The sequence below is a fragment of the Sphingopyxis sp. BSN-002 genome (assembly GCF_022024275.1).
GTDB lineage: Bacteria > Pseudomonadota > Alphaproteobacteria > Sphingomonadales > Sphingomonadaceae > Sphingopyxis.
Genome location: NZ_CP091804.1, coordinates 558411 through 613071, shown reverse-complemented (window position 1 = coordinate 613071; position 54661 = coordinate 558411). Strand labels below are relative to the sequence as shown.

General features: G+C 64.1%; 58 protein-coding genes (1 of these 58 running past the window's edge). 31 read left to right on the top strand and 27 right to left on the bottom strand.

The window, feature by feature from the left end; genetic code table 11:
- Nucleotides 1–255: 255 nt before the first annotated feature.
- Nucleotides 256–606, top strand: coding sequence for a DUF2200 domain-containing protein (locus tag L7H23_RS03155; protein ID WP_237837913.1), 351 nt, complete (start codon nucleotides 256–258; stop codon nucleotides 604–606).
- A 57-nt stretch (nucleotides 607–663) separates the two neighbouring features.
- Here L7H23_RS03155 and L7H23_RS03150 read toward each other — a convergent pair whose 3' ends face one another.
- A complete protein-coding gene (locus L7H23_RS03150) occupies nucleotides 664–3450 on the bottom strand; it encodes a TonB-dependent receptor (RefSeq protein ID WP_237837912.1) in 2787 nt (928 codons plus the stop codon).
- A gap of 196 nt (nucleotides 3451–3646) precedes the next feature.
- On the opposite strand from L7H23_RS03150, the gene L7H23_RS18495 reads away from it, so the two are divergent.
- On the top strand, nucleotides 3647–5587 hold the full coding sequence (locus L7H23_RS18495) for an isoaspartyl peptidase/L-asparaginase (protein ID WP_275671221.1): 1941 nt from the start codon (nucleotides 3647–3649) through the stop codon (nucleotides 5585–5587).
- Nucleotides 5587–6033 (top strand): Lrp/AsnC family transcriptional regulator, encoded by a 447-nt coding sequence (locus tag L7H23_RS03135; RefSeq protein ID WP_237837911.1) that lies wholly within the window; start codon nucleotides 5587–5589, stop codon nucleotides 6031–6033. Before L7H23_RS18495 ends, L7H23_RS03135 begins: the two co-directional genes overlap by 1 nt.
- 6 nt (nucleotides 6034–6039) lie before the next feature.
- On the opposite strand, the gene L7H23_RS03130 is transcribed toward L7H23_RS03135, so the two are convergent.
- Complete coding sequence (locus L7H23_RS03130) at nucleotides 6040–6276, bottom strand: hypothetical protein (RefSeq protein WP_237837910.1); 237 nt, start codon at nucleotides 6274–6276, stop codon at nucleotides 6040–6042.
- 262 nt (nucleotides 6277–6538) lie between these two features.
- Here L7H23_RS03130 and glk point away from each other — a divergent pair, with 262 nt between their 5' ends.
- From glk to L7H23_RS03110, 4 genes are all read left to right on the top strand, one after another.
- Entirely contained in the window at nucleotides 6539–7510 is a 972-nt protein-coding gene (gene glk, locus L7H23_RS03125; RefSeq protein WP_237837909.1) for a glucokinase, read from the top strand.
- 43 nt (nucleotides 7511–7553) lie between these two features.
- Nucleotides 7554–8294 carry a gamma-glutamyl-gamma-aminobutyrate hydrolase family protein gene (locus L7H23_RS03120; protein WP_237837908.1) on the top strand — a complete coding sequence of 247 codons (741 nt, stop codon included), beginning with the start codon at nucleotides 7554–7556 and terminating at the stop codon, nucleotides 8292–8294.
- Between the two features lie 105 nt (nucleotides 8295–8399).
- Nucleotides 8400–9773 carry an aspartate aminotransferase family protein gene (locus tag L7H23_RS03115; RefSeq protein WP_237837907.1) on the top strand — a complete coding sequence of 458 codons (1374 nt, stop codon included), beginning with the start codon at nucleotides 8400–8402 and terminating at the stop codon, nucleotides 9771–9773.
- A gap of 20 nt (nucleotides 9774–9793) precedes the next feature.
- Nucleotides 9794–10732 carry a DUF808 family protein gene (locus L7H23_RS03110; protein ID WP_237837906.1) on the top strand — a complete coding sequence of 313 codons (939 nt, stop codon included), beginning with the start codon at nucleotides 9794–9796 and terminating at the stop codon, nucleotides 10730–10732.
- 98 nt (nucleotides 10733–10830) lie between these two features.
- Here the strand turns inward: L7H23_RS03110 and L7H23_RS03105 are convergent, their stop codons facing one another.
- The 8 genes from L7H23_RS03105 to L7H23_RS03070 form a co-directional block, all read right to left on the bottom strand.
- Entirely contained in the window at nucleotides 10831–11961 is a 1131-nt protein-coding gene (locus L7H23_RS03105; RefSeq protein WP_237837905.1) for an ABC transporter ATP-binding protein, read from the bottom strand.
- Between the two features lie 2 nt (nucleotides 11962–11963).
- Entirely contained in the window at nucleotides 11964–12806 is an 843-nt protein-coding gene (locus L7H23_RS03100) for an ABC transporter permease (RefSeq protein ID WP_237837904.1), read from the bottom strand.
- The gene (locus L7H23_RS03095) at nucleotides 12806–13711 is read right to left on the bottom strand and encodes an ABC transporter permease (RefSeq protein WP_237837903.1); all 906 of its coding nucleotides are present in this window, start codon (nucleotides 13709–13711) and stop codon (nucleotides 12806–12808) included. The genes L7H23_RS03100 and L7H23_RS03095 overlap by 1 nt, the downstream gene beginning before the upstream one ends.
- A gap of 23 nt (nucleotides 13712–13734) precedes the next feature.
- On the bottom strand, nucleotides 13735–14844 hold the full coding sequence (locus L7H23_RS03090) for a spermidine/putrescine ABC transporter substrate-binding protein (RefSeq protein WP_237837902.1): 1110 nt from the start codon (nucleotides 14842–14844) through the stop codon (nucleotides 13735–13737).
- 93 nt (nucleotides 14845–14937) lie between these two features.
- Nucleotides 14938–16329, bottom strand: coding sequence for a glutamine synthetase family protein (locus L7H23_RS03085; protein ID WP_237837901.1), 1392 nt, complete (start codon nucleotides 16327–16329; stop codon nucleotides 14938–14940).
- Nucleotides 16330–16336: 7 nt separating this feature from the next.
- Nucleotides 16337–17680 carry an aspartate aminotransferase family protein gene (locus tag L7H23_RS03080; RefSeq protein ID WP_237837900.1) on the bottom strand — a complete coding sequence of 448 codons (1344 nt, stop codon included), beginning with the start codon at nucleotides 17678–17680 and terminating at the stop codon, nucleotides 16337–16339.
- The gene (locus L7H23_RS03075; protein WP_237837899.1) at nucleotides 17677–18945 is read right to left on the bottom strand and encodes an FAD-binding oxidoreductase; all 1269 of its coding nucleotides are present in this window, start codon (nucleotides 18943–18945) and stop codon (nucleotides 17677–17679) included. The genes L7H23_RS03080 and L7H23_RS03075 overlap by 4 nt, the downstream gene beginning before the upstream one ends.
- Nucleotides 18946–20292, bottom strand: coding sequence for a glutamine synthetase family protein (locus L7H23_RS03070; RefSeq protein ID WP_237837898.1), 1347 nt, complete (start codon nucleotides 20290–20292; stop codon nucleotides 18946–18948). It lies immediately after the preceding gene.
- A 163-nt stretch (nucleotides 20293–20455) separates the two neighbouring features.
- Between L7H23_RS03070 and L7H23_RS03065 the strand changes: the two genes are divergently transcribed.
- Nucleotides 20456–21772, top strand: a complete 1317-nt coding sequence (locus L7H23_RS03065; protein ID WP_237837897.1) for an aspartate aminotransferase family protein — start codon at nucleotides 20456–20458, stop codon at nucleotides 21770–21772.
- A 147-nt stretch (nucleotides 21773–21919) separates the two neighbouring features.
- On the top strand, nucleotides 21920–23008 hold the full coding sequence (locus L7H23_RS03060) for a choice-of-anchor A family protein (protein WP_237837896.1): 1089 nt from the start codon (nucleotides 21920–21922) through the stop codon (nucleotides 23006–23008).
- On the opposite strand, the gene L7H23_RS03055 is transcribed toward L7H23_RS03060, so the two are convergent.
- Entirely contained in the window at nucleotides 23005–24231 is a 1227-nt protein-coding gene (locus tag L7H23_RS03055) for an ATP-binding protein (protein WP_237837895.1), read from the bottom strand. The genes L7H23_RS03060 and L7H23_RS03055 overlap by 4 nt on opposite strands.
- Nucleotides 24232–24380: 149 nt before the next feature.
- Here L7H23_RS03055 and L7H23_RS03050 point away from each other — a divergent pair, with 149 nt between their 5' ends.
- On the top strand, nucleotides 24381–24794 hold the full coding sequence (locus tag L7H23_RS03050; protein ID WP_237837894.1) for a hypothetical protein: 414 nt from the start codon (nucleotides 24381–24383) through the stop codon (nucleotides 24792–24794).
- 56 nt (nucleotides 24795–24850) lie between these two features.
- Nucleotides 24851–25852: a fumarylacetoacetate hydrolase family protein gene (locus L7H23_RS03045; RefSeq protein ID WP_237837893.1), complete on the top strand. Its 1002-nt coding sequence runs from the start codon at nucleotides 24851–24853 to the stop codon at nucleotides 25850–25852.
- Between the two features lie 60 nt (nucleotides 25853–25912).
- On the opposite strand, the gene L7H23_RS03040 is transcribed toward L7H23_RS03045, so the two are convergent.
- From L7H23_RS03040 to L7H23_RS03010, 7 genes are all read right to left on the bottom strand, one after another.
- Entirely contained in the window at nucleotides 25913–26959 is a 1047-nt protein-coding gene (locus L7H23_RS03040; protein WP_237837892.1) for a type II secretion system F family protein, read from the bottom strand.
- A gap of 13 nt (nucleotides 26960–26972) precedes the next feature.
- Complete coding sequence (locus L7H23_RS03035; protein ID WP_237837891.1) at nucleotides 26973–27938, bottom strand: type II secretion system F family protein; 966 nt, start codon at nucleotides 27936–27938, stop codon at nucleotides 26973–26975.
- Between the two features lie 66 nt (nucleotides 27939–28004).
- On the bottom strand, nucleotides 28005–29282 hold the full coding sequence (locus L7H23_RS03030) for a cellulose synthase operon protein YhjQ/BcsQ (protein ID WP_237837890.1): 1278 nt from the start codon (nucleotides 29280–29282) through the stop codon (nucleotides 28005–28007).
- Nucleotides 29279–29926 carry a CpaD family pilus assembly protein gene (locus L7H23_RS03025; protein ID WP_237837889.1) on the bottom strand — a complete coding sequence of 216 codons (648 nt, stop codon included), beginning with the start codon at nucleotides 29924–29926 and terminating at the stop codon, nucleotides 29279–29281. Before L7H23_RS03025 ends, L7H23_RS03030 begins: the two co-directional genes overlap by 4 nt.
- 25 nt (nucleotides 29927–29951) lie before the next feature.
- Nucleotides 29952–31457 carry a type II and III secretion system protein family protein gene (locus tag L7H23_RS03020; protein WP_237837888.1) on the bottom strand — a complete coding sequence of 502 codons (1506 nt, stop codon included), beginning with the start codon at nucleotides 31455–31457 and terminating at the stop codon, nucleotides 29952–29954.
- A 1-nt stretch (nucleotide 31458) separates the two neighbouring features.
- Nucleotides 31459–32496, bottom strand: coding sequence for a Flp pilus assembly protein CpaB (gene cpaB / locus L7H23_RS03015; protein WP_237837887.1), 1038 nt, complete (start codon nucleotides 32494–32496; stop codon nucleotides 31459–31461).
- A gap of 54 nt (nucleotides 32497–32550) precedes the next feature.
- Nucleotides 32551–33033: a prepilin peptidase gene (locus L7H23_RS03010; RefSeq protein WP_237837886.1), complete on the bottom strand. Its 483-nt coding sequence runs from the start codon at nucleotides 33031–33033 to the stop codon at nucleotides 32551–32553.
- Nucleotides 33034–33128: 95 nt separating this feature from the next.
- Between L7H23_RS03010 and L7H23_RS03005 the strand changes: the two genes are divergently transcribed.
- Nucleotides 33129–34259: an FAD-binding oxidoreductase gene (locus L7H23_RS03005; protein WP_237837885.1), complete on the top strand. Its 1131-nt coding sequence runs from the start codon at nucleotides 33129–33131 to the stop codon at nucleotides 34257–34259.
- Nucleotides 34260–34351: 92 nt separating this feature from the next.
- Nucleotides 34352–34528: a DUF1508 domain-containing protein gene (locus L7H23_RS03000; protein WP_237837884.1), complete on the top strand. Its 177-nt coding sequence runs from the start codon at nucleotides 34352–34354 to the stop codon at nucleotides 34526–34528.
- A gap of 16 nt (nucleotides 34529–34544) precedes the next feature.
- On the opposite strand, the gene rnhA is transcribed toward L7H23_RS03000, so the two are convergent.
- From rnhA to ispH, 3 genes are read right to left on the bottom strand one after another with little or no spacing between them, the layout of a single operon-like run.
- Nucleotides 34545–34997, bottom strand: coding sequence for a ribonuclease HI (gene rnhA, locus L7H23_RS02995; protein WP_237837883.1), 453 nt, complete (start codon nucleotides 34995–34997; stop codon nucleotides 34545–34547).
- Complete coding sequence (gene thrB, locus L7H23_RS02990; RefSeq protein WP_237837882.1) at nucleotides 34994–35953, bottom strand: homoserine kinase; 960 nt, start codon at nucleotides 35951–35953, stop codon at nucleotides 34994–34996. Before thrB ends, rnhA begins: the two co-directional genes overlap by 4 nt.
- The gene (gene ispH / locus L7H23_RS02985; RefSeq protein ID WP_237839315.1) at nucleotides 35953–36927 is read right to left on the bottom strand and encodes a 4-hydroxy-3-methylbut-2-enyl diphosphate reductase; all 975 of its coding nucleotides are present in this window, start codon (nucleotides 36925–36927) and stop codon (nucleotides 35953–35955) included. Before ispH ends, thrB begins: the two co-directional genes overlap by 1 nt.
- A gap of 201 nt (nucleotides 36928–37128) precedes the next feature.
- Between ispH and L7H23_RS02980 the strand changes: the two genes are divergently transcribed.
- The 9 genes from L7H23_RS02980 (at nucleotide 37129) to tatC (ending at nucleotide 44354) form a co-directional block, all read left to right on the top strand.
- Nucleotides 37129–37770 carry a hypothetical protein gene (locus L7H23_RS02980; RefSeq protein ID WP_237837881.1) on the top strand — a complete coding sequence of 214 codons (642 nt, stop codon included), beginning with the start codon at nucleotides 37129–37131 and terminating at the stop codon, nucleotides 37768–37770.
- Between the two features lie 142 nt (nucleotides 37771–37912).
- Entirely contained in the window at nucleotides 37913–39640 is a 1728-nt protein-coding gene (gene argS / locus L7H23_RS02975) for an arginine--tRNA ligase (protein WP_237837880.1), read from the top strand.
- Nucleotides 39640–40416, top strand: coding sequence for an SPOR domain-containing protein (locus L7H23_RS02970; RefSeq protein WP_237837879.1), 777 nt, complete (start codon nucleotides 39640–39642; stop codon nucleotides 40414–40416). The genes argS and L7H23_RS02970 overlap by 1 nt, the downstream gene beginning before the upstream one ends.
- Nucleotides 40417–40510: 94 nt before the next feature.
- On the top strand, nucleotides 40511–41518 hold the full coding sequence (nagZ, locus tag L7H23_RS02965; RefSeq protein WP_237837878.1) for a beta-N-acetylhexosaminidase: 1008 nt from the start codon (nucleotides 40511–40513) through the stop codon (nucleotides 41516–41518).
- Nucleotides 41519–41522: 4 nt separating this feature from the next.
- Entirely contained in the window at nucleotides 41523–42296 is a 774-nt protein-coding gene (locus L7H23_RS02960) for a ScpA family protein (protein WP_237837877.1), read from the top strand.
- Nucleotides 42293–42886 (top strand): SMC-Scp complex subunit ScpB, encoded by a 594-nt coding sequence (gene scpB, locus L7H23_RS02955; protein WP_237837876.1) that lies wholly within the window; start codon nucleotides 42293–42295, stop codon nucleotides 42884–42886. Before L7H23_RS02960 ends, scpB begins: the two co-directional genes overlap by 4 nt.
- Nucleotides 42887–42911: 25 nt before the next feature.
- Nucleotides 42912–43136: a twin-arginine translocase TatA/TatE family subunit gene (locus L7H23_RS02950; protein ID WP_237837875.1), complete on the top strand. Its 225-nt coding sequence runs from the start codon at nucleotides 42912–42914 to the stop codon at nucleotides 43134–43136.
- Between the two features lie 31 nt (nucleotides 43137–43167).
- Complete coding sequence (gene tatB, locus L7H23_RS02945; protein WP_237837874.1) at nucleotides 43168–43548, top strand: Sec-independent protein translocase protein TatB; 381 nt, start codon at nucleotides 43168–43170, stop codon at nucleotides 43546–43548.
- Entirely contained in the window at nucleotides 43545–44354 is an 810-nt protein-coding gene (tatC, locus tag L7H23_RS02940) for a twin-arginine translocase subunit TatC (protein WP_237837873.1), read from the top strand. The genes tatB and tatC overlap by 4 nt, the downstream gene beginning before the upstream one ends.
- 21 nt (nucleotides 44355–44375) lie before the next feature.
- Here tatC and L7H23_RS02935 read toward each other — a convergent pair whose 3' ends face one another.
- Together L7H23_RS02935 and mgtE are read right to left on the bottom strand one after the other, a co-directional pair.
- Nucleotides 44376–44504, bottom strand: coding sequence for an entericidin A/B family lipoprotein (locus L7H23_RS02935; protein WP_237837872.1), 129 nt, complete (start codon nucleotides 44502–44504; stop codon nucleotides 44376–44378).
- A gap of 223 nt (nucleotides 44505–44727) precedes the next feature.
- Complete coding sequence (gene mgtE / locus L7H23_RS02930; protein WP_237837871.1) at nucleotides 44728–46188, bottom strand: magnesium transporter; 1461 nt, start codon at nucleotides 46186–46188, stop codon at nucleotides 44728–44730.
- 154 nt (nucleotides 46189–46342) lie between these two features.
- Between mgtE and L7H23_RS02925 the strand changes: the two genes are divergently transcribed.
- Nucleotides 46343–46795, top strand: a complete 453-nt coding sequence (locus L7H23_RS02925) for a peptidylprolyl isomerase (protein ID WP_237837870.1) — start codon at nucleotides 46343–46345, stop codon at nucleotides 46793–46795.
- Between the two features lie 30 nt (nucleotides 46796–46825).
- On the opposite strand, the gene L7H23_RS02920 is transcribed toward L7H23_RS02925, so the two are convergent.
- Complete coding sequence (locus tag L7H23_RS02920; RefSeq protein WP_237837869.1) at nucleotides 46826–47956, bottom strand: nitronate monooxygenase; 1131 nt, start codon at nucleotides 47954–47956, stop codon at nucleotides 46826–46828.
- Nucleotides 47957–48051: 95 nt separating this feature from the next.
- Here L7H23_RS02920 and nadC point away from each other — a divergent pair, with 95 nt between their 5' ends.
- The 4 genes from nadC to L7H23_RS02900 all read left to right on the top strand — a co-directional run bounded on the left by nadC (nucleotide 48052) and on the right by L7H23_RS02900 (nucleotide 50164).
- The gene (gene nadC, locus L7H23_RS02915) at nucleotides 48052–48900 is read left to right on the top strand and encodes a carboxylating nicotinate-nucleotide diphosphorylase (RefSeq protein WP_237837868.1); all 849 of its coding nucleotides are present in this window, start codon (nucleotides 48052–48054) and stop codon (nucleotides 48898–48900) included.
- The gene (locus L7H23_RS02910; protein ID WP_237837867.1) at nucleotides 48887–49603 is read left to right on the top strand and encodes a ribonuclease T(2); all 717 of its coding nucleotides are present in this window, start codon (nucleotides 48887–48889) and stop codon (nucleotides 49601–49603) included. The genes nadC and L7H23_RS02910 overlap by 14 nt, the downstream gene beginning before the upstream one ends.
- Before the next feature lie 93 nt (nucleotides 49604–49696).
- Entirely contained in the window at nucleotides 49697–49924 is a 228-nt protein-coding gene (locus L7H23_RS02905) for a hypothetical protein (protein WP_237837866.1), read from the top strand.
- A 51-nt stretch (nucleotides 49925–49975) separates the two neighbouring features.
- Entirely contained in the window at nucleotides 49976–50164 is a 189-nt protein-coding gene (locus tag L7H23_RS02900; protein ID WP_237837865.1) for a hypothetical protein, read from the top strand.
- Nucleotides 50165–50190: 26 nt separating this feature from the next.
- Here L7H23_RS02900 and L7H23_RS02895 read toward each other — a convergent pair whose 3' ends face one another.
- Entirely contained in the window at nucleotides 50191–51486 is a 1296-nt protein-coding gene (locus tag L7H23_RS02895) for an MFS transporter (RefSeq protein ID WP_237837864.1), read from the bottom strand.
- A gap of 147 nt (nucleotides 51487–51633) precedes the next feature.
- On the opposite strand from L7H23_RS02895, the gene pgsA reads away from it, so the two are divergent.
- From pgsA to L7H23_RS02880, 3 genes are read left to right on the top strand one after another with little or no spacing between them, the layout of a single operon-like run.
- Nucleotides 51634–52206 carry a CDP-diacylglycerol--glycerol-3-phosphate 3-phosphatidyltransferase gene (pgsA, locus tag L7H23_RS02890; RefSeq protein ID WP_237837863.1) on the top strand — a complete coding sequence of 191 codons (573 nt, stop codon included), beginning with the start codon at nucleotides 51634–51636 and terminating at the stop codon, nucleotides 52204–52206.
- 4 nt (nucleotides 52207–52210) lie between these two features.
- Complete coding sequence (locus tag L7H23_RS02885) at nucleotides 52211–52462, top strand: MoaD/ThiS family protein (protein ID WP_237837862.1); 252 nt, start codon at nucleotides 52211–52213, stop codon at nucleotides 52460–52462.
- Nucleotides 52459–52899 (top strand): molybdenum cofactor biosynthesis protein MoaE, encoded by a 441-nt coding sequence (locus L7H23_RS02880; RefSeq protein WP_237837861.1) that lies wholly within the window; start codon nucleotides 52459–52461, stop codon nucleotides 52897–52899. The genes L7H23_RS02885 and L7H23_RS02880 overlap by 4 nt, the downstream gene beginning before the upstream one ends.
- Before the next feature lies 1 nt (nucleotide 52900).
- On the opposite strand, the gene L7H23_RS02875 is transcribed toward L7H23_RS02880, so the two are convergent.
- The gene (locus L7H23_RS02875) at nucleotides 52901–53806 is read right to left on the bottom strand and encodes a hydrogen peroxide-inducible genes activator (RefSeq protein WP_237837860.1); all 906 of its coding nucleotides are present in this window, start codon (nucleotides 53804–53806) and stop codon (nucleotides 52901–52903) included.
- Between the two features lie 131 nt (nucleotides 53807–53937).
- Here L7H23_RS02875 and L7H23_RS02870 point away from each other — a divergent pair, with 131 nt between their 5' ends.
- Nucleotides 53938–54405, top strand: a complete 468-nt coding sequence (locus L7H23_RS02870; protein ID WP_237837859.1) for an EF-hand domain-containing protein — start codon at nucleotides 53938–53940, stop codon at nucleotides 54403–54405.
- Here L7H23_RS02870 and trmFO read toward each other — a convergent pair.
- Nucleotides 54402–54661, bottom strand: partial view of a methylenetetrahydrofolate--tRNA-(uracil(54)-C(5))-methyltransferase (FADH(2)-oxidizing) TrmFO gene (gene trmFO / locus L7H23_RS02865; protein ID WP_237837858.1) — the end only. The gene runs 1087 nt beyond the window's last position; 260 of the gene's 1347 nt are visible here — the last part of the coding sequence; its start codon lies off the right edge, out of view; the stop codon is at nucleotides 54402–54404. The genes L7H23_RS02870 and trmFO overlap by 4 nt on opposite strands.

Sequence of the window (54661 nt, the reverse complement as noted above, 5' to 3'; positions counted from 1 at the left end):
GGAAGTATCGCGCCATATCGTGCCCACTTGCGCGCAGAAGGATCGTGCCACCGTGGCACGATCCCAAAATCGCTAGAAAATGGCAGAATACTGGGAAACCATCGGCGCCGGGTGCGCCATTTCTTCCAAAGACTTGCAGGTCATGGTTCGTAAGCCGTCGAGAAGGCGGTCTGACGGGTGTTTCCGCGCGCTTCTTTCGGCCAGCCAGCAGGGCTGCTATCGACGACGCCTGTCTCATGGTTGCCGGAGCGTGGCATGGCGAAGCATCGCATCTATTCAGTCACCGTCGCGAGCGTCTATCCGCACTATATCGCGAAGGCCGAAAAGAAGGGCCGGACCAAGGCCGAAGTCGACGAAATCATCCGCTGGCTGACCGGATACAGCCAGCCGGCGCTCGATGCGCAGCTGGCGAACGCGACGAGCTTCGAGGATTTCTTCGGGCAAGCGCCGGAGCTCAATCCCTCGCGGTCGCTGATCACCGGTGTGATTTGCGGAATCCGGGTCGAGGAGATCGAGGAGCCGCTGATGCGGGAAATCCGATATCTCGACAAGTTGATCGACGAGTTGGCGCGCGGAAAGGCGCTGGCAAAGATATTGCGGGCCTGATGAGGCCGCGACCGCGGCGGTGACGCCCGTTTCCGGCCGTCACCGCCTGTCCGCGCTTCAGAGCGCCGAGCCGCCCAGCTTGTACGTGAGCTGCAGGAACACGCTGCGGCCGATGCTGTCGAACCAGCTGGTGTTGTAATAGGGATAGCTCGACCAGGTCGGGTCTTTCACCGGCATCTTGTCGAACAGGTTCCGGATCGTCAGCGAGCCGCGCAGATGGTCGGTGAAATCGACCTGCATCGTCGCGTTGAAGAGGTAGCTGGCCTTGATGAAGGCGTCCTCGTCATAGTTGGGCAGCTTGCCGAGCCGCGTGCCCGACAGCGTGAACTGCAGCCCCTCATTTTCCCAGCTGATGCTGCCGGTCGATTTGTCGCGCGGCAGATAATAGCCGCTGTCGACCGCCAGCTTGTCGATGATCGGATCGCCCGGATACTGCTGGAACGTGTGCTTGAACACGTGGCTGTGGCCGGCCGACAGGGTGAAGGTGCCGAAGCTGGTCGGCAGGCTGCCGCGGAAGGCAATGTCGAGGCCGCTCGTCTTTTCGCGCGCGATGTTGATCGGATTGACCCGGATCGACGAGATCTGGCCTGCGAGACCGCCGGTCGTGAAACGGTTGATGCGCGCGATCGCGTCCTGACAGGTCGGCGAGTTGATATCGACCGCGGTGCCGTTCTGCGTCTGGCCGATCCGGCAATCGGCTTCGTCGCGTGCAAGCTGGTCGGTGCTGAGATCGTCGACCTGGTTGTCGAGCGTCACGCGGAAATAATCGACCGAGACGTGCAGGCGGCTCGACGGCGCAAAAACGATGCCGGCGGTCAGCGTGCGACCGGTCTCGGCGTCGAGATCGCGGTTGCCGTTGCGGTTCACGACGATTCCGCTGCCCGAGTAGCTGCAATCGCCGATATCCTCGTCGGGCTCTTCGGTCCGGCAAAGATAATAGTCGTCGACGCTGCTTTGCACGTTGCCCGGACCCGTGAAGACATAATGAAGGTCGGGGGCGCGGAAGGCCGTGCCATAGGCGGCGCGGAACAGCAGGCTGTTCGTCGGCCGGACCTCGATCCCGCCATTATAGGTGAACTTTCCGACGTCGCGGCCCGCGAAGCCGAACGTGTCGTAACGCCCGGCGCCGGTTATTGTCACGAAATCGAGAACGGGCACGCGAAGCTCGCCGCCGATCGCGGCGTGGCTGCGCTTGCCTTCGCCGTCGCTGTCCTTCCAGCTGTAATAATAGTCGGTGAGCGCCAGCGGATCGGGGCGAAGATTATAGCCCTGCTTGCCATATTCGGCGACCGCGGCGAACCCGACCGGGCCGGCGGGAAGCTGGAACAGCTCGGTGTTCGTCAGCGTCGCCTGCAGGTTGTTCGTCCAGCTGTACGGGCGATAGACGGTATCGGCCGAAATGCTGTCATATTCGGAGGGCGTCAGCGCCCTGTAGAGCTTCACCGCCGGATCGGCGTTGTAGATCGGATAGCCGCTGTCCTCGTCGATACCGAGCTGCGGGCCGAGGAAGAAGTCTTGGGCCTTCTGGTTGATGATCTGCGGCCAGCGGACGACCGACTGATACCGGCTGTAGTTGAACGAAGCCTCATAGCTCCAGCTCTTGCCGAAATTGCCGCGGATGCCCGGCGTGATGCTGTACGTCGTCTGCTTGATGCGCTGCATTTCGAAACCGCCGGTTTCCTCCGGCGCGAACTGGCGCGACCAGTCGTCGATCGTGTCGTCGAACGCGTTGTAGAAGCTGTTGTCCGAGCTCGAAGACGAGTTTTCGAACGCCCAGCTCGTCACGTCGTACATCAGCCGGACCTTGCTGATCCCGAACTGGAAATCGGCGAAGAGCTTCGCATTGTCCGACAGCTCGTACGACATGGTGCCGAAGCTGTTGAAGCCCTTGCGGCCCGAAACGATCGTTCCGTAAGCGATCGATTCCTTGCTCCCGCAATAATAGCCGGGGCCGTAGTCATCGAGATCGGGGTCATATTCGCCGTAACGCGGGCGCGACGTATAGATTGTCGATCCGCGGTTCAGATGTGCCAGCCGTGCGCAGGTCGCAGCGCCGGGGTCGATATAGGTGTCGTCCTCGATGCTGTAGCGCAGGAAGGTGCGCCGCGCGATCGTGCTGACCGGGCTGTCCTCGGTGCTGTCCTGGATCGAACGATCATAGGCCCAGAGCGGACGCTGATCGAGATATTCGATCCCGCCCGAAATGTTGAAGCGATCGGTCGACCAGCCGCCGGTCGCCGTGAAGCGATGTGACATGCCGCCGCCATGCTCGGTCCGGCCGTGGCGATAGTCGAGCGTGATGCCGTCGAGCTTTTCCTTCATCTTGAAGTTGATGACGCCCGCGATCGCGTCCGAGCCGTAAATCGCCGATCCCGCGCCGCTGAGGATTTCAACCTTGTCGATCAGGCTGACCGGGATGTTCGAGATGTCGGTAAAATTGCTGCGGCCGATATAGGGCAGCGGGAAGTCGGCGATACGGCGGCCGTTGATCAGCACCAGCGTATGATTGGGGCCGAGGCCGCGCAGGTCGACCTGCTGCGCGCCCGGGGTGAAGTCGGCGCTGCTGCCCGACTGCGGGCTTTGCGTCTCGCCGCTGTTCTGCGTCATGGCGGCGAGCAGTTCGGGAACGCTGGTATAGCCGTTGGCCCGGATCGTGTCGGAATCGATCACGGTAACGGGCGAAGGGCCCTGATCCTTGATCGTCGGGATGCGCGAACCCGTGACGATGATTTCCTCGCCGCCGCTTTCCGCCTCCTGCGCAAACGCGGGCGCCACCAGCGCCGGCGCGCACACGCTCAGGCCCAAAAGGACGCGAAACGAACGCTTCCCGAATTTCGTCATCATACAACCCCTTGTCGTTTTGCGCGCATTTCGCTGTGCGAATCGCACGGGCGCGCTTCCCCTTCATTTCGTCGCACCCACTGAATCAGAAATTACCGATAGTTTCAATCAATATGCTCAATCAGGAAATCATATTGTCAATTTGACCGTTCATTATGTAACATCGTGCCACTCGGGCGCAGGCGAAAGGGACAAGCATATGCAGCATCGGATCGTGCGGAGCTTCTGGTTGCTGCTGGCGACGTTGGGACTGGCCCTCTCGTCGGCCGTATCGGCGAAAGAGGCGAAGGAGCAGGCGTACGAGCATTATGTGTTCGGCAAGCTCGACACGCCTACGCCGGGTCAGGTCTCCGGCGGCCTGCTGCTGATGGGAGGCGGCGACCGGAACATCGAATCGATGAAATGGTTCTTCCGCAAGGCCGGAAATGGTCACATCGTCGTGATCAGCGCATCCTATGGCAAGGAAATCGGCGAGGAATTCTACAACGATATCGGCGGGATCCAGTCGACCGAAATCTTCGTCTTTCATGCCCGCTCGCAATCGACGAACAGGAAGATTCTCGACCGGCTGCGCAAGGCCGACGGCATCTTCATCGCCGGCGGCGATCAGGCACGTTATGTCCGCTACTGGCGCGGCACACCGGTGGGCGACATCCTGAACGCGCATGTCGCGGCGGGCAAGCCACTTGCGGGGACCAGCGCCGGTCTCGCGATCCAGGGCGAGAAGCTCTACGGCGCAATGGACGACGGCAGTCTCCGCAGCCCCGAGGCACTCGCCGATCCGCTCGGACCCGCGAACACGATCGAGAGCGACTTTCTGCATTTCGCGTTGTTGAAAGGCGTCGTCACCGACACGCACTTCAAGGAGCGTGAGCGGCTGGGACGCCTCTTTGCCTTTGTCGCCAAGGCGCAGGTCGACCGGCCTGCGGACCAGCCCGCGATGATCGGGCTCGGCGTTGACGAGAGCGCGGCGCTGGCGGTTGAGCCCGACGGGTCGGGCCGCATCTATGCGACCGCACCCGACGGCTATGCCTGGGTCGTCGACGGTTCGGGATTGCGCGGCGTCACAGGGCGCGGGCCGCTCGATGCGCCGCGCGTCAAGGTCACCGGCGTCGGCCCGGGATCGGTCATCCATTTGCCATCGGGGCAGGTCGATAATCCGGTTTTCGTACGCAATTATGCCGCCCGCGCAGGCGAGGTCGTCGAGGTTCCCCGCTGGTCGCTCGCGGTCCATGGCGGGGCAGGGGTGATCGAGCGCGGGACGCTGTCGCCCGAGAAGGACAAGGCCTATCGGGCGGGGCTCGACGAAGCGCTTCGTGCCGGAAGCGCAGTGCTCGACAAGGGTGGTCCGGCGCTCGACGCGGTTGCCGCAGCCGTACGCGTGCTCGAGGATAATCCGCTGTTCAATGCCGGACGCGGCGCCGTCTTCACCGCCGAGGGAAAGAATGAACTCGATGCCGCGATCATGGATGGCAAGACGCAGAAGGCAGGCGCCGTCGCGGGCGTCACACGCACCCGCCATCCCGTCGACCTCGCGCGCGCCGTGATGGACAAGAGCCCGCATGTGATGCTGAGCGGTGCGGGCGCCGACCGCTTCTCGATCGAGCGCGGACTCGAACAGGTCGACCCGAGCTGGTTTCGTACCGAGGAACGCTGGCAGCAGTTGCTGCGCTGGCGTGAAAAGCAGACCGCGGCACTCGATCCGACGCATCTGTTCGGGACTGTCGGCGCGGTGGCGATCGACGCGGACGGCAATCTTGCCGCGGCTACCTCGACCGGCGGCATGACCGGCAAACGCTGGGGCCGCATCGGCGATTCGCCCATCATAGGCGCCGGCACCTATGCGAAGAACGGCCAGTGCGCGGTATCGGCGACCGGATCGGGCGAGTATTTCATCCGCGAAAGCGCAGCGCGGCAGGTCTGCGACCGCGTCGCCTGGCACGGCGAGAGCCTGAAGGATGCCGCACAGGCGACGATCCTGTCGGTTGGCGGGATCGGCGGCGATGGCGGCCTGATTGCGATGGGCCCCGACGGACGTCCGGCTTTTGCCATCAACGATCTTGGCATGTATCGTGGCCGCATGACCTCGGGCGGTGTTCCCCAGGCAGCGATTTTCGCTGATGAGAAATGGGCGGATTGATGTCCGGCGGCAGCGTCAATCTCGACGAGATCGACGAACGCCTGCTCACCCTGTTGCGCGACGATGCGCGGCAAACGATCGCGCAACTCGCGAAGGAGCTCGGCATATCGCGCGGGCAGATATATTCGCGACTGGCGCGTCTAGAGGAGGACAAGGTCGTCGCAGGCTATACCGTGCGTCTCGGCCACGCCTTTGCGGCGAGCCGCGTTCGCGCGCACATGATGATCAAGACATTGCCGCGCTACCATCGCGAGGTCGAACAGGCGCTGGCGGCGCTGCCGCAGGTGCAGGCGATCCACGCGATAAGCGGCGAATATGATATCATCGCAATGCTCGAAGCCGAGGACAGCATCCAGCTCAACGAGCTGATCGACGATGTCGGGCTGCTCGATGGGATCGAGCGCACGACGACCTCGGTCATTCTGGCAACCAAGATCGAACGATAACGCCGGCTAGAGAATTGTATCGAGCAGCCTGCGCAGGTGCCGTGCCGTTTCGCGCTGCGCCTGCGCGTCGCCTTGGAGTCTGACGAACTGCGTCGCAATGGCCATCCAGGTGTCGAACTGCGTACGGTCTTCGGCAGCGGAAACGGCGCCGATCCTCTCGGCGATAAGAACCGCGCCCCGCGCACCATGGGCGTCGTGAATCCTGCGAGCGCTGGTCTCGATCTTCCGGCTGTCGGCGGTCATCAGCTTTCTCCGGTCCGCGATGCCCCGATGTCGTGGACGGTGACCCCGGGCGAACGTCTGGAAACGCATCGCGGTGAGCCGCAGGAAAGTGGAAAACTGCGACCTGCACCCTTTTAACTGTCAACGCTGTCAGTTGCAACGGATACCGACTGTGCCGATCCGCAGCCGCGATTGGCCCGGCGCATAGCTATGCCCTGTTGCATCGGCGACCAACGTGCGACAACTGGCGGGTATCCGGGAAAGCAGCCGGCAAGGGAGAGTCATGAGCGAACAGATCGTTACGGTCGACATCGGCGGTACGCACGCGCGGTTTGCGATTGCGGAAGTCGCCGGGGGACGCGTGGTGTCGCTGGGCCAGGAAACCACGCTCCACACCAAGGATCATGCGAGCTTTCAGACCGCCTGGCAGGATTTCGAGCAGCGGCAGGACGGGACCTTGCCGCGCGCCGTCGCGATCGCGATCGCCGGGCCGACGCGCGGCGAGATCATCCGTTTCACCAACAATCCATGGATCATCCGTCCGGCGCTGATCGGCGAGAAGCTGAACGTCGACCGCTATGTGCTGGTCAACGACTTCGAGGCGGTGGGTCACGCAGTTGCGCAGGCCGATGCCGGCTATTTCGAGCATCTGGCCGGCCCCGATGAGCCACTTCCCGCCGCCGGAACGGTCAGTATCATCGGCCCCGGAACAGGGCTCGGCGTGGCGCATGTCTGGCGCGACGGCGGGCAATATCGCGTCCAGGCGACCGAGGGCGGCCATATCGACTTCGCGCCGCTCGACAGCATCGAGGACGCAATCCTTGCACGGCTGCGCAAGCGCCACCGGCGCGTGTCGATCGAACGGATCGTTTCGGGGCCGGGCATCGTCGACATCTATGAAACGCTAGCGAGCATGGAAGGGCGCGCAATCACGCCGCTCGACGACCGGACGATCTGGGCGCAGGCGATGAGCGGTGAAGATGCGCTCGCCGCGGCCGCCGCCGATCGTTTCTGCTTGTCGCTCGGCAGCGTCGCGGGCGATCTCGCGCTGGCGCAGGGTGCGTCGGGCGTCGTCATTGCGGGCGGCCTCGGCCTTCGCATCCGCGACCAGCTTGTCCGTTCGGGCTTTCCCGAGCGTTTCGTCGCCAAGGGGCGGTTCGAGAATTTCATGGCGGCGATCCCGGTCAAGCTGATCACGCATCCGCAGCCCGGCCTGTTCGGAGCTGCTGCAGCCTTTGCGCGTCAGCACGCCTGAGATTTCACTGGCGCAGCGCGGCTAAAATCGGCAGCAAGGATGCATGTCCTCACGCCCCGTCCTCGGTATCATAGCCTGCAACCGCACCGTCGGGACCGAGATCGCGCAGACGGTGATCAACCGTTATGCGACTGCGGCGATGCGTCATGCCGATTGTGCGGCGCTGATCATTCCGTCGCTGCCCGACTATATGCGCGCCGCCGAAATCGTGGGGCGGCTCGACGGGGTGTTGCTCACGGGGACGCCGTCGAATGTCGAGCCGGCGCGCTACCATGATCCTTCGGCGGGTGAGGGGCCGTTCGATCCCGATCGCGACACCATGATGCTTGAACTCGTCGAAGCAGTGATCGCGGCGCAGCGGCCCTTGTTCGGCATCTGTCGCGGCTTTCAGGAGATCAACGTCGCGCTTGGCGGGACGCTGCGGCGCGATACCTCGGCGAGCGAGCAATTGCTGCACCACCACGCGCCCGACGGCGTGGCGTTCGATGCGATGTTCGACCACCGACACAAGGTCGATCTGGTCGAGGGCGGGCTGCTCGCGGCGGCGTATGAGACGCCTTCGCTCGAGGTGAATTCGGTCCATTATCAGGGGGTCGACGAGCTCGCCGACGGTCTGGCGGTCGAAGCGCGGGCGCCCGACGGGCTGGTCGAAGCCTATAGCGCCCGGCCGAACGGCGCGCCGCTGCTTGCGGTGCAGTGGCACCCCGAATGGGCGACCGACGCCAACGACCAGAGCCAGACCTATTTCCACCTTCTCGGGCGCGCGTTAAGAGGCGAATTATGAACCGCCGCGTCACCCGCTACGACCGCTATCTCGCAAGGATCAGCTTCTCGCCCTGATTGTCCGGACCCGGTTTCTTTCGGTTTCCAGACATTCAGGAGTTTTGACATGCCCCGCAATCACGACATCGCCGAACTGCGCCGCCTCGACGTCGCGCACCATCTTCCCGCACAGGCCGACTGGGCCGAGATCGAACGGCTGGGCGGCAGCCGCATCATCACCCATGCCGAGGGTTGTTACATCACCGACGGCGACGGGCACCGCATCCTCGACGGGATGGCGGGCCTGTGGTGCGTCAACGTCGGCTATGGCCGCGAGGAACTGGTCGAGGCGGCGGCGGCGCAGATGCGCGAGCTGCCCTTCTACAACACCTTCTTCAAGACCGCGACGCCGCCGACCGTAACGCTGGCGGCGAAGATCGCTTCGCTCACCGGCAACCGCCTGCCGCATATCTTTTTCAATGCCTCGGGCAGCGAGGCGAACGACACCGTGTTCCGCATGGTGCGCCACTATTGGAAGCTGAAGGGCGAACCCAAGCGCACCGTCTTCATCAGTCGCTGGAACGCCTATCACGGTTCGACCGTCGCGGGCGTCTCGCTCGGCGGGATGAAGGCGATGCATGCGCAGGGCGACCTGCCGATCCCCGGTGTCGAACATGTCCGCCAGCCTTATTATTTCGGCGAAGGGCAGGGGATGACCGAGGAAGAGTTCTGCGACGCCTGCGTGCAGGCGATCGAGGACAAGATCCTCGAAGTCGGCCCCGAAAATTGCGCCGCCTTCATCGGCGAGCCGGTGCAGGGCGCGGGCGGCGTCATCATCCCGCCCAAGGGATACTGGCCCAAGGTCGAGGCGGTCGCACGCAAATATGGCCTGCTGGTCGTCGCCGACGAGGTCATCTGCGGTTTCGGGCGCACCGGCAAGATGTGGGGCCATGAGACGATGGGCTTTACGCCCGACCTGATGCCGATGGCGAAGGGGCTGTCGTCGGGTTATCTCCCGATCTCGGCGACCGCGGTCGCAAGCCATGTCGTCGATGTGCTGAAGACCGGCGGCGATTTTGTCCACGGCTTCACCTATTCGGGTCACCCGGTCGCCGCGGCGGTCGCGCTCAAGAATATCGAGATCATCGAGCGCGAGAAGCTGGTCGAGCTGACGGGCAGCCTGACCGGTCCGCATCTTTCCAAGGCGCTCGCGACGCTGAACGATCATCCGCTCGTCGGGGAGACGCGCTCGATCGGGCTGCTCGGCGCGGTCGAGATCGTCGCCGACAAGGCGACGCGTGCGCGCTTCGGCGGCGCCGAGGGGACCGCGGGGCCGATGGCGCGCGATGCGTGCATCGCGAACGGGCTGATGGTGCGCGGCATCCGCGACAGCCTGGTCATGTGCCCGCCTTTGGTCATCACCACCGACCAGATCGACGAGATGGTTGCCATTATCCGCAAATCTCTCGATGAGGTGCTGCCGAAACTCCGCGCACTCTAAACAGGAAAGCCCAAGACTTTATGCCCTCTGGCCTTTTTGCCCTGCTCGACGATATCGCCACCATCGCAAAGGTGGCGGCCGCGAGCATCGACGATATCGGCGCCGCGGCGTCGAAGGCCGGAGTCAAGGCGGCGGGGGTCGTGGTCGACGATACCGCGGTGACCCCGCGCTACGTCACCGGCTTCACCCCCGACCGCGAGCTGCCGATCATCTGGCGGATCACCAAGGGATCGATCTTCAACAAGCTGGTGCTGATCCTGCCGGCGCTGCTGGTGCTGTCGACCTTCGTCCCGTGGGCGATCACGCCGCTGCTGATGCTCGGTGGCGCCTATCTGTGCTTCGAGGGCGCCGAAAAGGTGCTGCACTCGCTGCAGGAGGACAAGACGAGCCTCGAGGAAGACGCCGAGATCGTCGCCGACAAAAATCACGAAGAGGAGATGGTGAAGGGCGCGGTGCGCACCGACTTCATCCTGTCGGCCGAGATCATGGTGATCGCGCTCAACGAGGTTCTCGACGAGCATCTCGCGATGCGTGCGGCGACGCTGGCGCTGGTTGCGGTGCTGATCACCGTTGCGGTCTATGGCGTCGTCGGGCTGATCGTGAAGATGGACGATATCGGTCTGCACATGGCGAAGGAAGGCAACAAGGCACGCCGCGCCATCGGGCGCGGGCTTGTCGATTTCATGCCGAAGCTGCTCGCCGCGCTGGCGGTCATCGGCACCGCGGCGATGCTGTGGGTCGGCGGCCAGATCGTGCTCCACGGCCTCGACGAATATCATATCGGCGGGCTCGGCCACTGGCTGCACGATGCCGCGCACGCGATTGGCGGCGGGCTGCCGCTGGCGGGGCTCTGGGAATGGCTGATCAACGCCGGCGGCGCGGGCGTGTTCGGGCTGCTGCTCGGCGGGCTGATCGTCGGCGCGCTGCATTTCCTGCCGGGCAAGAAGGCGGCGCACTAATATTCATAACCGTCACTCCGGCTCAGGCGGGAGTCTCGCCTAGGCGTTGATCCGCGAAGTCGAGATCCCGGCCTCCGCCGGAATGATGTGCTTGAGTTTTAGCCCAGCAACACCACCGGGCTGTCGGCGCGCCAGTGCATGCTGACCTTGTCACCCCAGGTGAAATCTTCCTGGTCGTGGCGCGACAGGTTCGGGCGCGAGACGCGGATGCGGGCGCCGCCTTCCAGCTCGATCTCGAACAATGTGATGTCGCCGAGGTAGCTCATGCCGTGGATCTTGCCGCGCGCGAAATTATAGCCTTCGGGTGCATCCTGCGCCGCAGCTTTGACCGCCTTGCCCTCGCCCGGCACGTGGAGATAGATTTTCTCGGGACGCAGCGCGATCCAGACGTCGGCGCCGTGCGGTCCTGTGACGCCATGATTGAGATAGACCTTGCCGAGCCCCGGACACTCGACGGCCGCTTTGTCGGGCTCGTCGAGGGTCAGCTTGCCCTCGAAGATGTTCACCGAGCCGACGAAATCGGCGACGAAGCGGTTGGCGGGATATTCATAGAGGTCCGACGGGGTCGCGAGCTGCGCCACTTCGCCCTTGTTGATGACGCCGATGCGGCACGCCATCGACAGCGCCTCGTCCTGATCGTGGGTCACCGTGACGAAGGTGATGCCGACCTTTTCCTGCAGCTCTGAAAGCTCGAACTGCATCTGCGCACGGAGTTTCGCATCGAGCGCCGACAGCGGCTCGTCGAGCAGCAGCACCTTGGGCCGCATGACGAGACTGCGCGCGAGCGCGACGCGCTGGCGCTGACCGCCCGACATCTGGTCGGGCATGCGGCTTTCGAACCCGCCGAGCTTCACCAGTTCGAGCGCCTCGGCGACTCGGTCCTTGACCTCGCCGCCCTTCACGCCGGCGATCTTCAAGCCATAGGCGACATTGTCGGCGACGCTCATGTGCGGAAACACGGCATAGCTCTGGAATACCATGTTCACCGGGCGCTTGTTCGGCGGAATGCCGGCCATGTCCTGTCCGTCGATCAATATCCTGCCTTCGGTCGGCAGTTCGAACCCCGCGATCATGCGCAGCAGCGTCGTCTTGCCGCAGCCTGAAGGGCCGAGCAGGACGAAGAATTCGCCCGCGAGAATGTCGAGGCTGACATTGTCGACCGCCGCCACCTTGCCGAAGCGTTTGGTGACATTCTGGATCTGGATGATCGGCGGCTTGGTATCGGTCATGGTCAGTGGGTTTCCGCGATGGCCTTCACGCCCTGAAGCTTCAGCGCGACGGCAGTCAAAACGATGGTCAGGACAATCAGGATGGTCGAGGCGGCGTTGACCTCGGGCGTTACCGAGAAGCGCAGCATCGAATAGACTTTCACCGGGAAGGTGACAGTGTCAGGGCCGCTGGTGAAATAGGTGATGACGAAATCGTCGAGGCTGAGCGTGAACGACAGCAGCGCGCCGGCAATGAGCGCCGGCTTCATATGCGGGATCAGCACGTCGCGGAACATCTGCCATTCGCCGGCGCCAAGGTCCTTCGCAGCTTCTTCCTGCTCGCGGTTGAAGCTCGCGAGACGCGACCGCACGACCATCGTCACAAAGGGAAAGCAGAAGGTAATGTGGGCGATCGTGATCGCGCTGAGGTTGAACGGCCAGACGAGGTCGGTCGGCCACTGCACCTTTGCGAAGAACATCAGGAAAGCGACGCCCATGCAGATTTCGGGAACGATGATCGGCAGCGAGATCGTTCCGTCGACCGCGCTCTTGAGCGGGAAGCGGAAGCGCCAGAGCATCACCGCAGAGATGGCGCCGAGGATCAGGCTGGCGATCGTTGCCAGCGCGGCGATGGTCAGCGAATTGACCAGCGCCTCGACCAGCACGTCGTTGTTCAGCGCCTTGTCGTAATATTTCATCGTGAAGCCGCGCCACACGACGTTGCGCTTGCTGTCGTTGAAGCTGAAGATCATCAGCACTATCAGCGGCGCATAGAGAAAGACCATCACCGCGCCGACCCACAGCCGCATCCACAGGGTGCGGCTATATTCGAGCGGTGCACGCGGAGTGCGGCTGAACAGCGCCATCAGTGAAGCTCCGGCACTTTGCGGCGCATCGACTGCAGCGCGATCAGGATGAACATCGCATAGATCAGAATGAAGGAGAGCGCAGCGCCGAAGGGCCAGTCGTTCGCCTTCTTGAACTGGCGCTCGATCACGTTGGCGATCATCTGGCTGTCGGTGCCGCCCATCAGGTCGGGGGTCAGATAGGCGCCGAGCGCGGGGATCAGCGTGATCATCACGCCCGCGACGATGCCCGGCGCGGCGAGTGGGACGACGATGCGCATGATTGTGCGGAAATGGCCGGCGCCCAGATCGAGGCTCGCCTCGATCAGGCTGCGGTCGAGCCGGTCGAGCGCGGCATAGAGCGGCAGGACCATGAAGGGCAGGTGGACATAGACGAGCCCGAAAACGACCGCGAAATTATTGAAGAGAAGCTGTGCGGGTTCCCATGTCGGGAGCGGTTGGAGCCCGATAAGCGTCTTGATCCAGCTCGCACCGCCCCACAGCGCCTCGAGCCCCTTGTTCGCATAGCCCTGCTGCCCGAGGATGATCATCAGCGCATAGGTGCGCACCAGCAAATTGGTCCAGAAGGGCAGCATGATGCCGAGCAGCAGCCACGGCCGCCATTTCTCGCTGGCGAAGGTAATCGCCATCGCGACGGGAAAGCCGACGATCAGGCAGATCAGCGTGACGAGCGCGGCGACCGCGAAGCTCTTGCCGAAGATGCTGAGGTAGAGATATTCGGTCGCGCGCTTGTAATTGTCGAGCGTTCCCGAAATGTCGATTTCGTTGAGCCCGGCGTTCTGACCGAAGCTGTAGACCCAGACGATCCCCATCGGGATGACGAAGAAAAGGATCGTCCACAGCAGGGTCGGCAGCGAAACCGCCGCGAAGACCCGCTTGTTCGTTTTCCAGTCCTGCTCGGCCACCCCCCGATGCCTCCTTCAGGCCGTTACGATGCCCGCACCTTGGTGAAGGCTTCCTCATAGAGCGGCTGCAGCTTCTCGTTGAACTTCGCATATTCGCATTTTGCGAGGATATCCGCAGGCGGGAAGATGACCGGGTTGTTCTTGTAGCTTTCGGGCATCAGCGCCTTCGCCGCGGCGTTCGGGGTCGGATAGAGAATCTTTTCCGTGATCTTCTTGTCGACTTCGGCGTCGAGCATATAGTTGATGAAGGCGTGCGCGTTTTTCGGGTGCGGCGCCCCCTTCGGAATGCACAGCGTGTCCGAATTGAACTGGCTGCCTTCCTTCGGCACGATGAAGTCGAGATCGTCATCCTCGGTCATCACCTGCGCGATGTCGCCATTATATTCGAGCACGACGTCGCAGTCGCCCTTCATCAGTAGATCCTGCCCGTCGTCCTCGTGGAATTTCTTCACATTGGGCTTTTGCTTGATCATCATTGCCGAGATCGTCTCGATATCGGCGGGGGTCAGCGCGTTGACCGATTTGCCGAGATATTTGCCGTAAAGGCGGAACATGTCGCCCGCCTCCGACAGCCAGGCGATGCGGCCGGCATATTCGGGGCTGTCGAACAGCACTTTCCAGCTGTCGGGCTTCGTTTTGACCTTCGACTTGCGATAGCCGATGCCGAGAACCAGCCAGGTGTAGGGCATCGAGAATTTGCGGCCCGGATCATAATCGACGTTGATGAAGCTCGGCTCGATATTCTTGATATTCGGGATCTGCGCATGGTCGAGCTGTTGCAGCATGTCGGCGCGGATCATGCGCTCGACGAAATCGTTCGACGGGACGATCACGTCATAGCCGGGGTTGCCGGCCTTGAACTTCGCGAACAGCGTGTCGTTGCTGTCGAAAAGGTCCATCGTGACCTCGACCCCGGACGATTTCTTGAAATCGTCGAGCGTCGTTTCGCCGATATAGGTATCCCAGTTGTAGAAGTTGAGCTTGGCTTCCTCGCCGTTCGCGAGCTTCTTGCCTTCGCCCTTGCTGCAGGCCGCGAGGCCGCCGCCAAAGCTGATCCCGACCGCTGCCACCCCGAGGGCCTGCAAGAGCGAGCGACGACCCCGGTTTTGTTTCAGCAGTTCGTTCAGATCCATGGCTGGCCTCCCTGTTATGTGACGCCAAGCTGACTCAATAATGTCACCTTGGGAAGAGGCTTTTTTGCGCTGCACCAAGAATTTTTGGAACATTCATGCGTTGCGCAGATACCAGTCGTAATCGAGGGTGGGGACGACGCTGAAATAATTGTCCTGTTCGACGCGTTTCACGATGCTGAACATGTCGACGAAGCGTGTCCCAAGATAGTCGCGCATCAGGGCCGACTCATGAAAGCGGTCGACCGCTGCAAACCAGTTCGACGGCGGCTTGTCGTCGCCGCTGCTGCCGCGGTCATAGCCGTTGCCTACGACCGCGGTGCCCGGATCAGCCTTGGTCGTCATGCCATGATGCATGCCGGCGAGTACCGCCGCGACCGCGAGATAGGGGTTGGCGTCGGCGCCGCAGGCGCGATGCTCGACATGGCGGCTCGGCGGCGGACCGGCGGGGATGCGGAACGAGACGGTGCGATTGTTGACGCCCCATGTCGGCGCGACCGGAGCATAGCTGTTCGCCTTGAACCGGCGATAGCTGTTCGCGTGCGGCGCGAATAGTGCGAAGCCGTCGCCGACGGTGCCGATCATGCCGCCGATGGCGTGGCGGAGCGCGGGCGTGCCTTCAGGGTCGTCGCTCGCGAAGATGTTGCTGCCCGCATCGTCGTTGACCGAGACGTGAATGTGCATGCCGCTGCCCGCCTGATCGGCGAAGGGCTTGGCCATGAAGGTGGCTTCGAGGCCCTGTTGCTGGGCGATCGCCTTGACGAGCCTTTTGTACATGATCGCATCGTCGCAGGCGCGGAGCGCATCGGGCTTGTGGCGCAGGGTCAGCTCGAACTGGCCGGGGGCGAATTCGGAGATCGCGCTTTCGAGCGGCAGGTCCTGCACATCGGTCGCGGCGTAGAGCGCATCGAAGAAGGGGCGGAAATCATCGAGTTCGCGGAGGCCATAGACCTCGACATTGCGCGGTGTGTCACGACTGTAGGCGGGGCGGGCCGGGCGGACCTTGCCGTCGCGGGCGCGGCGCGGGTCGACGAGATAGAATTCGAGCTCGACCGCGAGGACGGGGGTCAATCCATCGGCGGTGAAGCGGTCGATGACGCGGCCGAGGACGTGGCGCGGATCGAGGTCGTGCGGGGTGCCGTCAAGCTCATAGAAGTCGACGAGGAATTGCGCTGCGGTTTCGCCGCCCCATGGGGTACGGACGAGCGTGCCGGGGATCGGCTTCATCGATCGGTCGGCGTCGCCATCCTCCCAGACGAGGCCGGTTTCGACGGTGTCCTGTCCGGTGATGTCGACGACGGTGATCGAGCCGGGGAACATGCGGCCGCTTTCATAGACCGCGAGCACCTCATGCTGGCGGAGGCGCTTGCCGCGCGGGACGCCGCCGAAATCGGTGTAGATCATTTCGATCGAATCGACGTCGGGATTGGCCTTGAAAAATTCCTCGGCTTCCGACCGCGGCGCGATCACGCCCGATGACTTCGACATCGCCCCTCTACTCCTTCAACGCCTTTATGCAGTCGGCGAAGCCGCCGACGAGCCGGTCGATTTGATCGTCTCCGGTAACGGGACTCACCAACATCATATTGTGGAACGGCGCCAGCAAAATCCCGCGATTGGCGAGGAAGAGGTGGATCGCAGCTTCGAGTTCGGGGTGCATCGCCGCCTTCGCCTCGCCGCCGTTGCGGGGCGGGGCGGGGCAGGTCAGGAACTCGACGCGCGCGCCGACCTGGGTGACGTGCCAGTCGAGACCGGCATTGGCGATCTCCGTCTCAAGTCCAGTGACGAGTCGCGCAGCGCCGCGGAGCATATGATCGTAGGCGGCGGGCGTGATGACCTCGCCGAGCATCGTATCCATCGCGGTGATCGCGAGGGCGTTGGCCGAGAGGGTGGTGCCGATGCCGCTGTGACCGGCGGGGCGCGATGCGTTGAGCGCGGCCATGCGTGCGGCGACTTCGGTGCTGAAGCCATAAACCGCGCAGGGGACGCCGCCGCCGATCGACTTGCCGACCACCATCAGATCGGGCCGCGGACCGTGGGTGACGCCATGGCCGCCATAGCCCGAGGAGATGGTGTGGGTTTCGTCGAGCACGAGCAACGTGCCGGTCTCGTCGCAGAGCGCTCGGAGCGTTTGCAGGAAGCCGGGGGCATCGCGGACCATGCCGACGTTGGTCATCACCGGCTCGGCGAGGACGCAGGCGACGTCACCGGCGCGCAGAGCGGTCGCGAGCGCTGCCTCGTCGTTGAATTCGATCACGGCGGTCGTGTCGCGCAGGTCGTGGACCTGGCCGATCAGGCTTGCGCGCATCGTCGGCGTGCCGGCTTTCAGGTCGACGAAGGCGTCGTCGACCGCGCCGTGATAGGCGCCGTTGAAGGTCAGGACCTTGCGTCGCTCGCTTATCCCGCGGCACCAGCGGATGACGGCGCGGTTGGCTTCGCTCGCGGTGGTGGTGACCTGCCATTGCGGGAGGCCGAACATCGCGGCGAGCCTCGCGGATAGTGCTGCGCCGCGTTCGGTGGGCAGCATATAGCTGAGCCCTTCGCCGGCTTGCCTTGCAAGCGCGGTGGCAAGGGCGGGGGGTGAGTGTCCGAACAGGCTGGCGGTGTCGCCGAGGCAGAAGTCATCGTAGGTCTGGCCGTCTATGCTGGTTAGCATGGCGCCCTTTGCCGACGCCGCGACGATCGGTACGGGGCTCGGCCAGTCCCTCATCCAGTGAAAGGGGACCGACTGGAACCAGCCGGTCGCCGCCGCCCGATGCGCGAAGGCGCGCGGGTTGGCGGCGCGGAAGCGATCGGCTTCGCGCGCCGCGACGCGAGCGATGGCGGCGTCGGCGATCACCCGAGCTTGTCCTTCATTGCATAGTAGAGGAGGCCCAGGGTGGCGAGCGGTCCGCGCAGCCATTTGCCGCCGGGGAAGGGCTTGGAAGGCAGATTTGCCAGGACGTCGAAGCGCTCGGCGGTCCCGGCAAGCGCCTCGGCGACCAGTTCGCCGGCCACCGTCGTGATGAGTGCGCCGTGGCCCGAGAAGCCATGCGCGTAAAAGACATTCCCGCGCCTTCCGACATGCGGGAGCCGGTTGAGCGTCACCGCGACGGCGCCGCCCCAGCCATAGTCGATCTTTGCGTCAGCGATTTGCGGGAACACCTCGGCCATGAAGGGGCGAACGAAAGCGTCGATGTCGCGCGGCGGTGTCTGTGAGTAACGCTCGCCGCCGCCGAAGATGAGGCGCTTGTCGGCGGAAAGGCGGAAATAGTTGAGCACGAAGCGGCTGTCGGCGACCGCGGCGTCGCTCGGCAGCAGATCATCGGCGTTTGCGAGAGGCGCGGTCGCGATGTTGTAGTTCATGATTGGCACAGTGTAGCGGCCGAGGTCGGGCTCGACCTCGCCGATCCAGCTGTCGGTCGCGTCGATCACGAAGCGCGCGCCGACATGCGCGCGATCGGTCATCATGCCCGGCCCTTCAGGATTATCGGTGATCCGGTGAACGCGTTCGCCCTCCCAGATGCGGACGCCGGCGGCTTCGGCGGCGCGGGCGAGACCTATCGAATAGTTCAGCGGATGGAAATGCCCGCCCTGCGGGTCATGGACGCCGCCGTGGTAAAGCGGGCTAGCGATATGCGCGCCCATATCGGGTTTGGCGACGACGTCGGTTGGGTAGCCGAAACGGTCCGCGAGATAGTCGGCTTCGCGCCGCATCGCGTCGAAATCCTTCGGTGTCCACGCCGCTTCGAGATGGCCGGCCTTCAGGTCGCAATCAATGCCGTGCTTGTCGATCCGCGCTTTCACGCGCTGGTCGCGCCAGCAAAGGTCGAACAGCGCATCGGCGCGGTCACGGCCGAACTCTTTCTCCAGCTCCGATGCGCTCCAGCGCAGCCCGGGGATCAGCTGGCCGCCGTTGCGGCCCGATGCGCCGAAGCCGATATGCTCCCGCTCGATCAGGATCACGGAAAAGCCGCGCTCGGCACAGGCGAGGGCGGCGCTCAGGCCCGTGAAGCCGCCGCCGATCACCGCAACGTCGCAGCTGCAATTGTCGCCGTTGAAGGGTTGCGGCCGCCACGCATGCGCGGTGGCAGCGTAATAGCTATGGTTCAGCGGATCGGTCATTCAGACCCGCATCAGCAGATGTTCGCGCTCCCAGCTCGACACCACCGACTGATAGTTGAACAGCTCATAATCCTTCACCGCGAAGAAGATTTCGAAGAAATCGTCGCCGAGCAGATTGCGGACCTTCTTGCACGAGCTGAAGCGGTCGAGCGCCGCCTCGAGCGTGCGGGGCAGGGTGCGCGCGCGGTTATAGGCGCTGCCGGTGATGGGCTGCGGCGGAACCATGCGGTCGATCATCCCGATGTAACCGCAGACGAGCGAGGCGGCGATCGCCAGATAAGGATTGCTGTCGGCGCCGGGCAGACGGTTTTCGACGCGGCGATTGGCCTTGTCCGACACCGGCACGCGGAAGCCGCAGCTCCGGTTGTCGATGCCCCACTGGACGTTGATCGGCGCGGCGCTGTCGGGGCGCATCCGGCGGAAGCTGTTCACGTTCGGCGCCCACATCGGCGAGATCTGCGGCATGAAGCGGATGAGCCCGGCGACGTACGAACGGAACGCCGCACTGTCGCGGCCGTTCGCGGTCGAAAAGAGATTCTTGCCGGTGGAGATGTCGACGACCGACTGGTGGATGTGCATCGCGCTGCCCGGCTGGCCCGCCATCGGGTTCGCCATGAAGGTCGCATAGACGTCGTGCTGCTTCGCGACGTTGCGCACGACGCGCTTGAACAGGAAAACTTCGTCGGCGAGGCGCAGCGGATCGCCATGCTCGAAATTGACCTCGAGCTGCGCGGCGCCCATTTCATGGATCATCGTGTCGATATCGAGCCCCATCAGCTCGCAATCGTCATAGATATGGTCGATGATATCCTCATATTCGTTCATCGCTTCCAGCCCGTAAGGCTGGCTGGCGCTCTCGCTCCGCCCCGACTGGCCTACGGGCGGCGTCAGCGGGAAGTCGGGGTCGGCATTCTGCGAGACGAGGTAGAATTCGACCTCGGGCGCGATGATCGGTTTCCAGCCCTTGTCCGCATAGAGGCCGAGCACCTTCTTCAGGATCGTGCGCGGCGCGATATCGACCTCGGTCCCGTCGCCGTTGAAGGCGTCGGCTATGACGAAGGCGGTCGGCGAGGTGAAGCCGGGCGCGACGCAGATCGTGCTCGGGTCGGCGATCAGTATCTTGTCGGGATCCTTGTCCCAGATATCGTCGATGTCTTCGGGATAGTGGCCGTCGATCGTGCAGATGAAGACGCTGCCCGGGATGCGGAGCGACTTGTCCTTGACCGAGGAGAGGAACTTCTTGGCGGGCAGAACCTTGCCGCGCTGAACCCCGTTGATGTCGGGGACGATACATTCGACTTCGTCGATTTTATGGTCGCTGATCCATTGTTCCAGATTGACTGACATGAGCCCCCGATTGGGCCGAGGAGCCGGCCCGTTTGTGGAAGGCCAGCCTATCGCAAGCTTGGACGAAGCGCCAGAGGGGCCGTTATCGGCCATTTTCGGAGTTGCCAGCCGCCTTGGCGCCCGCCAGATTGCGCGCTCGCGAAGCCAAGGGAGACGGACGGCGATGAGGGGTGACAACGACCAGCTGGCGGCATTCTGGATGCCGTTCACCGCGAACCGCGCGTACAAGGCGAACCCGCGCCAGCTCGTCTCGGCGAGCGGTATGTATTACCGGTCGAGCGACGGGCGCGAAATCCTCGATGGCACCGCGGGCCTGTGGTGCAGCAATGCCGGTCACTGTCGGCCCGAGATTACCGAAGCGATTGCGAAAGCCGCTGCTACGCTCGACTTTGCGCCGACCTTTCAGCTCGGGCATCCATTGCCCTTCGAGCTGGCGCAGCGCCTTGCCGAACTGATGCCCGAAGGGCTTGATCGCATCTTCTTCGCCAACAGCGGATCGGAGTCGGTCGACACCGCGCTGAAGATCGCGCTCAACATCCAGCGGGCAAAGGGGCAGGGGACGCGGACCCGGCTGATCGGGCGCGAGCGCGGTTATCATGGGACAGGATTCGGCGGGATCAGCATCGGCGGGCTCGTCAACAATCGCCGCGCGTTCGGCGGCGGGCTGCCGGGGGTCGATCACATCCGCCACACCCACGACATCGAACGCAACGCCTTCACGAGGGGTTTTCCGCAGCATGGTGCCGAACTGGCCGACGACCTTCAGCGGCTCGTCGACCTGCACGGCGCCGACACGATCGCGGCTGTGATCGTGGAGCCAATGGCGGGCTCGACGGGCGTCCTGATTCCGCCCGTCGGCTACCTCCAGCGGCTGCGTGAAATTTGCGACCGGCACGGCATCATCCTGATTTTCGACGAGGTGATCACCGCTTTCGGCCGCGTCGGCGGCGCGACCGCATCGGAAACCTGGGGCGTCACGCCCGACATCATCACGATGGCCAAGGGCCTGACCAACGCCGCGGTGCCGATGGGGGCGGTCGCGGTGAGGCGCGAGTTGCACGACGCGGTGATCGACAGCGTGCCCGGCGGGATCGAGCTGTTCCATGGCTATACCTATTCGGGCCATCCGCTGGCGAGTGCGGCGGGTCTCGCGACGCTCGATCTCTATGCGCGCGACGGACTGCTCGACCGCGCGACCGAACTCGCCGCCTATTGGGAAGATGCCGCGCACAGCCTGAAAGGCCGCCCCCATGTCATCGACATCCGGACCATCGGCCTTGTCGCCGGTATCGAACTCGAACCACGGCCCGGAGCGCCGACCGCGCGCGCGATGGAGCTGTTCCATGCCTGTTTCGACAACGGGCTGCTGGTGCGCGCGACGGGCGATATCATCGCGCTTTCGCCGCCGCTGATCGTCGCGAAGGAACAGATCGACGAGATGTTCGGCAAGATCGCTGACCTGCTGGACACGATCGGCTGACATCGCCGCAGATTTGCCACGGCCTGTGGACGGATCGGCGCCGCTGTTCCGTAACGGGACAAGCACGATATGGTCAATCCGCGCGCGATGGGTTAAGGGGCGGCTGCGCCGGGTTCGGCGAATCTCCCTTTAAAACAGGTTATTACAGTGTCCCTTGCCCTTCGTTCCTTCGCCCCGGCGGCCTTTGTCGCGGCGACGCTCGCGGTTTCGCCCGTGCTTGCCCAGTCCGCTTCGACGATCACGGGGATCGACGCGCTCAAGGAATGGAATCTCGTCGTTCTCGGCAATCTCGAATCGTCGTCGGAGGTCGAGGGACGGACGTTCGTCGGCGGAAACCTGACCGGCAATTCGTCCAACTATAATATCCGCGGCGGTTCGCCTTCGCCGAACGGCCAGCCGGGTCTGACGGTCGTCGGCGACGTGAACGGCGGACACAAGAATTTGAACAACGGATCGGGCGCCGTCGTCGGTGGCAACGTCAACAGCGGGTTCAACCTCAACGGTTCCCCGCAGACGGTGAAGGTCGGCGGCACGATCAGCAATACGAACGTCAATCAGAATACCGTCGTGTCGAACCTCGGCACGAGCGACCCGGCTTTCACGGTCCGGCTTCAGCAGCAGAAGAGCGATCTCAAGGACAGCATGGGCAGCCTGTCGTTCAGCATGGGAACGCTGACCTCGAACAGCCAGCTGACGATCCAGGGCAATCGCGGTACCTTCAATGCCCAGCCGAACGCACAGGGCATGGCGGTTTTCAACATCACCGCGGCCGATCTCGACAAGATCGGCGAAATCCAGTTCAACCTGAACGGCGCCGACACCGCGATCGTCAATGTCAGCGGCCGTGTCGTCAATCTGAACGACAATTTCCTCGGCGGCACGAACAACCTTGGCGAGCATGTGATCTGGAATTTTCCGGATGCCGAGCAACTCAATGTGACGACCGCGTGGGGCGGTTCGGCTCTCGCGCCGCTCGCCGATGCCGAGACGCGCAACTATATCCAGGGGTCGGCCGTCTTCGGCAATCTGAAGCAGAATGGCGAGATGCACGTCGGCACTTACGCGGGTACCTATACCCCTCCGTCCGGCGGGTCGTCGTCGGGGGGCGGGTCTTCGGGTGGCGGATCGAGCGGAGACCCCGTCGCGGTGCCCGAGCCCGAGATGCTTGGCCTGTTCGGGGTGAGCGTCGCGGCGCTGCTCTATTTCCGGCGGCGCCGCGCGAAGCGCGGAGACTAGGCTTCGCCCGCCAGCGGGAAGGTCACCGAGACCTTGGTGCCTTTGCCGAGCTCGCTTTCGATATCGAGCTGGCCCTGATGACGCTCGCTGATATGCTTGACGATCGCGAGGCCGAGGCCGGTGCCCCCGACCGAGCGGCTGCGCGCCTCGTCGACGCGATAGAAGCGTTCGGTCAGGCGGGGGATGTGGTCGGGCGCGATGCCTTCGCCTTCGTCGCGGACGGACAGCCGGACGCGCTGCCCCTCGCGCAGCAGTTCGACCGTGACGGGCGTACCGTCGCGGCCGTATTTCATCGCGTTGGATATGATATTGTGCGCAAGCTGGCCTAGCTGGGCGGCGTCGCCGAGAACCGGTTGGCTGCCGTCTCCCGGTATCGCGACGATATCCTTTGGCCGCGCCTTTTCGCTATCCTGAAGCTGGGCGATCGTCGTACGCACAATGGCTGCCAGATCGACGGACGCCGTCGGGCGCCGGAAGCGATCGGCTTCGACGCGCGATATCGAGAGAAGGTCGATGACGAGCTGTTGCATCCGTCCCGCCTCACGTTCGATGATCGACAGAAAGCGATGCCGCATGGGGGCGTCTGCCTCGCCGTTCATATCCTGCAGCGTCTCGACGTAACCGAGAATAGCGGCGAGAGGCGTGCGCAGTTCATGGCTGGCGTTGGCCACGAAGTCGGACCGCATCCGGTCGGCAGCGTCGATCGCGGAGCGGTCGGAGAGAAAGATGATGCGGTCGCTGCCCGACAATGTCGCTATGCGCATCGTCCATCGCTGTCCGGGGCGCGGAAAATCGACGAGATTGAGCGTTTCGAGTGGGCCGTCCCCGCCGATCCGCGCCAGCCATTCGGTCGCCGCGGGGTGCCGGATCGCCGTGCGGATGTCGGCGCCGACGATGTGCCGGCCGAGGAGGCGGACGGCGGCGTCGTTGACGATGGTCACGACATTGCCCGAGATGCCGATCAGCGGCTCTTCTTCCTGATCGACCCACAGCGCGAAGTCGGGGTGGCGAAGAAGCGAAACGGGCGGCGCCTCGACCGCAGGCTCGTCTCTCGGTTCGGGTGGCGGAGACGGCAGCGCGCCATAGACGATCGCCGCTCCCGCGCAGCCTGCAATGGCCAGTATCGCGATGGTCAGGGCATCGCCGCCGGCCAGCGCAGCGAAGATCGCCGCGATGGCGACCAATGTCAGGGCCGCGACAAGGCTCGAGAGACGGTCGAACATCGAATGCGCGCCTCGCATGAAGCCCGGTCCGGCGCAAGGATGTTCACGGTAATTAACTCCCTTCGGATGAATGTGCCAAAGCGGGAAGCGGGGCGCGAGGAGCGGTCTTTTGCTTTTCCTCCGCTCTTCATTGGGTTATGCGCTTCGCGATGGAAGATCGCGATATCCCGACCGAAAACATGTCCGAAGCTGGCGAAGCCGTTCCTTCGCGCCGCAAGATGCTGGCGCTCGGCGCGGTCGGCGTTTCGGCAGCCCTGACGATCCGCCCGGCCTTTGCCCAGACTGCCGTGTCGTTAATGAACTGCCAGATTCCCGTTCCGGGTCCGACCGATATGGGCAAATATATCGACGCGAATGGCAAGCTTGTCGCACCGGGCACGAAGGGAGCGTTTCCGGGCTCGGCGCGGCCGTTCACCGGCGAGGAAGTGAAGCGCGCCTTTCGCGGCCAGACGCTCCCCGGAACGACCTACAACCAGTCGCAGGCCTATCTCCAGTATATCCGGCGCTTGCAGGCCGGGCAGAGCGGCTTTACCTGTTTCGCATCCATCCAGATGCCCCGCTGATCATCGCTTGCCTTTGCCGATGACCCACAGGGGCCATCGCAGACAAAGGATCGCATGTGAAACTAGCCTCGCTCAAAGCCGGCCGTGACGGGCGGCTGGTTGTCGTGTCGGACGACCTTGCCTGGTACGCCGACGCCAGCCAGATCGTCCCGACGCTTCAGGCTGCGCTCGACAACTGGGCCTATGCCGCGCCGCGCCTCGCCGCGCTGGCGGAAGACCTCAATCATGACGCGATTCCGAAGGAGCGGTTTCACGAGCGCGACGCGGCATCGCCGCTGCCGCGGGCCTATCAGTGGGCCGACGGCAGCGCCTATGTGAATCACGTCGCGCTGGTCCGTCAGGCGCGCGGGGCCGAAATGCCCGAAAGCTTCTGGCACGATCCGTTGATATACCAGGGCGGCAGCGATGCCTTTCTTGCACCGCGCGACCCGATCCCGCTCGGCGATCCGGCCTGGGGCTGCGACATGGAGGCCGAGGTCGTAGTGGTGACCGGCGATGTGCCTGCGGGTATCGACCCGGTTGCGGCGCGCGATCATATCCTGCTCGTCGGCCTGACCAACGACGTGTCGCTGCGGGGCCTGATCCCGGCCGAGCTGGCCAAGGGCTTCGGATTCTTTCAGTCCAAGCCGTCGAGCGCGATGTCGCCGGTGTTCGTGACCCCCGAATCGCTTGGCGAACGGTGGAAGGACGGCAAGTTGCACGGCACGCTCTGTGTCGATCTCAACGGGCAAGCCTTGGGGCGCGCCGACGCGGGTGTCGATATGACGTTCGATTTCGGTCAGCTGGTGGCGCACGCCGCGAAAACCCGCAATCTGGCGGCAGGGACGATCATCGGGTCGGGCACCGTTTCGAATCGCGACGCCGACGGTGGTCCCGGCAAACCGGTCGCCGATGGCGGCCTGGGCTATAGCTGCCTTGCCGAGGTGCGCACGATCGAGACGATCCGGCAGGGCGAACCGAAAACGCCCTTCATGCAGAAGGGCGATACGGTTCGCATCTGGATGGATGACGAACGGCACCACAGCATTTTCGGCGCGATCGAACAGACGGTCGGATGATAGCGAAAGAGGGCGGAATCGCTTCCGCCCTCTTCCGGTTGTATTGCTGTGGTTGCGGCGTCAGCCCTTGCCGCCGAAGCTGCCCCCCGACATCGCGTCGCTGAGCGAACAGGCCGCCGGGCCGAGAATGACGATGAACAGGCACGGCAGAATGAAAAGGATCAGCGGCACCGTCATGATGGCGGGCAGGCGTGCAGCCTTTTCTTCGGCGCGCATCATGCGCTCGTTGCGGAATTCGGCCGAAAGGACGCGTAGCGCGCTGGCAAGCGGCGTACCGTATTTTTCGGTCTGGATCATGGTCGTGACCACGCCCTTCACCGATTCCAGATTGACGCGATAGGCCAGATTCTCGAACGCTTGGCGGCGTTCGGTCAGGAAGCCGAGTTCGATCGACGTCAGCGCGAATTCCTCACCCAGTTCGGGATAGGCGCGGCCCAGTTCCTTCGACACGCGCGAAAAGGCGGTGTCCACGGTCAGGCCGGCCTCGGCGCAGATCACGAGCAGGTCGAGCGCGTCGGGAAGACCCTTGCGAATCTTGTCGGTGCGCTTTTGCCGCTTGTTGTCGACGAACAGGTCGGGCGCCTTGTAGCCGAGGATCAGCGCGGCCATCGTCGCAAGCGAGCGCTTCGTGGTCGTCATGTCGGGCCACATATCGACCCAATAGATCAGGAATGCCGCGACGCCGCCGAACACGATCGGCAGGACGAGGCGCCCGAAAATGACCGCGACGGCCAGATCCTTCGAGCGGATGCCCGCCTGCGCCAGCTTCTGCTGCACATCCTTGATCTGGCTTTCCTGCAGAACCTGCAGCTTGCCGAGGAATGTGCGCATCTTGTCGGCATGCTGATTCTTGCGGACCAGCTTGGCGCGGCGCTTCGTGGTCGATGCGGTAATGCCCGCCTTGAGCTGTTCGCGGCGGTCGTTGAGCGCCTTGACGCGCTTTGTCATCGGATTGCGGACAGTGAGCGCGCCATAGATGGCGAAAAGGACCGCACCAACCCCGACCGCGGCCATCATCGTCGCGGCCCACACGACATCGACGCCGAGCAGCGTCGGGCCGCTCTGGGCTCCCGAGAAGGCGGCAGTGAGGAGGAAATTGCTGTTCATCTGCTCGCGCCCCTCAGATCTCGAAGCTGATCATTTTTTTCATGATGAAGACGCCGATGCTCATCCAGCCGAGTCCACCGAGTCCGGTGACGATCAGCCGCTGTTCGGTAAAGAAGCCCGCGAGATACTGCGGATTCATCATCCAGACGATGCCGAACACAAAGAAGGGCAGCGCGCCGACGATATAGGCCGACGCCTTGGCTTCCGACGACATCGCCTTGATCTTGAGCTTCATCTGGGCGCGCTTGCGCAGAACGTCCGACAGATTGGCCAGCGTTTCGGCGAGGTTGCCGCCGGTTTCGCGCTGAATCTGGATCGTGATGCAGAAGAACTGGAATTCGGGCGTCCCCAGCATTTCGGCCGATTCCTGAAGCGCGGCTTCCATCGTATTACCGATGCGGATGCGTTCGACGACGCCACGGAATTCCTCACCCACCGGGCCGGGCAGTTCGTGGCTGACGACCTGAAAGGTTTCGGTGACGGGGAGACCCGATTTCAGGCCGCGAACGAGCAGGTCGATCGCGTCGGGAAAACGTGCCGTGAACGCATTCACGCGGCGCGTGATCAGGCGGCCGACAACTGCGAAAGGAAGCCAGATGCCGCCGAGAAGGCCGACGAGCAATGCAAGCGGGAACGGCGTGCGCAGGACAAGCAGCGTGCCCGTCACGACGACGAACAGGCCCATCGACACAAAGGCGTACTGACTGAGATTCCAGTTCTTGCCCGTCCGGCGCAGGCGCTTTTCCATCAGATCCCGGCGCGGGATGAGACTCGAAAGGCTGCTTCCCGCGCTCGTGGCGGCGATGGTGCGGCGCATCTGCGCTGCGACCACGGCTTCGGTGGAGTTGGCATGGCGATCGCGGACGGTCGCCAGTCGCCGGGTCTTCGCCTTGCCGACCGAGGGGCCGGCGAAGGCGAGCACGAGCATGCCGAGGGCCACAAAGACCGCCGTGATGGTAAGGATCAATGGCAAGTTCATGATCGCCCTTTGTCCGCTTCAGTTCCCACGCGCGACAGCGACCGGCGGAGCCGGCCGCCGCGAGCCTTATTTCGCGCCCTTTTTGGACACCAGCGAGCCGAGGCCGCCGAGCTTGCCGAGCAGCGAGCCGCCCGATTTGCCCTTCGCCGACGGCGCGTGGCTTTCCTCTGCGCGCTCGTCGGCGCCATCGAGCACCAGCCGCATGAGGCTGGTCCAGACGGCCGCCGCCTTCGTGCCCTTGCAGATTTCCGCATAGGATTTGCCCAGCTTTGCGGCCTGGCTGATCAGCTTGGGGTCAAAGGGAATGGTGATATCGATCTGGCGTTCGATCGACGATTCGAATTCCTTGCGCGACAGTTCGCCGATCGCGGTCTGGAACTTGTTGGCGACGAGAATCACGCGGGCGCCCGGGACATTCTGTTTGAACCAGGACAGCAGGCGGATCGTGTCACGCGCCGAGGCGAGCGTCACGTCGCTGACGAGCAGGATCGTCCCGACTTCCGACACGAGGTGCGGGAAGGGGATCAGGACCTGACGCGGGATGTCGACGATCGTCATCTCGAACGCGTTGCGCAGTTCTTCCTCCAGCTGGAAGAAGGCCGAACCGTCGGTCATCACCGGCTGGTGGATCGGCGCCTCGGCCGACAGCAGGCTGAGCTTGTCCGAAGCGCGCACCATGGCGCGCTCGATGAACAGGCCGTCGATACGGCTCGGATTGTCGATCGCGTCGATCAGGCCGCGGCCGGGCTCGAGGTCGAGCGTCAGCGCACCCGTGCCGAAATGCACATCGAGATCGAGCAGCGCGGTCTGGCGTTCGCCCTGTTCGCTGATCGCCCAGGCAAGCGAGGTCGACACCATCGAGGCACCGACGCCGCCGCGTACGCCCACGACCGCCATCATGTGGTGCGGCTTGTCGTCGTGCATGTCGGAATGCTTGGGCGCCGACAGCATCGCCTGCGCCATCGTGAGCGATTCACGGACCTGGTCGAGCGACAGCGGTTTCAGGAGATAATCCTGAATCCCGCTCGAAAGCAGGTCGCGATACAGGCGAACGTCGTTGACCTGTCCGGCCGCGATAACGACCGTCCCGGGTTCGCAGACTTCGGCCAGCGCGTTGATGTCGTTGATCGGGTCACCTGATTCCGACATGTCGACGAACAGGATGTTCGGGCTTGCCGATACCGAAAGCGACTGGACCGCATTGCGCAGGCCGCCCTTGTTGCACTTCTCGACCGGCCAGCCCATGTCGGCGGTCGCCGCACGGATCAGCTCAAGCGTATCGTCGTCGCAGACGAACGCATTGAAGGGGTCACGCAGCCCGGCTGCTTTGAAAGGAGCGTTCACTGGCCGCCTCCGCTGTTGCTGGTCGGTTGGCTCTTGAGCTCGCCGGCACCCGTCGGCGGCTTCTCGCGATAGACCTTGATCGCGCGCGTCGCCGACGTTGGGTCATTTTCCTTCGCCGTCGCGCCCTTGATCAGGTCGTTCGGGTCGGCAACCATCGCCGCGAGATTGCTGTTCGTCGCGCAGCCATAGTTGGACGAGGTCGAATTGTTCAGGTTGATCGCCGACTTGCTCGACCAGTCGGGGCATCCCGGAACATGGGCGGTCGCGCGCGTCACGACGACACGAAGGCTGCCCGGTGCGATCGGGCCGGTGGTCACCGGCACTTCGTCGGTCAGCATCAGGCCGCGGCGTTCGATCATCGTACGGATCGTCGCATGCGCTTCGCTCGCGCCGTAGACCGAGGGATCCTCGATCGCGATGCGGTCGCCATAGCGAACACCCATTGCGTCGAGCCAGCCCTGGAGACGGCCCTGTTCGCTGGGTGCCAGCTCGCCGCTGCCGGCGGCAACGTCGAACTGGTAGATGGTGTTCCGGACGAGCGGCTGATGGACCGAATCGAGGCCCTGATTGCTGCTTCCGGTGCCCGTGCATCCCGCCAGCGACGCCGACAATGCCAGAGCGGTAAAGGTTGCGATCTTCTTCATCACTATGCTCCTGATGGCCTGCGCGTCACTTCTTGAGGCTGAAGCCCGGGGCGGCATCGCTGCTGCCGCCGCGCGGACGATCGGCGTCGACGACCGACGATTCGAGTTGCGGCTTCGGACGGTCGCCGCCCGTGACACCGCTCGTCTGCTGGTTGAGCAGCAGGCGCTTCAGGTCGTTCGTGTCCTGATAGGCGTCGGTCGGCAGCTTGATGTCGTTTGCCGATACCGGGTTCACCAGATAAGGCGTGACGACGATCACCAGCTCGGTTTCGCCGCGACGGAAGCTGTCCGACTTGAACAGCATGCCCAGAAGCGGAACGTCGCCGAGGCCGGGCATCTTGTCGATGGCGCCGATCGAGCGGTTGTTCATCAGGCCCGCGATCATGAAGCTTTCGCCCGACCCCAGTTCGACCGTGGTTTCGGCGCGACGCACCGTCAGGGCCGGGATCTGGAAGCCGTCGAGTTCGATCGCACCTTCGGTCGACAGCTCCGACACTTCGGGGCGAACGCGAAGGCTGATACGGCCGTTCGAGAGAACCGTCGGCGTATAGGCCAGGCTGACACCATATTTGCGATATTCGATCGTCGTACCGGCGAAGTTGCCGGGGATCGGGATCGGGAATTCGCCACCCGCAAGGAAGTCGGCGGTTTCGCCCGAAATCGCGGTCAGATTGGGCTGCGCGAGGGTGACGACCATGCCCGAGCGTTCGCCCATATCGAGCGACGCGATCAGGTCGAGTCCGAACAGACGGCCGGCGCCGGCGAGACTGCGCGTCCCGCTGGGCGTGGTGATGTTATAGCGAACGCCGCCCGGCCCGAGGGGAGGCGTACCTTCGCCTTCGAACTGGATCGACCCTGCCGAACGGCCACCGAACACGCCGCCCAGAAAGCCGTTACCCAAGGGTCCGTCTTGGTCGCGCGTCAGCAGGTTTCCGCTGATTTCCTTGACCAGCGTCCGGTTCACTTCGGCGATGCGGACCTGCAGGTTGACCTGCAGCGGCGTCGCGGTGCGAAGGCGCGAAAGAACCTTGGTGCCGTCGCCGACGAAGGCCTGAACGAGGCGCTCGGCTTCGGCGGCGTCGTCGGGCGACTGGACGGTGCCGGTCAGCAGGACGAAGCCGTTCATGGTGTTCGACGAGATCTTGGCATCCGGCATGGCCAGCGACAGCATCTGGTCGATCGTCTCGATGTTGTTGCCGACGCGGGCGACGGTCGAATAGACCACCCGGCCGCTGGCATCGGTCGCATAGATGCTCGTTTCGCCGGGCTTCTTGCCGAAGATATAGAGCTGGCGGCTCGAACGGACCTGGACGTCGGCGACTTCGTCGCTGGCGACGAACACGTCGGTCATCGGCGCCGAGAGGCTGATCAGGCGGCCACGGCCCACCGACAGGTCGATGCTGCTGTTGGCGTTCTGCGTGGCCTGGGCCGAAGCCTGCTGGGCCGGGGCGGAGACCAGGGTCGCGGCGACCAGGCCGATGGCCAGGGTGCGCGCGAGGGTCGCGGCCATGAAGTTGGACTTGCTGTTCATCTTACTTACCCCCAACCGGAACTTCGGTCATCGTATCGCCGCGCGTCACACGGACCACCGGACCCCGGGGTGCTGCAGGAGCACCCGACCCGGCGGGCGCACTGCCGCCATAGGCCTGCTGCGGAGCCGGACGGCTGTTCTGGACGCGGCCGCTGACCGGGATCCAGAAGCGCGACACGTCGCCGCCCGTCGTGGCCGACCCGCGACCCGAGCTCGGCCGGCCTGCGGCATCGGCGAGCATCTTCTTCTCGGCGGCGGTGCCGCCCTTGCTGGGCACATTGACGTCGCCCGATGCGATTGCGGCTTCGAGGTCGCCGCTGCTTTCGGCGAGCGGGCGAAGTGCCAGCGACAGCTTGCCCATGTCCTGCGCGACCGCGATGCGTTCGGCGATTTCGGGCGTCGCTTCCAGCGTCACCGAACCGAAGGTGCGGACCGGGGTCTTGCCGGTCTCGTCCTCGGCATCGTAGCGCTGGTCGGTCGCAAGGACGCGGACGTTGCGCACGATGGTTTCAGCCGTGAACAGCTGCTTGTCGGGATAGCTGCTCTTTTCCTGATCGATCTCGATCGTCTGGGCGAGAACGACGTCGACGCGGTCACCCGGGAAGACGAAGCCGGCCACGCCCTGTTCAAGCGAAACCTTGACGGTGACGGCGCGCATGCCCGGGCCGAGCGCCGCGGCGAGGAAGCCGCGATCGTCGGGATGGACGAGTGCGCCCTGCGTCAGCGGCTGGCCCGCGGTGATCGGATAGCGCACGACCGTGCCGACCAGCGTCTGGACGTCGGTCTTTTCCTTCATGAAATAGGCCTTCTCGACCAATTCCTTCGGCCAGGGCTGGAAGCGGAAGCTGTCCGGTCCGATGATCGTGCCCGCCGGCAGCTGCCGGGTGGCGACGAGGATCATGGGGCCGTTGATGTCCGGCGCGGCCGCGGCACGCGCCTGGGGCGCCGTTGCGCCGCGCATCATCTGGTTGACCCCGAACGCCGCGCCGATGGCAATCACCAGCGCGCCGACGATCAGCATAATCTTTCGCGTATCCATGACGATTTTTCGCCTCCTAACACCAACCGGACGCGGCGGTGCTTGCCCTCAGCTTCAAGCGATAGACTGAAAGTGGTTAAGATATTGTTGGTGAAGCGCCCAAAGGCCGGAGGCGGCGATGGCGACCCCATAGGGGACTTCTATCACCTTGTCCGAAGGGCGAATTTTCGAATGGATCAGCATCGCAGCCGACAGAATACCGCCGCCGATTGCCATCACCGTGAGCGTTTCGAGGAACAGATTTAGCGGAATCCACAGCATCACGCCGCCGATCATCTTTACGTCGCCGCCGCCCATCGCACCGATCGCGAACAGGCCGGCAAAGACCAGAAAGACGGCGAAAGCGGCGCCGAACTGTACCGCCATGTCGGGCCAGACGGCCATTCCGCCAGCGATCCAGAAGGGAATGGCGAGAAGCGCGATGGTCGCGTTGAGGCCGTTCGAGATCGATCGGGAACGCAGATCGCTGATCGCCGCGACGATCATGAGGATGGCGAGCAATGCCATCAGGCCGAACGTGATCGGAGCGTTTTCCATCGCTCTTCTCCTAGCCATCATGACTTACCAAAAAGTAACCATGATGCGGGGCGTCGCGGCTTGCATTCCGCGGACCAGCCGATATGCGCGCCTCTATGACCGCCACGCTGCCATCCTCGACCGATGTGCTGATCGTTGGCGCCGGCATCGCCGGTGCCAGCCTCGCGGCTTCGCTCGCACCCTATCGCTCGGTCATGATGATCGAGGCAGAGGATATGCCCGGTTATCACGCAACGGGGCGCTCGGCGGCGTTCTGGCACGAAACCTATGGCGGGCCGCTGGTGCAGCCGCTGTCGACCGCATCCTTCGGATTGCTGCTGAATCCGCCCGCGGACTTCTCCGGGCACAGCTTTCTGTCGCCGCGCGCGGCCTTCAATATCGGTCGGCGCGACGAAGCCGCAGTCGTCGACGCCTTTACCGCTGAGTTTGCGGCGAAGGGCCTCGACATCCGGCGCGTTTCGGGCGCCGAGGTCGAAAGCATCGTTCCCGGCATCCGCCCCGAATGGAGCGAAGCGGCCTATGAGGGCGCGTGCAGCGACATCGATGTGGGGGCGCTGCATGCCGCCTATCTGCGTGCGGCGAGGCGCGCCGGTGCGGGTCTCGCGACGCGCGCGGGGCTGACGGCGGCGCGCCGGACGGGGCAGGGATGGGAAGTTCAGGTCGGAAACGACACGGTCCACGCCGCTGTGATCGTCAATGCGGCCGGTGCCTGGGCAGATACGGTTGCGTTACTCTGCGGCGCGTCGCCATTCGGGATTCAGCCTTATCGTCGTACGGTGGTCCAGCTGCGGCTCGACTTCCCGGTGCCCGCCTCGCTGCCTTTGGTGATCCACGTCGGCGGCAGCTTCTATTTCAAGGGGGAGAGCGAGGGACGCATCTGGCTGAGCCCGCACGACGAGACGCCGTCGGAGCCGTGCGACGCCGCGCCCGAGGAACTCGACGTCGCCATTGCGATCGACCGGTTGCAGCAGGTCGTCGACTGGCCGATCGCGGCAGTCGAACGCAAATGGGCAGGGCTTCGCAGTTTCGCGCCCGACCGCATCCCGGTTTTCGGGGCGGATCCGCATGTGCCGGGCTTTTTCTGGTGCGCCGGACAGGGCGGTTTCGGCATCCAGACCTCCCCCGCGATCGGCGCGCTGCTTGCCGCAGAGCTTGGCGCGCCGCCCCCCGCAGGCGCGATCGGAACGGTCGATCCCGCACCTTTTGCGCCGTCGCGCTTCGCCTGAACCGGTATCTAGCCGCTTGCGCCGCCAAATAGCTGTATTAACATAGGTTTGGTCGCGTCACCCCCGGCGCGATACGACCTGTGGAGGATGGCATGGCCCATTATTTCGAGATCAAGAAGAACAAGGGCGGCGAATTTGTCGCCTATTTCAAGTATAATAGCGAGACGATCTTCTGGACCGAAGGCTATTCGAGCAAAGCCTCCGCGGTGAACGCCATCGAGTCGATCAAGAAGAACGGTCCGGGCGCGGAAACCCGCGAAGCCGAATGATATCGTGCGCGGGCGTCTAGCGCGCCCGCGCCACTTCGAGCGCTGCATCGCTCGCGAGCTTGTCGGCGATTTCATTGTCGCCGTGTCCTGCGTGGCCCTTGACCCACAGCCATTCGATCTTGTGCCGTTTCGCCTCGGCAACGAGGCGTTGCCAGAGGTCGGCGTTGGCAACGGGCTTTTTCGCCGCCGTCTTCCAGCCGTTCTTCTGCCAGCCGAATACCCATTTGGTGATGCCGTCGCGAACATAGACGCTGTCGGTCGACAGCTCGACGTTGCACGATCGCTTGAGCGCCGCGAGCGCCTCGATCGCCGCCATCAGTTCCATCCGGTTGTTCGTGGTGTCGGGTTCGCCACCCGATAGCGTCTTCACGACATCGCCCCAGCGCAGGACCGCGCCCCAGCCGCCGGGACCCGGATTGCCCTTGCACGCGCCGTCAGTGGCGACGATCACGGTTCTGCCTTCGGTCATGCTGCGAACAGGCTTGCGGCGTCGTCTGCCTGATAGCGGCGCAGGCGATTCAGGAAAGGCGCGGGGTCCTTGCGGGTTACCAGCGCATCGGCGGGCGTGTGAACCCAGTCGTGCGCGCGCGTCAGCAGGAAGCGCAGCGAGGCGCCGCGCGCGAGCAACGGCAGCGCCGCGATTTCGGCGTCGTCAAGCGCGATCGCGCCCGCATAGCCACGCATCAATGCCCTTGCGCGTTCAGTGTCGCACTGCTTCCCGTCGTCCGAAAATGTCCACGAAGCATGGGTCACCGCAACGTCATAGGCCCGGTAGTCGGTCGCCGCGAAATAGAAGTCGATCAGCCCCGTCACCGTTTCGCCGAGCATCAGGACATTGTCGGGAAACAGGTCGGCATGGATGACATGCGCGGGAAGGCCGGCGGGCCAGTGTGCGTCGAGGAAGGCCAGCTCGGCATCGACGGTCGCCTGCAATCCCGGAATCACGACGTCCAGATTGCCTGCGGCTTCCGCGACGCCGTTCCAATGCCGACGTCCCATGCTGTTCTCGCGCGATCCGCCGAAGTCGGCGACCGCCCGATGCATCGCGCCGAGTGCGGCCCCGGTTGCTTCGCATTGGCCCGGCGTCGGATGGGTGAGCGAGATGCCCGGCAGGAACTGGATGATGCACGCCGCGCGGCCTGAAATCGTCTGGATGGCGCAGCCGCTTCGGTCTTCGATCATCGCTGGAACCGGGCATTCGCGGCTGGCGAGATGATCGAGCAGGTCGACGAAGAAGGGCAGGTCGTCCTCGCTCACGCGCTTTTCATAGAGCGTCAGGATGAACCGGCCGCCAGTCGTCTCGAGCAGGAAATTGCTGTTTTCGACGCCTTCGGCGATCCCCTTGCAGGAGGTCACCGTCCCGATGTCGTAACGGGCAACGAGCGCGGCAAGATCGTCCGGGTCGACGTGCGTATAGACTGCCATCAGGCGGCTTCGAGCCCGCGCGGCAGCTTGAACACCATATTCTCTTCGGCCGTGACAACGACGTCTTCGACGATCGCGCGATGCGCCGCGACCGCGTCGATGACCTCGCGCACCAGCGTTTCCGGGGCGCTGGCGCCGGCGGTAATGCCCAGCGTGCCGATGTCGCGCAGCCAGTCGGGGTCTACGTCCGTGCCGCGCTGGACAAGATGCGCCGGCGTGCCGAGCCGCTCGGCGACCTCGACGAGGCGCAGGCTGTTCGAGCTGTTCGGGGCGCCGATGACGATCATCCGGTCGCAGCGACCGGCGATGGCCTTCACTGCATCCTGCCGGTTCGACGTCGCGTAGCAGATGTCTTCGCCGCGCGGTCCGCTGATCGAAGGAAAGCGGTGCTGCAGCGCGGCGATGATGTCGCGGGTATCGTCGACCGACAATGTCGTCTGCGTCAGGAAGGAAAGCATTTCGGGATCGGGCGGGGCGAGCGCAGCAACGTCGTCGACCGATTCGACAAGGGTCATCGCGCCTTCGGGAAGCTGGCCCAGCGTTCCGATCACTTCGGGGTGGCCCGCATGGCCGACGAAGATGATGTGGCGGCCGGCCTCATTCGCGCGTTCGGCCTGGCGATGCACCTTCGACACCAGCGGGCAGGTTGCGTCGATATAGTCGAGCCCGCGGGCCTCGGCCTTGGCGGGAACCGCTTTCGGCACGCCATGGGCGCTGAAGACGACGGGCACGCCGTCGGGAACCTGATCGAGCGATTCGACGAAAATCGCGCCCTTGGCCTTCAGCGATTCAACCACGTAACGGTTGTGGACGATTTCGTGGCGGACATAGACCGGCGCGCCGTAACGGTCGAGCGCAAGCTCGACGATGCGGATCGCCCGGTCGACCCCGGCGCAAAAGCCGCGCGGCGCGGCCACCAAAACCTTCAGTTCCGAGCTTTGTTCTGCCGTTTCGCTGCCTGACGCGCGGGTCATCGGATGGGGAGCGTTCATGATGTGGGCGCTCTAGCGCAGCAGGGAGCTGCGGGTAAAGCGGCTTCGTCCTGTTGCGCCTTGTTCATCGCACCGATAAGAAGCGGCGCGCATGGAGCTTCGGAACCTTCGTTTCGACGTTTCCGTGGCAGGTTTTTGGAAAGTCCGGTCCCTATGATGTCTTTTTCGCCTTCGTCCCGCAAAATGATCGCCGTGCTGGGCGGAGCCGCAGCGCTGGCGACAGTCGCCGGCTGTGCGAAGGATAACGACATCGACATTTCGTCGGGTGTGGGCATCACCGCGACGCGCAACCTCTGTCCGGCCGTCGCCGTGCCGATGCATACGGGCGATATCACCCTTTTCGATCCGGCAACCAGCCGCGACGCGAGCGCGATCGACGTGGTTGCGACGATCACGAACGTCGTGCCGGCGTGCAACGATACCGGCGAAAAGGTTTACCAGCTCGCCAATTTCGACGTCGTTGCAACGCGCCGCGACGCTGGCCCGGCGCGCACACTGACCTTGCCCTATTTCTCGACGGTGGTTCAGGGCGGAAGCGCGGTTGTCGCAAAGCGCGTCGGTCAGGTCACGATCAGCTTCCCCGAAGGGCAGGTCCGGGGCACCGGGCATGGCCAGGCTTCGGCCTATGTCGATCGCGCTGCGGCGACGCTGCCCGCCGACATCCAGGAACGCATCACGCGTAAGCGGAAGGCGGGCGAGGAAGACGCCGCGATTGATCCGCTGAGCATTCCCGAGGTGCGGGCCGCGGTGCAGCGCGCCAGCTTCGAGCTGCTCGTCGGCTTCCAGCTGTCGCAGGAACAGCTCGAATATAACGTTCGACGATAGACCGTGCGGCGGCGCGCTTTCGCGCCGTTCGCTTTTCTTTTTGCCCTGCGGCGCCAATATGGGCGGCGCAGGGCTTTTCGCGTTACCCTAGCTGGGGTAGGGCGCCCGCCAACTGACATTTGACCGAAAGATAGGATCCGCCGTGACCCTGTTCAGCCGCTTTTCCGACCATATCGATGTCGCGCTCGATGCGCTCGTTTCGCGAGGCGCGCTGCCCGCGGATCTCGATCGCAGCGCCATCAGCGTCGAACCGCCGCGCGACCCTTCGCATGGTGATGTCGCAACCAACGCCGCGATGGTGCTTGCCAAGCCCGCGGGAACAAACCCGCGCGCTCTGGCCGAGCTTCTGGTCGCCGAGCTCGGCGGGCTGGACGAGGTCACCGAAGCGAGCGTCGCTGGCCCCGGCTTCATCAACATGCGCGTGGCCGACGACAGCTGGCGCGGCGAGCTTGCGCTGATCCACGCCGAAAGCGGCGATTATGGCCGCTCGAATATGGGTGAAGGTCGCAGCGTAAATGTGGAATATGTATCGGCGAACCCCACAGGGCCGATGCATGTCGGCCATTGTCGCGGCGCGGTCGTCGGCGATGCGCTTGCCGCGCTGCTCGAATATGCGGGCCACAAGGTTATCCGCGAATATTATGTCAACGACGCCGGCGCGCAGGTCGATGTTCTCGCGCGATCGGTCCACATGCGCTACCGCGAGGCTCTGGGCGAGGATATCGGCGAGATCCCCGAGGGGCTGTATCCGGGCGACTATCTGAAGCCGGTCGCGGAAAAGCTGGCTGCCGAATATGGCGGCCGCTTCGTTGCCGCGCCCGAAAGCGCGTGGCTCGGCCTGTTCCGCGCCGAGGCGGTGAGCGCGATGATGGACATGATCCGCGCCGACCTCGCCAAGCTTGGCATCCATCACGACCTCTTCTCGTCCGAAGCCGAACTTCAGGCCGAAGGAAAGCCCGCGGACGCCGAAAAATGGCTGCGCGATCATGACCTTGTCTATGACGGCGAGCTTGAGGCCCCGAAGGGCGAGACGCCCGAGGACTGGGAACCCGTCGAATTGCCGCTCTTCCGTTCGACCCGCTTCGGCGACGATCAGGATCGTCCGATCAAGAAGTCGGACGGCAGCTGGACCTATTTCGGTGCCGACCTCGCCTATCATTTCCAGAAAAGCCGGACGGCCGACGAACTGATCGACATCTGGGGCGCCGACCATGCAGGGACGGTCAAGCGGATCAAGGCCGCGGTTGCGGCTTTGACCGGCGGCAAGACGCGGTTCGACGTCAAGCTGGTCCAGATGGTCCGGCTGCTGAAGAATGGCGAGCCGTTCAAGATGTCGAAGCGTGCGGGCAATTTCGTCACGCTTGCGGACATCGTCGACGAGGTCGGCAAGGACGCGGTGCGTTTCACGATGCTGACGCGCAAGGCGGACGCGCAAATGGACTTCGACTTTGCGAAGGTCGTCGAGGCGTCGCGCGACAATCCCGTCTTTTATGTCCAGTACGCCCATGCGCGTATCGCCTCGCTGAAACGCAGGCTGGCCGATGCGGGCGTCGCAGAGGCGGCCCCGAACCCCGCCCGGCTCGACGAATATGAGCTTGGCCTGGTCAAGCTGCTCGCGCAATTCCCGCGGATCGTCGAATCCGCCGCCGCATCGCGCGAGCCGCACCGGATCGCCTTCTTCCTCGGAGAGGTCGCCGCGGCGTTCCACGCCTGGTGGAATATGGGCAACGATCGCCCCGACGCGCGTGTCATTTTGGCAAATGACCCCGAACTGACCGCGACGCGCCTTTATTTGGCCGACGGAATCGGGCAGGTTATCCGTAACGGGCTGCACCTGATGGGGGTCGACGCGCTCGAGGAGCTGAATTGATGGCCGAGGACAAAGAGGCGGGGCTGGGTCTGGATGGCGAGGAGCGCCTGCCCTGGCTCGAAGCGGCCGATGAATATGAGGATGATGGCGAGGTCTCACCGGCCCGCCTGTTGATCATGGTGTTTGGCGGGCTGATTCTGATCGGCGCGGTGCTTGGCGGTCTCTGGTGGATGCAGAACGGCGGCGCACGCGGGCAGGGCGAGCTGATCGTTGCCGACAAGGGCGACTACAAGGTCGCGCCGAAAACCGACGGTGCGAAAACCTTCGAGGGCGAGGGCGACGCAAGCTTCGCCGCGACCGAGGGCGCGGTGCCGTCGGGCAAGGTCGATGCGAGCCGGATGCCCGAGGAACCGGCCGTGACGCCGGAGGAACGTGAAGCCGCCGCAAAGGCCGCAACGGCCAAGGCCAAGGCCGACAAGGACGCCGCCGCGAAAGCCGAGGCTGCGCGCATCGCCGCGGCGGACAAGGGCAAGCCCAAGCCGGCGGCCATGTCGGTCAAGACTGCCGATACGGTTGCGAAGGACAAGGCTTCGACCGGCGGATCGGCGACGATCCAGCTCGGCGCGTTCAGCAGCGAGGCCGCAGCGACCAAGGCGTGGACGACGCTTTCGAAGCGTTTCCCGTATCTTGCCGATCTTGGCAAGTCGGTGTCGCCGGCAACTGCGGGCGGCAAGACGGTCTATCGCTTGCGCGCATCGGCGGGATCGACGGCAAATGCGACGTCGCTGTGCGGAAAATTGCGCGTTGCGGGTGAAAATTGCGACGTCGTCCGTTGATTTGGCCCGTTTGGCCGCACCGGACATTGGTTCGTTTACCCTCTGGTGCCATGCTGGACATGAGGGGGCGCCGGCCTATGGAGGTTGACGCACGATGATACCCGCTATTTTCGGCCTTTCGGGGCTGACCCTGACCGATGACGAGCGCGCCTTCTTTCGCGATAGCGACCCTGCGGGCTATATTCTCTTCGGCCGCAACATCGAAAATCGCGAGCAGCTGAAGCGCCTGACGGATGAGCTGCGCAGCCTCGACGGCCGTACGAATCTGCCGATCCTGATCGATCAGGAAGGCGGGCGGGTTGCGCGCATGAAGGCGCCGGAATGGCCCGATTTTCCGAGCGGCGCGGCGTTCGATGCCCTGTACGAACGGGCGCCGGCAAGCGCGATAGAGGCGGCGCGGCTCAATGCGATGGCGCTCGCCGCGATGCTTGCCGAGGTCGGGATCACCGTTGACTGTCTGCCGTTGCTCGATGTGCGCCAGCCCGGCGCGAGTGACGTCATCGGCGACCGCGCGCTTGGCAGCGAACCGATGCGCGTCGCGGCGCTCGGCCGCGCGATTTTGAGTGGCCTTCAGGACGGCGGCGTAGTCGGCATCGTCAAGCATATCCCCGGCCACGGGCGTGCGCTGTTCGATTCGCACGAGAAACTGTCGCGCGTGACCGCGTCCGATCACGATCTGCTGACCGACCTCGCGCCTTTCGCGGCGCTGCGCGACGCCGCGATGGCGATGACCTGTCATGTGATTTTCGAGGCGTGGGACAAGGATTTGCCTGCTACGCTGTCGCCGACGATCATCGACGGCATCATTCGTCAACGCGTCGGTTTCCACGGCCTGCTGATGACCGACGATCTCGACATGAAGGCGCTGTCTGGCGACGTGCCGTCGCGCGCCGCCGATGCGATCGCCGCGGGCTGCGACATCGCGCTCAACTGCTGGGCGAAGATGGACGACATGGTCGGCATCGCGAACGCGCTCGATCCGATCAGCACGGTATCGCGCGCGCGGCTCGAAGGGGCGATGGACCGGATTGCCGGCGCGCATGACCCGCGTGAGTTCGGCGTGCTCGTCGACCAGCGCGACGCGCTGCTGGCAATAGCCTGATCCGATGGAAGAATTGCCGCTCGACTTCGAACTGGTTCCGGCGGCGGCGGCAGAGCGCGAGGATGCGCTGCAGCTCAGTCTGGACAGCTGGGAGGGGCCGCTCGACCTGTTGCTGACGCTCGCGCGCAGCCAGAAGGTCGATCTGCGGCAGATTTCGATCCTGCAACTTGTCGAGCAGTATCTGGGCTTCATCGCCGAAATGCGCGCGAAGCTGGAGGTCGCGGCCGATTATCTGGTGATGGCGGCGTGGCTCGCTTATCTGAAATCGGCACTGTTGCTTCCCAAGGATCCGCTCGAGGAACCGTCCCCCGATGAACTGGCGCTGCGCCTGCAGCTTCGCCTCCAGCGGCTCGCGGCGATGCGCGAGGCGGCGGCACGCCTGCTCGCGCGCGACCGTGTCGGCCGCGACGTCTTTCTGCGCGCAAAGCCTGAAGGGCTGCGCGATGTAAAGCTGCGCCGCTGGGACGCCAGCCTGTACGATCTGCTCTCGGCCTATGGTCAGGTGAAGCTGCGTACCGAACCCGTCGTGCATATGGTTTCGCGGCGCCCCGTGGTGACGCTCGATGCCGCGCTCCACCATCTGGAGCGGCTGATCGGGATCAAGCTCGACTGGGCGGAGCTCTCGGATTTCCTGCCGACGGACTATCAGGGCCCCCTGCGCCGGTCGGCGATCGCGTCGAGCTTTGTCGCCGCACTCGAACTGGCGCGGCAAGGCCGCGTCGACCTGAAACAGGACGGCGCTTTCGAACCGCTTTATCTGAAGGCCGCACAAGCATGATCGACGACCTCGAACGCGCTATCGAAGCCATGCTGTTCGCCAGCGACGAACCGCTCGATGCACGGCAGGTGGCGAATCGTCTGGGTGATGAAATGACGCCGGGAGAGATTCGCGCGATTATCCTGCGGATCGCCGGCCGCCACGACGGCAGCGGGATCGAGCTGGTCGAGCGGGGCGGGCATTGGCACTTCCAGACCCCGTCCGACCTTGCGCACCTGCTAAGGCGCGAGCGCGACGATCCGCGCAAACTGTCGCGGGCGGCGGCCGAGGTGCTTGCGATCGTCGCTTATCACGAGCCCGTCAGCCGCGCCGAGATAGAGGCGATCCGCGGCGTCCAGACATCGAAGGGAACGCTCGACGTGCTGATGGAGGCCGAATGGATCGCACCCGCCGGCCGCCGCGAGGTGCCGGGCAGGCCATTGATTTACAAGACGACCGACGCGTTCCTGCAACATTTCGGCCTCACCAGCCGCAAGGACCTGCCGGGAATCGAGGATTTGCGTGCGGCCGGACTGCTCGATCCCGTCGACCTCGCGTTCGAGGAAGCGATGGGCGAACTGGACCTAGTAAAAGATGGCGAAGAGGCTTAGATGAGCCCTTCAAGGAGAATTTGAGATGGGTAGCTTTAGCCTCGTTCACTGGCTTGTTCTCGGCCTGATCGTCCTGCTGTTGTTCGGCAAGGGCCGCTTTTCCGATATGATGGGCGATGTTGCGAAGGGCCTGAAGAGCTTCAAGAAGGGCATGGCCGAAGACGATACGCCGCCTGCTCCGAAGCATATCGAAGGACAGCGCGCCCCGGACGCGACTCCCACGCCGACCGCGGAAACCGAAATCCGCTGATTGCAGCGTTCGCGCGGGGAAGCGCTAGTTCATGTTCGACGTTGCGCCGACCGAGTTTCTGCTCGTCATCATAGTGGCTCTGGTTGTTATCGGCCCCAAGGATTTGCCCAAGGCGATGCGCTTTGTCGGCAAGTGGGTCGGCAAGGCGCGCGGTATGGCGCGCCATTTCCGTTCGGGCCTCGACACGATGATGCGCGAAGCCGAACTCGAGGAGCTCGAGAAGCAATGGCGCGCGCAGAATGACGCGATCATGAAGGAATTCCCGCGGGTCGATGAGGCCGGAGCGGGGACCCCTCCGCTGATTGCCGCTTCACCGGCGGACGGGGCACCGCCTGAAAATCCGGACCATGCGGCTGCGGCTACCAGGCCCGAGACGCATGAAGTTCCGCCGCGCGATGGCCCGCTGCCATGACCGAAGAAGCCTCCGCAACGGCGGTGAACGAGGATGGTGCGGGCGGCAAGATGCCGTTGCTCGACCACCTGATCGAGCTGCGGTCCCGTTTGCTGAAATCGCTGCTCGCTATCGGCGTGGCGTTTCTGTTGTGCCTGTATTTTGCCCGCGCGATACTGACCGTGCTCGTCCACCCGCTCACTGAAGCGGGATTGAAGAAACTCATCTACACCAAGCCGACCGAAGCTTTTTTTGTCGAAATGAAGGTCGCGTTGTTCGCCGCGATGATGCTGGCATTCCCTGTCATTGCGAACCAGCTCTGGAAATTCGTCGCTCCGGGTCTTTATCGCAAGGAACAACGGGCGCTTCTGCCCTTTCTGTTTGCGACACCCATATTGTTCGCGACCGGCGCCTGCTTCGCCTACTTCATCACCATCCCGACGGCGCTGCATTTCCTGTTCGGGTTTCAGCGCGATCTGGGTGGCGTGACGCAAGAGGCCCTGCCGGCAACCGGCGAATATATCAGCTTCATCATGCAGTTTCTGATGGCGTTCGGGATCGCCTTCCTGTTGCCGATCCTGCTGATGCTCATCGAGCGTGCGGGCCTCGTCACGCGTGAGCAACTCATCAGTGCACGCCGTTACATGATCGTCGGCGCGTTCGCGATCGCGGCGGTCTTCACGCCGCCCGACGTGCTGAGCCAGCTGCTGCTCGCGATCCCGCTGGTGCTGCTGTACGAACTGTCCATCGTCGCGATCTGGTTCACCCAGCGCAAACGCAAAACAGGCGCCGAAGCGGCGCCTGTCGAGCCTCTCGAAGAGGCTTAGGGTAAGCGGGCAAACGCCCGATCAGTGGATGGCGTCGCTACCCGCCTGGCCGACCGATTCGATATCGCGGCCAGCACCCTTCACCGTATTGCAGCCAGCGACCAGAAAGCTGGCGAGCAAGGTGAGGAGGATTACACGGACACTCGTCATTTTATCACCTCTCAGGATTTGGATGCAAAATGGCCCGGCACGCTTCGAGGGGGGGGGGAGGGAATGCGGGCCGGGCCAATGTTGCTGAGCAGCGCTGCGGGGGGGCGATGACCGCTGCTCGAATGGGAAACGACCGGTGCGGTGGATAAGTTCCCCAAAAAAGTGACCCGGTGTAAAATTTTTTTCCGATTCTTTTGAATCGCTTGGGAATCAATGCTTTGGGTCACCCCATCGTGGTGAGGCCGCTCACTACGGCAAGGCCGAGGAACGAGAAAAAGCCCATGATGTCGGTGAGGGTCGTCACGAATACCGCCGACGAGACCGCGGGATCGACGTCGAGCCGATCGAGCGTGACAGGCACGAGGATGCCGGCGAGACCCGCGACCAGATTGTTGATCAGCATCGCCGAGGCGATGACGACGCCCAGCAACGGGTTTCCGAAGATCAGCGCGGTACCCGTGCCGATCAGGATGCCGAGCGACAGGCCGTTCACTGCGGCAATGCGAAATTCGCGAAAGATCATGCGCAGCGTGTTTGACGCCGTCAGCTGGTTGGTCGCGATGGCGCGAACGGTGACGGCAAGGGTCTGCGTTCCCGCATTTCCGCCCATGCCCGAGACGATCGGCATCAGGACCGCGAGCAACGCGAACTTCGCGATCGCGCCTTCGAAGAATCCGACAACCGACGCGGCGAGCATCGCGGTGCCGAGGTTGACGGTCAGCCAGCTCAGGCGCGTGCGGATCGTCATGGCGATCGGTTCGTTGATGTCGCCGTCGCCGGCGCCCGACAGGCGCAGGATGTCCTCGCCGGCTTCTTCCTGGATGATGTGGACGACGTCATCGACCGTGATCATGCCGACGAGGCGGCCGGCCTTGTCGACGACAGCGGCTGAAATCAGCGCATATTTCTGGAAGCGGAGCGCGACCTCTTCCTGATCCATATCGACCGGGATCAGCGTCTGTTCGCGCTTCATCACGTCGGCCACGGCGATGTCGCGCGGCGTGCGCAATATCCAGCTCAGCTGGCAGGTTCCGATCGGCCGGTGCATCGGGTCGACGACGAAGATTTCCCAGAAGTCGGTCGCAAGATCGACGTCCTCGCGCAGCCGGTCGATGACGTCGCCGACGGTCACATGCTCGGGCACCGCGACATATTCGCGCTGCATCAGGCGGCCGGCGGATTCCTCGGGGAAGGAAAGGGCGTCCTCGATCGCGGCGCGGTCTTCGGGCTCCATCGCCTCGAGCACCGCCTGCTGGTCGTCCTCTTCCATATCCTCGATGATCGCGACGGCATCGTCGGTATCGAGTTCGGAGGCGAGTTCGGCGACCTGTTCGGGCGCGAGGAGATCGATCAGTTCCTCGCGCACATAGTCGTTCATCTCTGCCAGCACGTCGGCGGAGAGCATGTCGCCGAGTACGGCGGCGAGGATCGGGCGTTCGTCGGAGCTCGCGAGTTCGAAAAGGTCGGCGATGTCGGCCGGATGGAGGCGGCCTATGCGCTCGCGCGCAGCCTCGCCTTCGCCTTCTTCGGCAAGGTCGATGACCTCGCGGACGAAGCGGGGGCGCAGACGATCGTCTTCGTCCAGTTCGGTTTCGGCTTCGCGCGCAGGCTGGTCGCGACCCGCATCGCGCTCGTCGGTGATGACGATATCTTCAGGGGGCAGGGACTCTTCGCGTTTGTCCATCGCGGTCCTCCCTGGGTCATGCGGCGTCCGTGCTTCCCCCTAGTCCTGCGGGCAGCCGATGGCAACGTTCGCGCGGTCATTTACGTATTTAATGCGTGGCTTTGCGACGTCTCCCCGCTATGGCACCGCCAAATCCCCAACAAAGGAGCTTTTCATGTCCGACCAGACGCTCACCCTTTCGCTGTCGACCGGCGATGTCGTTATCCGCCTGCGCCCCGACCTTGCGCCGCTGCACGTCGAGCGCATCACCGGCCTTGCCAAGGAAGGCTTTTACGACGGCGTCGTCTTTCACCGCGTGATCCCGGGCTTCATGGCGCAGGGCGGTGACCCGACCGGCACGGGCATGGGCGGCAGCAAGCTTCCCGACCTGCCGCAGGAATTCAACGCCGAGCCGCACGTTCGCGGCGTGTGCTCGATGGCGCGGGCGCAGAACCCGAACAGCGCGAACAGCCAGTTCTTCATCTGCTTCGACGACGCGCGCTTCCTCGACAAGCAATACACCGTCTGGGGCGAAGTGATCGAAGGCATGGAAAATGTCGACGCGCTGCCGAAGGGCGAGCCGCCGCGCGAGCCCGGTAAGATCGTCAAGGCGACCGTCAGCGAATAAGAGAAAGTCCCCGCTTCGGCGGGGATTTTTTTAGGCGCCGATAAAGCCGTTGAGCCGTTCGCACGCGGCGATCCAGTCCTCTTTGAACTCCTGGACGACCTGCCCGGCGCCCATTGCCTCGTTCATCAGGCCGACGCCCTGACCGACCCAATAGGTCGCGAGCGCCTTCGCGCCTTCGTGGCCGCCCTCGGACAATTTATCGACCTTACGCAGCGCGGGTTCGCTTACCAGCGACTGCAGCGGCATCGGCAGCGGTTTCGGGGCGCCCTCGGCTTCCCACGCGTCGGTCCATGGCGAGCGGAGCTGGCGTGAGGGTTTGCCGGTGCGGCTCTTCGAGCGCACCGTGTCGCGCGACGAGGCGGCGAGCATCTTTTCCTTCACGACCGGATTGGTCTCGGCCTCGGCGGTGGTTAGCCACACCGAGCCGGTCCATGCGCCATGCGCGCCCATCGCCATTGCAGCGGCCATCTGGCGCCCGGTGACGATGCCCCCGGCGGCGAGGATCGGGGTGCTGGCGCCGACGGCTTCCACGGCCGCCGCGACTTCAGGAACGAGGACCATCGTCGCGACTTCACCGCAATGGCCACCGGCTTCGCCGCCCGCGACGACAAGGATGTCAACGCCGGCACGAACCTGCGCGAGCGCATGGTCACGTGTGCCGACGAGCGCGGCGACCGGCACGCCGAAGCGCTTGCCGAGTTCGAGCATCAGCGGCGGCGGCACGCCGAGCGCGTTGGCGATGAGCTTGATGGGGTGACGGAAGGCGACTTCGAGCAGCTTGGCGGCGCCGTCGTCGGTCATATTCTCGCCGAGGCCGCCGCCTACAGCGGGAAGCGCAAGATCACCTTCGTTTACGCCGTGCTTGCCAAGCAGGTCTGCGACGAACGCCTTGTGTTCGGAAGGGATCGGCGGGAGCTCGCTCCGGGCCTCACCCTTGCCGGCGAAGCTGTTCGGGACGATCAGATCGACCCCATAGGGACGACCGCCGATATGTTCGTCGATCCACGCCAGCTCTTCCTCCAGCCGCTCGGGCGGCAGCGACGCCGCGCCGAAGACGCCCATGCCGCCGGCTTTCGACACCGCGACGACGACGTCGCGACAGTGCGAGAAGGCGAGGAGGGGGAATTCGATGCCGAGCATCGCACAGATCGGGGATTGCATGGGTCTCTCTCCGGTTCGTTATTTGCACCCATGTCAGCGCTAGTTGACGTAAACGTCAAGTTGATTTGCATGAGGGGCCGTCTATCGCATTCGCCATGAGCGACTTCTCCCTTTCCGGTTTCGACCTTGGCGCCTTCGTCCGCAGCACTTTGGCCGAGGATATGGACTCGGGCGGCGATATTACCTCGATGGCGACGATCCCTGCGGGCGCCCGCTTTTCGGGAGTAATGGACAGCCGCGACGCGATCACCGTTGCCGGACTGCCGATCGCCGAGATGTTCTTTCGCGCGCTGGACCCGGCGATGGAGATCGAGATCCTCGTCGAAGAGGGCGAGGCGGTTGCGGCGGGCAGCGACCTGATGCGGCTGTCGGGCAACGCGCGCGCGATGCTGACCGCCGAGCGGTCGGCGCTGAACACGGTGCAGCATCTGTCTGGAATTGCAACGATGACGCGGCAATATGTCGATGCGCTCGCGGGAACGGGCGCGACCTTGCTCGACACGCGCAAGACGATCCCGGGTCTGCGGGTGCTCGAGAAATACGCGACGCGAATGGGCGGCGCGACGAACCACCGCATGGGACTGTGGGACGCGGCGATGATCAAGGACAATCATGTCGCGGTCGCCGGATCGGTCGAGGAAGCGGTGCGCCGCGCGGTCGACGCCGGGATCGAGCGGATTATCGTCGAGGTCGACCGCGTCGCGCAGGTCGAACCCGCGCTGAAGGCGGGGGCGACGCATCTGCTTCTGGATAATATGGGCCTCGACGAACTGCGGGCATGTGTTGCGCTGGTTGGCGGGAAGGTGCCGACCGAAGCGTCAGGCGGCGTCAGGCTCGACACGATCCATGACATCGGCGCGACCGGCGTGACCTATGTATCGGTCGGGCGGCTGACCCAGTCGGCGCCCGCGGCGGACATCGGGCTCGATTTTGCGCTGGCCTAGCGCCGTCGCCCTGGCGCTGATGCCGGTCGCGGTGCAGGCACAAGCGCTTTCCTGCTCGGTTCCCGGTCGCATCCCCGTTCCGCGGCTCGAACAGAACCCGCGCGACGAGCCCGTGCGAAGGCCGCCGGTCACCGGGTACAAGCTGAGCATGAGCTGGTCTCCGCAGCATTGCGCGAGGGTGCGCAATCCGAAGGATGCGCGCGACCGCTTCCAATGTTCGGGCGAGAATGGCCGCTTCGGCTGGGTGCTGCACGGGCTGTGGCCCGAGGCCGATACGCGCGACTATCCGCAATGGTGCCGTCCGGCGAAGATCGTGCCGCAGGCGGTGCTGAAGAAGCATCTGTGCATGACGCCTTCGGCGCAGTTGCTCCAGCACGAATGGGCGAAGCATGGAACGTGCATGAGCCCGCACCCGGCTGCCTACTTCCGCGCCGCCGAAATGTTGTTCCGCACCGTCCGGTTTCCCGACATGGCAAAGCTCGGCGCGCAGCCGCAGACCACGGGAAGTATTCGCCGCGCTTTTGCCGCGATCAATCCGGGCATCCGCGAAACGATGATCGGCGTGTCGACGGACCGCGATGGCTGGCTGACCGAGGTCAGCTATTGTCTGGGGCCGCGTATGCGTCCGCAGGCCTGCAAGGTTTTCCAGAAGGGCGCCCCGGATCGCAAGACGGTGCGTATCCGGCCGATGCCGCGCGGTTAAGAAAGCGCCGGGCGGGCGTCCCGTTGCGGTACGCTGCGGCGTTAACGATTTTTTAACCTTATCGACTCGTTAACCGGGGCGTAGCGTCCGGACATGGACGCAGAAGACCAGATCGACATTCGCGAACGGCTGCGGGCGCATAGCGCACGGCAACTGAGGATCGCGCAGCTCAACATGCCCGACGACTGGCAGGCGGAATTGCGGGTAATGCTGCACGCCGAGCGCGTTGCTCCGCCGCTTCTGGCGCGCGGCAGCGACATGCGGCTGTTTCTGGAAAGCTTCGCGATCTTCTTCGTCGCGACGATGATGTTCCTGATCTGAGCGACGGCTTCGGACAGTTGCGGAATTTTGCAAAGGGAGCGATGATTTCCCATGAGCGCCGATCATTGGACTTATTCGGAGTGGGAAGAAAACACGGTCGAGAAGATCGTGACAACGGGGCTGTCAGTTCCTGACGTACATCGCGCGGACTATCTGCGCGTCCAGATCAAATTGGCTATTCAGCAGGCTCTTCTACACGGACGATCCGGTCGATCGAACGACGAGCCGGTCGTATCCTGACGTTGGCTTCGGGGCCGAAGGCAGTTTTAATCGCAAGCCCGGTGCAGCTTCATCGCGAGCCAGGCCGAGATGAGGCACATCACGGCGCTCATCAGCAGCTGATCGACCGTTCCGACGCCGGCGAAGCCGAGCCCGATCGCGAGCAGCGAACCCGCGACCATCGCGCCCGAATTCACGATGTTGTTTGCCGCGACGGTGCGTGCGGTCTGGTCCTTCGGGACGGTGGTTGTCAGGAAGGCATAGAGCGGCACGACGAACATGCCGCCGCTGATCGCGATGCCGAGCAGGCTGAGCAGCAGCGGGACGACGCGTTCGTGTGCTAAGAAGCCCTTGATGTCGTAGAGCGCGCCCGCAGGCTCCGCGCCCCAGCTGCGGCATACGAAATAAAATGCGAGTACGAAGAGCGCCATCACGATGACGCTGGCCGGGCTGTAGCGTGCGGAAACCTTGCCCTTCAGCAGCTGGTTGACCGCGACCGAGCCGATCGCGATGCCGATCGAGAAGACCGCGAGGAACAGGCTCGCTACGCTCTTGTCGGCGTGCAGGATGTTCTTCGCCAGTGGCGGGAACTGGATGAACAGCACCGCGCCGATCGTCCAGAAGAAGCTGATCGACAGGATCGCGAGATAGAGGCGGGGAATATGCATCGTGCCGCGGACGAGCGCGACCGACGAGCGGATGATATGCCAGTCGATGCCGGTTTCTTCGTGTTGCGGCGGAGCCGGCGGCACCTTGCGTCCGGTCCAGTAGCCGAGCGCGGCGACGAGGACGACGCCGAGCGCGGCCCATTCGACCTCTATCACGCCGGCGAGAATCGTGCCCGCGAGGATCGCGATATAGGTGCCCGCCTCGACGAGACCGGTGCCCGCGAGCACCTCGTCGTTTTCGAGATGCTGCGGCAGGATCGCATATTTGATCGGACCGAAGAAGGTCGAGTGGATGCCCATCGCGAACAGTGCGAGCATCATCAGCGGAATCGCGAGAATGTGAACCGCCCAGCCCATCCACGCGAGGACGAGTCCTGCGCCGCCGACGAACATGATCAGAATCTCGCAGAATTTGACGATGCGGATGATCCGCGCCTTGTCGCGCGTATCGGCGAGCTGGCCGGCTAGCGCAGAAAGAAGGAAGAAGGGGAGGATGAAGACTGCGGTTGCGACCGCGCTGAACAGCGTTTCCGACGCCTCGTCGTTGAAAACGCCGTAGACGACGAACAGCACCATCGCATTCTTGAAGAGATTGTCGTTGAAGGCGCCGAGCAGCTGCGTGACGAAAAGCGGAAGGAACCTGCGTTGATTCAGCAGCGCAAAGGAGCCTGTCATTGAAAATCCACTTTTACAGCCCGAAATAGCGACAACGCCAACCCCCTCAGGCAATCCTGTTGTCGCACGGGGGGCTTATCGGTTAGGGCAGGCGGGGTCAAAGCCCAATTGGGCCGCAAAGCTAGAACGGACACGTCGACAGGGACCATGCTGAGCCTTCCCAACATATTGACGCTCTCGCGCATCCTGGCGGTTCCCATCCTGCTTTTCCTGTTGTGGCCGGGTGTGGCCGAGGGGTCGTTGCAGCCGAAGCCGATCGATTATGCACTGGCGTTCGGTCTCTACTGCCTGATGGGCATTACCGACTATTTTGACGGCTATGTTGCACGCTCGCGCGGGATCGTCTCGCGGCTGGGCGCTTTCCTCGATCCGATCGCCGACAAGATCATGATCGCGGCGGTGATCCTGCTGCTGGTCTTCACGCGCGATATCAACGGCTATCACGTCATCGCGGCGTTGATGATCCTGCTGCGCGAGATCATCGTGTCGGGGCTGCGCGAATTCCTCGCGACCTTGCAGGTGTCGATGCCGGTGACGCAGCTCGCGAAGTGGAAGACGACCTTCCAGCTGGTGGCGTTCGGCGCGCTGATCCTGGCTGGCGCGCTGCCCGAGTTTGCGTGGATCAAGACCGTCGGGTTGATCTCGCTGTGGGGCGCGGCGGTGCTGACGCTGATCACGGGCTGGGATTATCTGCGCGTCGGCCTGAAGCATATGGACTGAGCCGATGGCGCTGACGGTCAGCTATTTTGCTTGGGTGCGCGAACGGATGGGGGTTGCCGACGAGGTGATCGATCCGCCCGCCGAGGTCGCGACGATTGCCGATCTGGTCGCATGGCTTGCCGGACGCGACGAGCGGGGCGCGCTGGCCTTTGCCGAGCCGGGGCGCATTCGCGCCGCGGTCGGCGGGGCAATGGTTGGACCCAATGCGACGATCGGCAACGAGATCGCGCTCTTTCCGCCGGTAACCGGGGGGTGATCCGCGTTGCAGTCCAGACGGACGCAATCGACGTCCCCGCCGAACTCGATATTCACGACGCGGGCGGGCACGGCGCAAGCGCGAGCTTCATCGGGCGCGTACGCGGCGACAACGATCTGACCGAGCTGTTCCTCGAACATCATCCGGTGCTTACCGAGGCTGGACTGGCAGAATTGGCCCATGCCGCGGCCGATCGCTGGGCGCTGTCCGCGCTGACGCTGATTCACCGGGTGGGGGCGATGGCGCCGGGTGAAGGCATTGTGCTGGTGCTCGCAAGCAGTGCGCACCGGGCGGAGGCGCTCGCGGGATGCGAGTATCTGATCGACCGGCTGAAGACCGATGTGATGTTCTGGAAGCGCGAGACGTTCGCCGATGGGCGTATCACGTGGGTCGAGCCGCGCGACAGCGATCAGGGACGCGCGGAGCGGTGGGACTGACCTAATTCGCCTTATGCTTGCGGAAAATGTCCGCGAGCAATGTGAATTCCTCTGCGCGCGGGCTGCCCTTGCGCCAGACGAGCGCGATCGTGCGCCAGTCGTGATCCGAATCGAGCGGGCGCGTGTCGATGTCGGTGTGGTCTAGAATCCCGGCCTCGATCGCCATTTGCGGCAGCATCGTGATGCCCAGACCGTTGTCGACCATCTGGACGAGCGTGTGAAGCGAGGTACCCATCATGCGGGCGCCGGCGCGCAGCTCGGGACGGTTGCACGCGGCGAGCGCATGATCCTTCAGGCAATGCCCGTCCTCGAGCATCAGCATCTGTGCGGGGTCGAGCTGGTCGGCGCTGACCATCGCGGGAAGATCCTCGCTCTGGTCGCCGGGAAAGGCGACGAAGAGCGCATCGTCGAACAGCGTCTCGCTCTCGACGTCGCCGCACGCATAGGGAAGCGCGAGCAGCACGCAGTCCACCTGACCATGGTGGAGGGACTCGCACGCCTGTGCGCTCGGCTCCTCGCGGAGGAACAGCTTGAGTGACGGGCGTTCCTTGCGGAGCCGCGGCAGCAGGCCGGGGAGCAGGAAGGGCGCGATCGTCGGGATGACGCTCATGCGCAGTTCGCCGACGAGCGGCGCGGCGGCCGCGGCGGCCATATCGGCGAGTTCCTCGGCTTCGCGGAGGACGCGGTGCGCCTTGTCGACGATGGCATTGCCGAGCCCGGTGAAGCGGACGACGCGGCGGGTGCGTTCGACGAGCGTCTGGCCGAGCAAAGTCTCGAGCTCGCGGATGCCTGCCGACAGCGTCGACTGGGTGACGTTACAGGCGTCGGCAGCGCGGCCGAAATGGCCATGCTCGTGCAACGCGACGAGATATTGCATCTGTTTCAGCGAGGGCAGGTAATTATGCATTGATCGGATATAGCGTTGATGCCGCCGATATTAAACAATCTTGTCGATCTATATTCGCGACCATTCCGGTGGCGTTTTCTGTCGCGCCGTGCCGGAGCATGCTAGCAAGCTCTCCTCGACGGGAGAGGCATATGGCGGTTTCCAGATTCCTGATCGGCGGTTTGGCGAGCGCGCTGCTGCTCACCGGCGGCGTTTTCCTGTGGCAGGCGTACAGTCAGGATGCCGAGGACGAGGCTCTGCCCGAGCCTCCGCCAGCACTTGCAGCGATCCCGGTCGCGGGCGCGAACGCCCCGAAGCGTGGGCCGGCACCCCCAGCCTTGCCCGCCGCGAAAGAGGCCTCGCGCGAGGAACGGCGCTTCAACCGGTTTGACCGCGACCGCAACGACCGGATCAGCCGCGTCGAGCTGATGTCGGCGCGGACCGCCGCGTTCCGCAAGCTCGACAAGGACGGCAACAATCTGCTGACCTTCGAGGAGTGGGCTGCAGCGACGGGCGAACGCTTTGCCGGGGCAGACAAGGACAGATCGGGCGATCTGACGCGCGTCGAGTTCGCGACGACGGCGCCGAAGCGACCGGTGAAGGTGAAGTGCAGCTGTTAGGCTGCGACGCCCTCGGCCTGCTTCATCCATTCGGCCAGCGCCTGACCCGCGCGCTGGGTATAGCCGAGCTTGCGGTCCTTCTTGCGCACATCCTCTGCAAGCGGCGGGAAGAGGCCGAAGTTGACGTTCATCGGCTGATAGGATGAGGCGTCGGCGCCACCGGTGATGTGGCCGAGCAGCGCGCCGAGCGCGGTTTCGGGCGGGGGCGGGGGCAGCGTGCGGCCGCCGAGTTCGGCGATCGCGAAGCGTGCGGCGA

What these genes read in the sequence shown, in the direction of transcription:
- L7H23_RS03155 (WP_237837913.1), top strand. Translation starts at nt 256, where the DNA reads ATGGCGAAGCATCGCATCTATTCAGTCACCGTCGCGAGCGTCTATCCG.
- L7H23_RS03150 (WP_237837912.1), bottom strand. Translation starts at nt 3,450, where the DNA reads ATGATGACGAAATTCGGGAAGCGTTCGTTTCGCGTCCTTTTGGGCCTG.
- L7H23_RS18495 (WP_275671221.1), top strand. Translation starts at nt 3,647, where the DNA reads ATGCAGCATCGGATCGTGCGGAGCTTCTGGTTGCTGCTGGCGACGTTG.
- L7H23_RS03135 (WP_237837911.1), top strand. Translation starts at nt 5,587, where the DNA reads ATGTCCGGCGGCAGCGTCAATCTCGACGAGATCGACGAACGCCTGCTC.
- L7H23_RS03130 (WP_237837910.1), bottom strand. Translation starts at nt 6,276, where the DNA reads ATGACCGCCGACAGCCGGAAGATCGAGACCAGCGCTCGCAGGATTCAC.
- glk (WP_237837909.1), top strand. Translation starts at nt 6,539, where the DNA reads ATGAGCGAACAGATCGTTACGGTCGACATCGGCGGTACGCACGCGCGG.
- L7H23_RS03120 (WP_237837908.1), top strand. Translation starts at nt 7,554, where the DNA reads ATGTCCTCACGCCCCGTCCTCGGTATCATAGCCTGCAACCGCACCGTC.
- L7H23_RS03115 (WP_237837907.1), top strand. Translation starts at nt 8,400, where the DNA reads ATGCCCCGCAATCACGACATCGCCGAACTGCGCCGCCTCGACGTCGCG.
- L7H23_RS03110 (WP_237837906.1), top strand. Translation starts at nt 9,794, where the DNA reads ATGCCCTCTGGCCTTTTTGCCCTGCTCGACGATATCGCCACCATCGCA.
- L7H23_RS03105 (WP_237837905.1), bottom strand. Translation starts at nt 11,961, where the DNA reads ATGACCGATACCAAGCCGCCGATCATCCAGATCCAGAATGTCACCAAA.
- L7H23_RS03100 (WP_237837904.1), bottom strand. Translation starts at nt 12,806, where the DNA reads ATGGCGCTGTTCAGCCGCACTCCGCGTGCACCGCTCGAATATAGCCGC.
- L7H23_RS03090 (WP_237837902.1), bottom strand. Translation starts at nt 14,844, where the DNA reads ATGGATCTGAACGAACTGCTGAAACAAAACCGGGGTCGTCGCTCGCTC.
- L7H23_RS03085 (WP_237837901.1), bottom strand. Translation starts at nt 16,329, where the DNA reads ATGTCGAAGTCATCGGGCGTGATCGCGCCGCGGTCGGAAGCCGAGGAA.
- L7H23_RS03075 (WP_237837899.1), bottom strand. Translation starts at nt 18,945, where the DNA reads ATGACCGATCCGCTGAACCATAGCTATTACGCTGCCACCGCGCATGCG.
- L7H23_RS03070 (WP_237837898.1), bottom strand. Translation starts at nt 20,292, where the DNA reads ATGTCAGTCAATCTGGAACAATGGATCAGCGACCATAAAATCGACGAA.
- L7H23_RS03065 (WP_237837897.1), top strand. Translation starts at nt 20,456, where the DNA reads ATGAGGGGTGACAACGACCAGCTGGCGGCATTCTGGATGCCGTTCACC.
- L7H23_RS03055 (WP_237837895.1), bottom strand. Translation starts at nt 24,231, where the DNA reads ATGTTCGACCGTCTCTCGAGCCTTGTCGCGGCCCTGACATTGGTCGCC.
- L7H23_RS03050 (WP_237837894.1), top strand. Translation starts at nt 24,381, where the DNA reads ATGGAAGATCGCGATATCCCGACCGAAAACATGTCCGAAGCTGGCGAA.
- L7H23_RS03040 (WP_237837892.1), bottom strand. Translation starts at nt 26,959, where the DNA reads ATGAACAGCAATTTCCTCCTCACTGCCGCCTTCTCGGGAGCCCAGAGC.
- L7H23_RS03035 (WP_237837891.1), bottom strand. Translation starts at nt 27,938, where the DNA reads ATGAACTTGCCATTGATCCTTACCATCACGGCGGTCTTTGTGGCCCTC.
- L7H23_RS03025 (WP_237837889.1), bottom strand. Translation starts at nt 29,926, where the DNA reads ATGAAGAAGATCGCAACCTTTACCGCTCTGGCATTGTCGGCGTCGCTG.
- L7H23_RS03020 (WP_237837888.1), bottom strand. Translation starts at nt 31,457, where the DNA reads ATGAACAGCAAGTCCAACTTCATGGCCGCGACCCTCGCGCGCACCCTG.
- cpaB (WP_237837887.1), bottom strand. Translation starts at nt 32,496, where the DNA reads ATGGATACGCGAAAGATTATGCTGATCGTCGGCGCGCTGGTGATTGCC.
- L7H23_RS03010 (WP_237837886.1), bottom strand. Translation starts at nt 33,033, where the DNA reads ATGGAAAACGCTCCGATCACGTTCGGCCTGATGGCATTGCTCGCCATC.
- L7H23_RS03005 (WP_237837885.1), top strand. Translation starts at nt 33,129, where the DNA reads ATGACCGCCACGCTGCCATCCTCGACCGATGTGCTGATCGTTGGCGCC.
- L7H23_RS03000 (WP_237837884.1), top strand. Translation starts at nt 34,352, where the DNA reads ATGGCCCATTATTTCGAGATCAAGAAGAACAAGGGCGGCGAATTTGTC.
- rnhA (WP_237837883.1), bottom strand. Translation starts at nt 34,997, where the DNA reads ATGACCGAAGGCAGAACCGTGATCGTCGCCACTGACGGCGCGTGCAAG.
- thrB (WP_237837882.1), bottom strand. Translation starts at nt 35,953, where the DNA reads ATGGCAGTCTATACGCACGTCGACCCGGACGATCTTGCCGCGCTCGTT.
- ispH (WP_237839315.1), bottom strand. Translation starts at nt 36,927, where the DNA reads ATGACCCGCGCGTCAGGCAGCGAAACGGCAGAACAAAGCTCGGAACTG.
- L7H23_RS02980 (WP_237837881.1), top strand. Translation starts at nt 37,129, where the DNA reads ATGATCGCCGTGCTGGGCGGAGCCGCAGCGCTGGCGACAGTCGCCGGC.
- L7H23_RS02970 (WP_237837879.1), top strand. Translation starts at nt 39,640, where the DNA reads ATGGCCGAGGACAAAGAGGCGGGGCTGGGTCTGGATGGCGAGGAGCGC.
- nagZ (WP_237837878.1), top strand. Translation starts at nt 40,511, where the DNA reads ATGATACCCGCTATTTTCGGCCTTTCGGGGCTGACCCTGACCGATGAC.
- L7H23_RS02960 (WP_237837877.1), top strand. Translation starts at nt 41,523, where the DNA reads ATGGAAGAATTGCCGCTCGACTTCGAACTGGTTCCGGCGGCGGCGGCA.
- scpB (WP_237837876.1), top strand. Translation starts at nt 42,293, where the DNA reads ATGATCGACGACCTCGAACGCGCTATCGAAGCCATGCTGTTCGCCAGC.
- L7H23_RS02950 (WP_237837875.1), top strand. Translation starts at nt 42,912, where the DNA reads ATGGGTAGCTTTAGCCTCGTTCACTGGCTTGTTCTCGGCCTGATCGTC.
- tatB (WP_237837874.1), top strand. Translation starts at nt 43,168, where the DNA reads ATGTTCGACGTTGCGCCGACCGAGTTTCTGCTCGTCATCATAGTGGCT.
- tatC (WP_237837873.1), top strand. Translation starts at nt 43,545, where the DNA reads ATGACCGAAGAAGCCTCCGCAACGGCGGTGAACGAGGATGGTGCGGGC.
- L7H23_RS02935 (WP_237837872.1), bottom strand. Translation starts at nt 44,504, where the DNA reads ATGACGAGTGTCCGTGTAATCCTCCTCACCTTGCTCGCCAGCTTTCTG.
- mgtE (WP_237837871.1), bottom strand. Translation starts at nt 46,188, where the DNA reads ATGGACAAACGCGAAGAGTCCCTGCCCCCTGAAGATATCGTCATCACC.
- L7H23_RS02925 (WP_237837870.1), top strand. Translation starts at nt 46,343, where the DNA reads ATGTCCGACCAGACGCTCACCCTTTCGCTGTCGACCGGCGATGTCGTT.
- L7H23_RS02920 (WP_237837869.1), bottom strand. Translation starts at nt 47,956, where the DNA reads ATGCAATCCCCGATCTGTGCGATGCTCGGCATCGAATTCCCCCTCCTC.
- nadC (WP_237837868.1), top strand. Translation starts at nt 48,052, where the DNA reads ATGAGCGACTTCTCCCTTTCCGGTTTCGACCTTGGCGCCTTCGTCCGC.
- L7H23_RS02905 (WP_237837866.1), top strand. Translation starts at nt 49,697, where the DNA reads ATGGACGCAGAAGACCAGATCGACATTCGCGAACGGCTGCGGGCGCAT.
- L7H23_RS02900 (WP_237837865.1), top strand. Translation starts at nt 49,976, where the DNA reads ATGAGCGCCGATCATTGGACTTATTCGGAGTGGGAAGAAAACACGGTC.
- L7H23_RS02895 (WP_237837864.1), bottom strand. Translation starts at nt 51,486, where the DNA reads ATGACAGGCTCCTTTGCGCTGCTGAATCAACGCAGGTTCCTTCCGCTT.
- pgsA (WP_237837863.1), top strand. Translation starts at nt 51,634, where the DNA reads ATGCTGAGCCTTCCCAACATATTGACGCTCTCGCGCATCCTGGCGGTT.
- L7H23_RS02885 (WP_237837862.1), top strand. Translation starts at nt 52,211, where the DNA reads ATGGCGCTGACGGTCAGCTATTTTGCTTGGGTGCGCGAACGGATGGGG.
- L7H23_RS02875 (WP_237837860.1), bottom strand. Translation starts at nt 53,806, where the DNA reads ATGCATAATTACCTGCCCTCGCTGAAACAGATGCAATATCTCGTCGCG.
- L7H23_RS02870 (WP_237837859.1), top strand. Translation starts at nt 53,938, where the DNA reads ATGGCGGTTTCCAGATTCCTGATCGGCGGTTTGGCGAGCGCGCTGCTG.